Annotated in this window: 36 protein-coding genes, 1 tRNA gene and 4 pseudogenes (1 of these 41 running past the window's edge); 10 read left to right on the forward strand and 31 right to left on the reverse strand. The window is 53.3% G+C overall.

The features are described 5' to 3' along the window. Positions 1-551, forward strand: the 3' portion of a protein-coding gene (locus JCM15908_RS14565; RefSeq protein WP_025002502.1) for a hypothetical protein. Its footprint begins 301 nt before the window's first position; the window shows 551 of its 852 coding nt (coding positions 302-852); its start codon lies beyond the left edge, outside the window; its stop codon occupies positions 549-551. A gap of 1,322 nt (positions 552-1,873) precedes the next feature. On the opposite strand, the gene JCM15908_RS14075 is transcribed toward JCM15908_RS14565, so the two are convergent. From JCM15908_RS14075 to JCM15908_RS14080, 5 genes and pseudogenes are all read right to left on the reverse strand, one after another. Then, on the reverse strand, positions 1,874-3,079 hold the full coding sequence (locus tag JCM15908_RS14075) for a choice-of-anchor J domain-containing protein (protein ID WP_025002504.1): 1,206 nt from the start codon (positions 3,077-3,079) through the stop codon (positions 1,874-1,876). Between the two features lie 210 nt (positions 3,080-3,289). After that, positions 3,290-4,027, reverse strand: a complete 738-nt coding sequence (locus tag JCM15908_RS04935; protein WP_025002505.1) for a hypothetical protein — start codon at positions 4,025-4,027, stop codon at positions 3,290-3,292. Beyond that, positions 4,024-5,649, reverse strand: coding sequence for a fibronectin type III domain-containing protein (locus JCM15908_RS04940; RefSeq protein ID WP_148295523.1), 1,626 nt, complete (start codon positions 5,647-5,649; stop codon positions 4,024-4,026). The genes JCM15908_RS04935 and JCM15908_RS04940 overlap by 4 nt, the downstream gene beginning before the upstream one ends. Continuing rightward, entirely contained in the window at positions 5,640-6,218 is a 579-nt protein-coding gene (locus JCM15908_RS04945) for a hypothetical protein (RefSeq protein ID WP_148295524.1), read from the reverse strand. The genes JCM15908_RS04940 and JCM15908_RS04945 overlap by 10 nt, the downstream gene beginning before the upstream one ends. A 1,057-nt stretch (positions 6,219-7,275) precedes the next feature. After that, positions 7,276-7,656, reverse strand: a pseudogene (locus tag JCM15908_RS14080) (energy transducer TonB); the annotation flags it as partial. A 431-nt stretch (positions 7,657-8,087) separates the two neighbouring features. Between JCM15908_RS14080 and JCM15908_RS04960 the strand changes: the two are divergent. Further along, positions 8,088-9,299: a tetratricopeptide repeat protein gene (locus tag JCM15908_RS04960; protein WP_025002510.1), complete on the forward strand. Its 1,212-nt coding sequence runs from the start codon at positions 8,088-8,090 to the stop codon at positions 9,297-9,299. A gap of 13 nt (positions 9,300-9,312) precedes the next feature. Continuing rightward, positions 9,313-10,134, forward strand: coding sequence for a GLPGLI family protein (locus tag JCM15908_RS14085; RefSeq protein WP_025002511.1), 822 nt, complete (start codon positions 9,313-9,315; stop codon positions 10,132-10,134). A gap of 31 nt (positions 10,135-10,165) precedes the next feature. On the opposite strand, the gene JCM15908_RS04970 is transcribed toward JCM15908_RS14085, so the two are convergent. From JCM15908_RS04970 to rnhB, 3 genes are all read right to left on the reverse strand, one after another. Then, positions 10,166-10,768, reverse strand: coding sequence for a DUF3109 family protein (locus tag JCM15908_RS04970; protein ID WP_025002512.1), 603 nt, complete (start codon positions 10,766-10,768; stop codon positions 10,166-10,168). Between the two features lie 253 nt (positions 10,769-11,021). Continuing rightward, on the reverse strand, positions 11,022-12,032 hold the full coding sequence (locus JCM15908_RS04975; protein ID WP_306303710.1) for a helix-turn-helix transcriptional regulator: 1,011 nt from the start codon (positions 12,030-12,032) through the stop codon (positions 11,022-11,024). 77 nt (positions 12,033-12,109) lie between these two features. Beyond that, complete coding sequence (gene rnhB, locus JCM15908_RS04980) at positions 12,110-12,718, reverse strand: ribonuclease HII (RefSeq protein WP_025002514.1); 609 nt, start codon at positions 12,716-12,718, stop codon at positions 12,110-12,112. A 292-nt stretch (positions 12,719-13,010) separates the two neighbouring features. On the opposite strand from rnhB, the gene JCM15908_RS04985 reads away from it, so the two are divergent. Further along, the gene (locus JCM15908_RS04985; RefSeq protein WP_025002515.1) at positions 13,011-13,310 is read left to right on the forward strand and encodes a hypothetical protein; all 300 of its coding nucleotides are present in this window, start codon (positions 13,011-13,013) and stop codon (positions 13,308-13,310) included. Positions 13,311-13,722: 412 nt separating this feature from the next. Here JCM15908_RS04985 and JCM15908_RS04990 read toward each other — a convergent pair whose 3' ends face one another. From JCM15908_RS04990 to rimP, 8 genes are all read right to left on the reverse strand, one after another. Beyond that, a complete protein-coding gene (locus JCM15908_RS04990) occupies positions 13,723-14,949 on the reverse strand; it encodes an aminotransferase class V-fold PLP-dependent enzyme (protein WP_025002516.1) in 1,227 nt (408 codons plus the stop codon). A gap of 203 nt (positions 14,950-15,152) precedes the next feature. After that, on the reverse strand, positions 15,153-16,496 hold the full coding sequence (gene sufD / locus JCM15908_RS04995) for a Fe-S cluster assembly protein SufD (protein WP_025002517.1): 1,344 nt from the start codon (positions 16,494-16,496) through the stop codon (positions 15,153-15,155). Positions 16,497-16,846: 350 nt separating this feature from the next. After that, positions 16,847-17,602, reverse strand: coding sequence for a Fe-S cluster assembly ATPase SufC (sufC, locus tag JCM15908_RS05000; RefSeq protein WP_025002518.1), 756 nt, complete (start codon positions 17,600-17,602; stop codon positions 16,847-16,849). Between the two features lie 11 nt (positions 17,603-17,613). Next, complete coding sequence (locus JCM15908_RS05005) at positions 17,614-18,018, reverse strand: hypothetical protein (protein WP_025002519.1); 405 nt, start codon at positions 18,016-18,018, stop codon at positions 17,614-17,616. An 18-nt stretch (positions 18,019-18,036) separates the two neighbouring features. Beyond that, entirely contained in the window at positions 18,037-19,482 is a 1,446-nt protein-coding gene (gene sufB / locus JCM15908_RS05010) for a Fe-S cluster assembly protein SufB (protein WP_025002520.1), read from the reverse strand. A gap of 271 nt (positions 19,483-19,753) precedes the next feature. Continuing rightward, positions 19,754-22,609: a translation initiation factor IF-2 gene (gene infB / locus JCM15908_RS05015; protein WP_025002521.1), complete on the reverse strand. Its 2,856-nt coding sequence runs from the start codon at positions 22,607-22,609 to the stop codon at positions 19,754-19,756. A 136-nt stretch (positions 22,610-22,745) separates the two neighbouring features. Next, on the reverse strand, positions 22,746-24,008 hold the full coding sequence (nusA, locus tag JCM15908_RS05020) for a transcription termination factor NusA (protein ID WP_025002522.1): 1,263 nt from the start codon (positions 24,006-24,008) through the stop codon (positions 22,746-22,748). A gap of 4 nt (positions 24,009-24,012) precedes the next feature. Next, the gene (gene rimP, locus JCM15908_RS05025; protein WP_025002523.1) at positions 24,013-24,480 is read right to left on the reverse strand and encodes a ribosome assembly cofactor RimP; all 468 of its coding nucleotides are present in this window, start codon (positions 24,478-24,480) and stop codon (positions 24,013-24,015) included. A gap of 404 nt (positions 24,481-24,884) precedes the next feature. Here rimP and JCM15908_RS05030 point away from each other — a divergent pair, with 404 nt between their 5' ends. After that, positions 24,885-25,796, forward strand: a complete 912-nt coding sequence (locus JCM15908_RS05030) for a glycosyltransferase family 2 protein (protein WP_148295525.1) — start codon at positions 24,885-24,887, stop codon at positions 25,794-25,796. Positions 25,797-25,936: 140 nt separating this feature from the next. Here the strand turns inward: JCM15908_RS05030 and ung are convergent. The 3 genes and pseudogenes from ung to JCM15908_RS05045 all read right to left on the reverse strand — a co-directional run bounded on the left by ung (position 25,937) and on the right by JCM15908_RS05045 (position 29,859). Beyond that, positions 25,937-26,600: pseudogene (ung, locus tag JCM15908_RS12420) on the reverse strand (uracil-DNA glycosylase). A 362-nt stretch (positions 26,601-26,962) separates the two neighbouring features. Continuing rightward, the gene (gpmI, locus tag JCM15908_RS05040; RefSeq protein WP_025002525.1) at positions 26,963-28,483 is read right to left on the reverse strand and encodes a 2,3-bisphosphoglycerate-independent phosphoglycerate mutase; all 1,521 of its coding nucleotides are present in this window, start codon (positions 28,481-28,483) and stop codon (positions 26,963-26,965) included. 179 nt (positions 28,484-28,662) lie between these two features. Beyond that, positions 28,663-29,859 (reverse strand): SGNH/GDSL hydrolase family protein, encoded by a 1,197-nt coding sequence (locus JCM15908_RS05045; RefSeq protein ID WP_025002526.1) that lies wholly within the window; start codon positions 29,857-29,859, stop codon positions 28,663-28,665. A gap of 857 nt (positions 29,860-30,716) precedes the next feature. Here JCM15908_RS05045 and JCM15908_RS05050 point away from each other — a divergent pair. Then, positions 30,717-32,399, forward strand: a complete 1,683-nt coding sequence (locus JCM15908_RS05050) for a S41 family peptidase (protein WP_025002527.1) — start codon at positions 30,717-30,719, stop codon at positions 32,397-32,399. A 178-nt stretch (positions 32,400-32,577) separates the two neighbouring features. Here JCM15908_RS05050 and JCM15908_RS05055 read toward each other — a convergent pair. From JCM15908_RS05055 to JCM15908_RS05070, 4 genes are all read right to left on the reverse strand, one after another. Continuing rightward, positions 32,578-32,651, reverse strand: a tRNA-Asn gene (locus tag JCM15908_RS05055). A 232-nt stretch (positions 32,652-32,883) separates the two neighbouring features. After that, entirely contained in the window at positions 32,884-33,489 is a 606-nt protein-coding gene (locus JCM15908_RS05060) for an aminotransferase class IV (RefSeq protein WP_025002528.1), read from the reverse strand. Next, entirely contained in the window at positions 33,473-34,456 is a 984-nt protein-coding gene (locus tag JCM15908_RS05065) for an aminodeoxychorismate synthase component I (protein ID WP_025002529.1), read from the reverse strand. The genes JCM15908_RS05060 and JCM15908_RS05065 overlap by 17 nt, the downstream gene beginning before the upstream one ends. 74 nt (positions 34,457-34,530) lie before the next feature. Then, positions 34,531-35,127, reverse strand: coding sequence for an HD domain-containing protein (locus JCM15908_RS05070; protein WP_025002530.1), 597 nt, complete (start codon positions 35,125-35,127; stop codon positions 34,531-34,533). 213 nt (positions 35,128-35,340) lie between these two features. Here JCM15908_RS05070 and JCM15908_RS05080 point away from each other — a divergent pair, with 213 nt between their 5' ends. Next, on the forward strand, positions 35,341-36,288 hold the full coding sequence (locus JCM15908_RS05080) for a Gfo/Idh/MocA family protein (RefSeq protein WP_025002531.1): 948 nt from the start codon (positions 35,341-35,343) through the stop codon (positions 36,286-36,288). A gap of 212 nt (positions 36,289-36,500) precedes the next feature. On the opposite strand, the gene JCM15908_RS05085 is transcribed toward JCM15908_RS05080, so the two are convergent. Then, a complete protein-coding gene (locus tag JCM15908_RS05085; RefSeq protein ID WP_025002532.1) occupies positions 36,501-36,995 on the reverse strand; it encodes a hypothetical protein in 495 nt (164 codons plus the stop codon). Positions 36,996-37,140: 145 nt separating this feature from the next. Here JCM15908_RS05085 and JCM15908_RS12425 point away from each other — a divergent pair. Both JCM15908_RS12425 and glgP read left to right on the forward strand, forming a co-directional pair. Continuing rightward, positions 37,141-38,792 (forward strand): annotated as a pseudogene (locus JCM15908_RS12425) (glycogen/starch synthase). Between the two features lie 94 nt (positions 38,793-38,886). Continuing rightward, positions 38,887-41,445, forward strand: coding sequence for an alpha-glucan family phosphorylase (glgP, locus tag JCM15908_RS05095; protein ID WP_025002533.1), 2,559 nt, complete (start codon positions 38,887-38,889; stop codon positions 41,443-41,445). 585 nt (positions 41,446-42,030) lie between these two features. Here the strand turns inward: glgP and JCM15908_RS05100 are convergent. The 4 genes and pseudogenes from JCM15908_RS05100 to JCM15908_RS12435 form a co-directional block, all read right to left on the reverse strand. Then, positions 42,031-42,786, reverse strand: coding sequence for a hypothetical protein (locus tag JCM15908_RS05100; RefSeq protein WP_025002534.1), 756 nt, complete (start codon positions 42,784-42,786; stop codon positions 42,031-42,033). A gap of 26 nt (positions 42,787-42,812) precedes the next feature. Further along, positions 42,813-44,009: a RagB/SusD family nutrient uptake outer membrane protein gene (locus JCM15908_RS12430; RefSeq protein ID WP_234396379.1), complete on the reverse strand. Its 1,197-nt coding sequence runs from the start codon at positions 44,007-44,009 to the stop codon at positions 42,813-42,815. 17 nt (positions 44,010-44,026) lie between these two features. Beyond that, the gene (locus tag JCM15908_RS15060; RefSeq protein ID WP_234396380.1) at positions 44,027-44,482 is read right to left on the reverse strand and encodes a RagB/SusD family nutrient uptake outer membrane protein; all 456 of its coding nucleotides are present in this window, start codon (positions 44,480-44,482) and stop codon (positions 44,027-44,029) included. A gap of 21 nt (positions 44,483-44,503) precedes the next feature. Continuing rightward, positions 44,504-47,763 (reverse strand): annotated as a pseudogene (locus JCM15908_RS12435) (SusC/RagA family TonB-linked outer membrane protein). A 767-nt stretch (positions 47,764-48,530) separates the two neighbouring features. On the opposite strand from JCM15908_RS12435, the gene JCM15908_RS14570 reads away from it, so the two are divergent. Continuing rightward, positions 48,531-48,749 carry a hypothetical protein gene (locus tag JCM15908_RS14570; protein ID WP_148295526.1) on the forward strand — a complete coding sequence of 73 codons (219 nt, stop codon included), beginning with the start codon at positions 48,531-48,533 and terminating at the stop codon, positions 48,747-48,749. Between the two features lie 12 nt (positions 48,750-48,761). On the opposite strand, the gene JCM15908_RS05120 is transcribed toward JCM15908_RS14570, so the two are convergent. From JCM15908_RS05120 to JCM15908_RS05130, 3 genes are all read right to left on the reverse strand, one after another. Then, entirely contained in the window at positions 48,762-48,962 is a 201-nt protein-coding gene (locus JCM15908_RS05120) for a DUF4250 domain-containing protein (RefSeq protein ID WP_025002535.1), read from the reverse strand. Between the two features lie 168 nt (positions 48,963-49,130). After that, positions 49,131-49,610 carry a cytidine deaminase gene (cdd, locus tag JCM15908_RS05125; RefSeq protein ID WP_025002536.1) on the reverse strand — a complete coding sequence of 160 codons (480 nt, stop codon included), beginning with the start codon at positions 49,608-49,610 and terminating at the stop codon, positions 49,131-49,133. A 38-nt stretch (positions 49,611-49,648) separates the two neighbouring features. After that, complete coding sequence (locus tag JCM15908_RS05130) at positions 49,649-51,109, reverse strand: right-handed parallel beta-helix repeat-containing protein (RefSeq protein ID WP_025002537.1); 1,461 nt, start codon at positions 51,107-51,109, stop codon at positions 49,649-49,651. Positions 51,110-52,204 lie beyond the last annotated feature (1,095 nt).

Consider the following 52,204-nt stretch of genomic DNA (forward strand, 5'->3'; position numbering starts at 1 on the left):
AGAACGTAACCATCGTGCTCAAGGGCGACAATTTCATAAAAACCGGCTACTTCGGCATCTCCATGACATGCAACACCACCATCACCGGCACGGGCACGCTCACCATTCAGAGCAACAGCTCGGCAATGGTCGTCAACGGCGTGCAGCTCACCATTGACGGGCAGCCCACCATCATGCTCGACGGCGATGCCGGCCTTTCCGGATTCTCCGAATGGCCCGGCTACGTCAAGTTCATCAGCTCGAACGTGAAGATAAAGGGCGGATTCGTCAACTTTGCCGCAGTAGAGTTTGAAGGCTGCTCCATCAAGGAGCCGCAAGGAATAGAGCTGAAGGACCTCAACTACGTGCTCAACGACGAGGTTTACAAGGGCGAGATAACGATTGCGCCGGGCACTTCGGGCATTGGCGGAACGCATGCAGACCGCCGCGTGAAGGACGTCATCTACCATTCGCTCTCCGGCTGCGTAGCAGCTGCCCCCAAGAACGGCATCTACCTGAAGACCACGACCTACTCCGACGGAACGAAGGAGACCGTGAAGGTCGTCATGTAACGGCATGCGGACTTAGTCCGCGACGTTTCATCTTACCCTCTGCAAAAACAAGCGACGGCGTGCCTTCCCGGCACGCCGTCGCTGCTATATGGCAACGCGAAGCCAATAAATCGCAATCGTCTGAATTACAACATATTACACAGACTTCAATATAGTGTCTGCATCTATATTGACAAGCAAAAAAATCGGTATCGGAAAGTACCTTTTGTACCCCACTCGTGGGGTATAAATGCACCCCACTCGTGGGGTATAAACGCACTCCATTCGTGGGGTATAAACGCACTCCATTCGTGGGGTATAAACGCACCTGTCCGTGGGGTATAAACACACCTGCCCTACCCACTGGGTACGGCCTTTATCCGACCACCGACAGCATACGTCAGCATCCGCCATCCGGCCACGCTGCCCAGTCAGACAAAAAACTGCCCGAACATTCCTCTACGGCAATGCTCGGGCAGATTGTTCAAGTCGCCTCATCCGCTTCGGGACAAGGGATGAGAGAAAACGGGCAAGTCCTTATCTGACGACAACCTTGGCTGTCTTGCTGTCCGACTTTACCAGATAGACGCCCGTCGGCAACGACACGCGAACCGGCGAACCACTGACAGAACAGCTCGCTGCCAGACTTCCCGTCAGCGTATAAATGCCGACGTGTCCTTTCTGTCCGCTAACGACTATGCCACCTTCAACTCCTTCCACCTCAAAGGGAACAGACGACTTGCCTATGCCCGTCGGGATGGAGATAAGTACTTCTGCAACGCGGACAAAGCTCTCTTCTACAATAGCATGAGCCTCCTTGTCGAAATAGGCATCTGCGGGAGAGAGGATGCCGCAGCCCTCCATCTCCAAATCCTTCAGGTCGCATACCGCACCGCTGCTTCCCCTTGCCTTGAGGGTGGAGCTGACAACCCTGAGCACCTCGGCCTCGGCACCGGCATTGCCCGATACGCCCCAGTAGCCGCTTGCCTCCACCGTGGCACCGCCTTCTATGGTGAGTGTCGACTTGTCCAGTGCGATGGCCACATTCGTGGGAGCTTCCACCGTCAGCGACCCCTCGCCGCGTATCGTACACGACTCGTTCAGCGAAAGGGCCTTGAGCTTCTCGGAGTGGACGAAGTTCTTTCCCTTCAGCTCCAGTACGAGGCCGGGAGTGTCAGACACGACAGCCAGCGTGTCGCCCATGGCCTGAATGTATGCGTCTTCAAGCGTGAGGACATTCTTTCCGGCATCATACGATACCTTTCCTTCCTTCAGACAGCTTCTGACGTCAGCTGCATTGTAGGAGTTCACTACCCTGCCGCCTATCTGAATACCGTATTCCTTTACGGGGATGATGACGAGCCGTCCCTTGCACTCCTTACCTCCTGAGAGTATGGAGCCATAGCTTGGATAGCGTCCCCGGGCTGCGTGATGGCACTGGAAACGACGGCTATCTTCTTCAATCCATAGATACATTCCTTTGGTGTGGCAATATCCAGTGCGGCACTGTCTACCGTCAGCTGACCGTACTTCGTGTCCGTTCCGCCCAATATTCCATAGCCGTCCTCCATCTTCACCGTCACCGCGCAGCCTTTGGTCAGATGCAGATGGGCCATCTCCTCAAGCCTGATGCCGCAGCCTTCCTTTCCGCTTATTTCGAGCGTTCCCTTGCCCGACACGACGGTAGAGACATCCTTGCCTATCACGATGCCATTCTCTCCTGTTCCATCTATCTTGCTGGTGCCATTGAGCAGAACCGTCGTACCGCTCTTCTCTATCTTGAGAGCCGGCTGTCCGGCACTTGTAAGATGCGCATCGGTCAGCGTCAGCACCCTTGTCTCGGCATCGTAGCGCACACTGCCTCCGTCGGCAAGCACATCGCCGGCGTTCTCGCTCGTAATCTTTTTCTCCCCAATGTTGATGCCATACTCCGTAGCCGCCTGCTGCGAACCATAGAAGACCACGTCATCAAGGTTCAGACGGAACTGTCCGCTGCAATCAAAGTGGCGGAAGGCCACATACTTGGTTCCCTCGGGAAGCTCTACGCTGCGTCCCAGCCACGCCGACTGCAGCATCAGGGGCGGACGGGAGTTCTTATCGGCCTGCTCCTCGTGGTCTCCCAAGGTTTCCTGATAGGCGAGTACAAAGCTTTCGGGCTTTGTGTCAGTCGTAGAATAATAGACGCCGTAGTGCTCCGCAATAGAGTTGACGTCGAGCGCACATACATAGAACGATACCTTCCGCACGCCTTCTACCAACGGCGAAATGAGATAGTTGTCGGGATGGAGTGCCTTCCCTTGGAAAGAAGCCGACGTAGCCATTCCTTCGCCCGTATGGGGATAGACACCCGTCTCGCGGAACTGCACCTTCCACGTCTTCCCGTCTTCGTCCTGGTCGAGTGTCGACCAACCTTGCGGAAGCCCTTTGGCTTCAAAGCCTTCGGACAACAGGATATTCTGCGCTGCCAAGTCTTGTGGAACAGCGGCTACCGAGGCGGCAACAGCCGCCAAGAGGCCAAGAGAGCCTCTCCTAAAAGTAAACTTAGTCATTGTTTGAAAATTAAGTTTGGTTTGTCTGAATAAATACTTCTATTAAGCAAAATCAGTGCAAAGAAAATAAAAAAAAGACGATATGGGACAAGGAAACGGTTCTTTAACTAAAAAATTAACAATTAGCTGCCATAACCTGTCCATTGCCTTGCAGGATTCCCACTAAAAGAAGCGATGGTGCATCGTTCCGACGCACCATCGCCATTCACGTTACCTGACTACTATTTTCTTATTTCCCACTATGTATATGCCCGGACGGAGGCCGTCCGTAGCCGACTGCAAGGGCACGCCCTTACGAATCAACTGACCGCTGATACTGAACACGTCAGCCACTCCTGCTTCGTCAGCTGCATCTGCAATGCCCCTCACTCCGGTCGGCTGTCCCGTTATCAGGAAAGTGGCATTGGCATAAAGCTGCTCGCCCTTCATTGCCATTTCCCAGTCGAAAGGCGTAGTTCCCTGATAGTACTGCGAAGAAACCACGTCTGCCGTCTTTGTACTCAGGAACACATAACCCGGAACCATACTGCCATTGTTATTAATGGTCATAAGGCAGAGGTTTCCTCCGCGATACTCTATGGGCGTATCGAATACTATTTCCGTCTGCTGCCTGTCGGGGGAGAGGTAGACAGTCCCTTCGTACACGGTGGAGAAGGCATCCTCATCCAACGCAGCAGCCATGTCGCTTTGGTCGGTCAGGGCTGCCAGTACCTTTACGGGAAGGTCATATTCGGCTATATTGGCTCCTGCTCCTCTGCCATAAGGATAAATCACACCTTCTATTTTCTGTCCTTCTGCAATGCCGACGGCCTCCTTGTGATAGATAGTCTGGGCAGCCGTATAATTGGAATAGCAGCCGAACGGAATATAGTAAGAAGTGTTGGTGCCCGTACCCACGGGCTTCCAAACGCCCGGCTCTGTTACGACCACCTTGATGGTGTCGCTCATGTCGTTGCCGGTGTCTGCATCTTCAGACAGCGCGACCTTGCAGGCCAGTCTTCTGCTGCCCTTCGTTTCAGGTGTCCAAACCAGTTCTTCTGCGCCGTGGCTTTGGCAGCCAAGGGCTTGCTGACTTTCTTCACGGCCAGCACTGCCCCCGTCTCGTCTACGAGAGACAGGCTGTAGGCAGCAACCTCCCGGCCACCCCGGTTGATTACATTGACCGTATAGGTCTCCGCAGCTCCCTGCATGGGCACGCGTGTTCCGTCGAGCTTGCCGAGGGCAAGGTCCAGTCCGCTTGCTTCAGTCAGTTCAATGCCGGTGATTTGCGCAGGCACACGGTTCCGCAACTGGAAGCCCAGCGTGTAGTCTCCGTCCTTTTCTACCTGCACGGCAACACTGTGTGGGGTAAACACCATCATGTTTTCCTCACCGTCTATTGTGGAAAGTACCTTGCTCTGCGCCTCAACCGTATTGTCCGTTCCCAACGTTACGGAGTAGTTGCACGGGAAGAGTCCGTTCTGGCTCATCAGGCGAATGGAATAGCCGAGAGTGTAATACTTGCCTGCCTCCAGATGAATGGGAGCAGAGATAATCCAGTCGTTGGTCTCGACCTTAGGGTCAAGCAGCGTTTGCGACATGTACTTCATAAACCAGTCTGACGTTCCGGCATAGTTTTCATCACGATACCACGTTTCGCCGTCACCGTCGCCGTCCACTACCGTCCACAGCCGGGCCTGCTGCTCCGTGCTGAAGTCGCACTGATAGGGAACGGAAGCCGCAGGGCCAGCAACAACTTTGTTGGTATTAGCCGTAAACCCTGCACCCATACCGTTTGAGGCTGTTACCGAGTAGGTGTATCCGTCCTGCAAGCTGATGTTGGTGTCAATCACTGAAGTGCTCTCCGTACTTTCTGCAATGACAAGACCGTCGTTTGTCCGCACCACCTTATAGCTGACGGCACTGTTGCCTATCCATCCTCCGTGGACACCCGTCCGGGGTTTGCTCCAGCTGATGGCAACATTTCCGTCCCGCCGTTCCGCCTTAAGCTCTTCCACGCTGCCCAAAGCGTCCTCGCCTACATAGATTTCAGAAGCCGACGCTTTCCTGCCTTCTCCCTGACTGTTGGCTATGGCCACCTGATAGGAAGCCAACCCTTGGGGCACGGCATTGTCCGTCCATTCACAGATCTGTCCGGCCTGCATCCCGTCTAACGTAGCAACAGGTTCTCCGTTGCGATACACCTTGGCCGTCAGGTTTCCCTGCAATGCCTCATTGCGTTGGTCGACCGATGGGTTTTTCCACGACAGGGCAGCCTTCAGTTCGCCATTGCCGCCTGCCACAGCCTTTATGCCGGTCGGGGCAGCCGGTGTCGAGGGCGATTCCGCCTGTGGGTCAATATGCAATCCGATGATTTCAGCACCATTGCCCATCTCTCCGATTCTTGACGGGACTATCTCTTCCTCGCCAAACACAAACTTCCACAGCTCCGACTGACCCGACTGGGCGAACCGCGTCCAATACATGGTTCCGTCAATCGCATTGAAGTCAGCCGACTGCAACGATGCGGCATCAACCTCAGCCATGGCCAGTTCCTCTTCCGGCTTTCCGTTGCGCTTGCTCACCGACACAGCGTACCATTGGTGTCAACGCCATACAGGTAGCCATTGGCATCGGCCGCTATGGTTACCAAGTTGACTGCCGCCTGACCGCCGACGAGCTTCGCCTCGCCCGTGGCAGGGTCGATGGTATAGAGATTCAAATTAACTTCGGCATCTGGATTCTGCGTATCCACGCCTTCAACGTCCACGGCCAGTGCGTAGAACTGGGCGGTAGAGCTGTCGTAGGTCATGTCGGTTACAATCAGACGGACGGCCAAATCCTTCTTCAGTCTGTAGACTGCAACCGTCTGCCGCTGCCCAGTCGCCATATCTACCCTTACCAACGAGTCGCAGGTGTAGGAGGGTGCAATCATCAGATAGTACGCCCCGTTGGCATAGGCAGCGGCACGCACGGTAAGGCCTTCGAGAGGATATTCCTCCACAATGTAGGAAGGATTATCCGTATAGAACGAGACAATGGCATTGGGAGCACCTGTCTGGTCAAAAACCCGGACGCCATAAGCTCTTTCGCTGCCCTCCCCCAGACATGTCAGGGAGAGAAGCAGCAAAGCAAACGATAAAATAAATCTAAACTTCATAGTTTATTGCTTTTAGTATTCGTTTTTGATTAATGCTTTGATACCATAATATGGAAACGGAACGACATGTTCGCCGTTCCAAAAGGACGAAAGACACATTTTGTTTCTGTTTCACAATCATTCGGAGCCGGGAATCGCCTTATGGCTCTTCAACACCATAAACCTGCAATGGTTTGCGCCGACTGGCACGCCCAATGGCATCCTGCAACATACGAATACTGGAATTGAAAATCTGCATGTCTGAACATCCGCGGTCTTATCATCCTCCAACGTTGGTGCCCGTACAAAATACTCCTGTCTACATAGACTTGTTAAAGCGGTTCTCATTTGTCTAACTCTCTTAATTAACTGAATAGAATCATTGCTTGCAAATTTACATATAAATCTCCGATTTCATCTTCGGATGAATAAAAAAATTGAGACCGCGACTGCATTTTCCCCCGCACTTGCAAAGTTGCCTTCACTTTCGGAAAACATTTACAAGAGGGCGGCAGCGCATTTCCACGTTGCAAGAGCAGACATCCCGTCTGCCCGTGAGATACGGAAGATGGAAACAACAGGCAGACAGAATGGGAACGAACAGGCAGGAAAGGGTCTGACAGCTTCCGAAACATATTGACAAACACCTCCGCATGGCTGGCTTGAAATCCATCGCTCACCGTTCTGCCTGCAAATACGCGCAAAACAACTACTCCTGTAAAAGCCTTATAATAAGCTATTTATGACTATCGCTAACAGAAGCGCGCCTGAAACGGGAAATAAAGGCCTCGTGAAAGTGCCACTTCCGTACCTTTTTGAAACAACCAAAAAGAAGAATGGATAAAACGAAAACGGCACTTTCGCATGGTCAACAAGCCGGTTTGGCGGTGCGAAAGTGCCGTTTTCGTTTTCCCGTCCGGCCTTTGAAGCGGTTTCACCGGCGTATTTCCGCCCTACGCACTCTATTTGCCCCTTCCGGGAGGATGCCTTTTTCCATCATATTTACTTACATTCTTATGCGTACAGGCACAGCAAACCATACGCCCCCCTTGGCCTTCACCGGCCATTTCCACCGCGGCATCTTCTTCAGACATTCGATGGCAGCACGGTCGAGACGCGGGTCAAGCGAGCGGACAATAGTGAACTTGGTGCACTTCCCGTTGGGCTTGATGAAGAATTTAACGACGATGCGCCCTGAGATACAGTCGTCATATCCTTTGGGATACCTGAAATGAGTGGCTATAAACTCCCTGATGTCGCCCGGAAACGAGGGCATAGGATCATAGCCGGAGAAGCTTTTCCGCGCCGGATTGGCAGAAAGCTCCGCACGGGCAGAGGCATCTGTCCCAACCGTGTCGGGCTGCACGGCCTGCGCCCGGGCTGCCAGTGCAGTCAGCAACAGCACGGACAAAGTGATGATAGTTTTCTGTTTCATATTCTGAACTTTAAGATGAGTCATGGTGTTGTTCTATTGTTGCTTACTGTTCGGCTTGCATGCTCGCAATGTACCTTCAGTCCCCATCGCGCCAGCTGTACCATTCTGTATAAAAGCCGTGTCGCGGTTTAGCACAAATCGCCGCGGCACGGCCTTATGAAATGCAGATGACAAACATTGAATCTTTTGTCAATGCAAAGGTAGTAAGGAGTTTTGAGATTTGCAACAGGGAGCAGAGAGCTGACACGCCTCCCTCATCCGCAACGCTGATAATCAGCAGTTTGCATATCAGCAGCCACCGCTTTTGACACAAGCGTGAAGATATTGCAACACAGCCGCGAGCCACCGAAGCACAGGCAACGGGTACTCCGTGAGGCACATCCATTCTCCCGGGGAGGACTTGGGAAGTCCCCCTCTTGCAATTCTCGTTTCTTTTCGCTACCTTTGTCTCCGAAATGAAACGGACGCTTATCTATCTTCTCTTCCTCCTTATCCTGACCTCGTGCTCCCACCGGGCCGCCCCAAGCTACCCGGCAGGCGACGACGGCATCACGCGGATGCGGCTCGACAGTGCCCGGTACTTTGCCGAACGACGCGACACACACCGCTCGATGATTCAGCTGAAGGCTGCCGAGCGGCATCTGCAGGGCGTCTCGGAAGACTCGCTGCGCTTCCTCACCTATTATCGCATAGCACTGCTCAACGAGCGGAGCGGTGCCTACCGTGTCGCACTGACCTACTTCGACCGCGCCTCGCACCATGCCACCGGCGTGAAGCGAAGCCACCGGCTGGCAGACATATTCATTGGCAAGGCACAGGCGTACAACCAGATGGGGCGGCGCGACTCGGCACTGCTGCTCCTGAAGCGTGCCGAAGCGTTCCGTCCGCGCATCCGGCACGACCAGACGGAGCGGATAGCCCGGCTGCGAACGATGATTGCCCACCGGCAGGTAGCGGCCGTCCCGGCCTACAAGGACGTGGAAATGGTGCAGATACAAGACCGATTCGAGACGGCCGTGGCACAGCGCGACGCCCTCCGGCAGCGGCTCAACTTCCTGTATTCGCTCCTTCTGCTGGTGGCAACGGCCGTGGCGGCGGTCGTCTGGTACCGATGGCAGATGAGGCAGCTGTTCCAGAAGTTTCAGCAGCGCATGCGCGAGATTGACGACAACATACAGGCGACCCTCCGGCAGCGCGACACGACTATCGAAGAGATGAAAACGGAGATAGACCAGAGGGTGAAGGAAATGGAAAAACTGCGAGGCAGGATGGCAGAGCGCAGCAACGGGGGACGGCTGCCCGACTCTATCGCACAGACCAAACTGGGAATCGACACGCTCCATGCCATCGTCTCGGGAGGCAACCTCTCGCAGATGGGCAAGCGAGAGCAGCAGGCCGTGGCAGCCGTCATGGGCAGCATCGACTACGACCTCGCCTGCATACTCAACCATCCGCGATACGCCCTAACGCCGAAAGAGACGTTCTACTGCATCATGGAGCACCGCGGCATGACCGAAGAACAGAAAGCAGCCGCCTTCAGCTGCACAGGTCAGGCTCTCCGCTCCATCAAGAGCCGGTTGGGAAAGAAGATGAATTTGGACCTGCTCAGGCCGTGGCAACCGGACGGACAGCCCGCCGGCGGAAACACGAACGGCAACGAACCATAAACAAGGAAGAGACATGAAACACCTGAAAAAGATATTCTTAGGACTTCTCGCAGCCCTCGGCACACTGCAGCCAGCCGATGCACAGACCGACACGGTGCAGTACCGCATCAGCTACGAGACGCATTTCCGCTCACGCGAAGGCGGTAATCTGCAAACGGACGACATGGAGCTGCTCATCGGGAAGCGGTCGAGCAAGTTCCATTCGGCAATGGCCGTCCGCCAGCAGGCACTGCTCGACAGCCTCGTCCGCCATACCGGCGGCGACTTCTCGATGGTCATGTCGGCCTCATCCTCCATGCAGAGACACTCGCAGACGGGGCAGCACTACTTCGTCTACAAGAACCTGCCCGAAGAGGGCACCCTGCTCTACATACGACAGTTCATGGACGAGGAAACAGGATGCCGCGAGCCGGTGCCCGACTATCGGTGGCAACTGCTCGAAGGCGACACGACGATAGCGGAATATGCCTGCCAGAAGGCACAGGCCACATTCCGCGGACACATCTGGACGGCATGGTACACGCAGGACATTCCGCTCTCCGACGGCCCGTGGAAGCTGTGCGGACTGCCCGGGCTGATACTCAAGGCGACGACGGCAGACGGCAATTTCTCCTTTGAATGTAGGAAACTGGAACGTGCGACAGGCGAGGCCTTCAGCCTGAACCAAAAGAAAACAGAGTGGATTGAACCGAAGAAGATGGAGCAGCTTCTTAGAATGGAAGTGGAAGATATTACGCGCATGGTGGCTGCGATAAAGGGATGGAAGCCCACCAAGTCTACCCGTGGCCAGTCAAAGGAAAAGGCCATACTGATAGAATACTCCGAAAAGGAATAAGACAAGACCCCGGCGGGGGCAGGACAGGACGCTACAGCAGGCCCTCCTCCCGGAACTGAACGGCCAAGGCCGCCAGTTCCTCATACCACTCCCGGCCGAAGCGGCGAACCAAAGGCTCCTCAAGGAAGCGGTAGACGGGCAGGTCAAGCTCCCGTCCCTTCCGCACGGCATCCTTGCAGACCTCCCAGCGGTGATAGTTGATACCCACCGTGCCATTGCCGAAATTCTTTTCCCGGATAGGATAGAGGGCACACGAGACGGGCTTCACGAACCCAATCTTTCCGCTGCGGTGGGCGCGCTCCAAGGCACAGAGGCAGCAGCCGCCCTCGTAGCAGGTGAAGACGCAGTCCTTGCCGCCCACGATACTCGTCACGAGGTCGCCCTCGCGGTCGGTATAGGCCACGCCCTGCCGGTCGACGACGGCCTGTGCCGACGCACTCATGTCGCCCCAGACGACATCGAGCGCGTTCTCTATCTCCATCGTCTCGTCGAGTGTCAGCGGTGCGCCGGCATCACCTTCGATGCAGCAGACGCCCTTACACTTCTCCAAATCGCAGCAGAACTTCTCCGTCAGAATGTCGGGAGAGACCAGCACATTGCCCACCTGCAGGATAGGCATCATCCGTTTATCCATCGTCGTATATTTGTCTTGTTCGTTTACAGGGTGCAAAGATACAATAAAAACCGACACTTTTTGGCATCGAAAACAGGAAAAAGACTTGTATTTCCCAAGGAAGCCGGACGGAAAGCATCCGCTTCCCGTCAATTTATTTACATGTAGAAAATTTTTGCTGATTCCTACACATCGCGGGGTAGATGCTGCAAAGGCAGTCAATACAAGGCACACGGAACAAAGACGGAAAAGGAAAGCGGAACGAAGGGCAAGGCTACTGCGGCTCCTCCCCGGAGACACGGCGGAAACGCACCGCTACTTCTGCCCGGACATAATCCCTGAAAGCATCGCTCCCCAAGATTTCCATATCAGGCAGCAGCCCTATGACGAACCGTCCGATACCGCGGAAGTCGCAGACATCGAGGGTGAGCAGCCAATGAGTTTCGTCTTCCTGCACAATGTTCCTTGCCCCATGCGGATATTCTTCAAGGAAGATATTGCGCGACAGCTGCCCGAGGCGGAGCCGGACAGGATAGCGTTCCTCACCGCTGAACATGAATATGTCGGTGAACATCTGGCGGTGGCGGTCTTCATGAATCCACGGCGTATCGAGCACCTCTACGTGCTCCATGCGGTTCAGGCGGAAAGTCTTGTTCATTCCCGAAAGTATCTCGTGGCAGCGGATGTCGCTATTATTGTTCATCAGGAGGAACGGCTCGACGATGCGGTCTTTCACCGAACGGCTGTGCGGACTGGAATAACCGACGATGCGCACCATCCGCTTGGCCTGAATGGCCTGTGTGAGCGTCTTTGCGAGACTGTCCATCTGCTGACGCTGCGGGCCGTTCATCTCCACCGAGAAGTTATATGCCCGGTCTATCTTCCGCCGCAGCTGGCTTGCCGTCTCGCTGCTGCTTCCTGCCATAAGGAGGAGACTATAGATGGTGCGCATCTCGCTGTCGGAGAACTGCATGGTCTTCAGCAGCCGGGCGAAGAAAGGCGAACGACGGTCGATGTGGTAGCCGTCGCCCTGCCTGAAGAGGACGAAGCCTGCACTCTTCAGGAAATCCAACAGGTAATAGACGCTCCGCCGCGACACTTCCATACGGTCGCAGAGTTCAGAAATGGTATAGCCCCGTGTGTCGGCAAGGAGCAAAATCAGTTCGAGCTGTTTCCTTAATTTGTCGAAGCGCATGGCTCGGTAATGAATAACGGGTTTCGGGATGATGGTGATTGCCGCTGTAGGCAAGGGAGCAATTGCAGAGTCATACCGCAGCCCCGCCACAGCCTGTTGAAGATATGGGGACGCCCCGGCCGCGTGTCTGCCTCAGGCAAGAGACAATACCGGACGCAGCCCCTGCACTACTCCTCAAAATCCAAGGTCAGTTCCTCCTCGGGCAGCAGCCGGAAGCTCTTCCTGTGGTACTTCGTCGCACCGTATTGCCTGATGGCGGCCCGGTGCTTCCTCGTCGGATAGCCCTTGTTCGAGAGCCAGTCGTACTCCGGACATTCCTTGGCCAGCAAGTCCATATAGTCGTCGCGGTAGGTCTTGGCAAGAATAGAGGCGGCAGCGATGGAAAGAAACTTACCGTCGCCCTTGACGATGGTCGCAGAGGGAAGTCCGCGATAGGGCTTGAAGCGGTTTCCGTCTACGATGACGGCCTCGGGACGTACCGAAAGCTGGTCGAGCGCACGGTGCATGGCGAGGATGGAAGCATTGAGGATGTTCATCTCGTCTATCTCTTCCGGCGTAACTATTCCCACCGCCCACGCCACGGCATCGCGCTCCACAATCTCGCGAAGCCTGTACCTCCGTCTGGCGGTCAGCTGCTTCGAGTCGTTCAGCTCGTCGTTGTGATAACCGGGAGGGAAGATGACGGCAGCCGCATAGACGCTGCCTGCCAGACAGCCCCGGCCGGCCTCGTCGCAGCCGGCCTCTATCCTTCCGTCGTAATAATGGCTTTTCAGCATAGTTATTTCCTTTATAGTCTGCAACCAGCCTCGTCCGCCGGACCTCTCCCTGCCCCGGGCAGACGGGAGCATCTGTCCCCACAGGCAAAGAAATCGCAGCACAACGGCTTCGGCACGCCAAAGGTAATAAATAATCGGAAGAGAGCAAAGAATTTATTAACTTTATATAACGAATAAATTTTAGCGAGTGAACTTATTGTGCACAAACACCCTCTAAATTTGCAGCCGTAAAGGTTAGGAACATTGCCTATACCCTATACAACATATACGAAACAACTAACAACAGGAAGATATGAAAAAGGAAATGACCCTATCGGCAAGAGAAAACGAACGGAGTATGCCCGGCGATACTATCGCGAATTTCGCCCACGAGCTGCGGCTCTGGCTTCACGCCCCGGCAGAATGGCTGCGCAGATATTACAGCCACGTCTTGGAGAAGGAGGTTACGCACCATCAGGCATCGCTCATCACCCAGTCTGTCGCAGCCTTCGTGCTGGCAGCCTTCCCCGCGCTGCCATCGGTGGCCCTGCACGCTGCCTGCATCGGCTGGTTTGTCGTAAGCCTTTACCGCTGCCACGAGAGCAAAGTATAGCGCAGGGCGGCATGAGCGGCTTTGCCGAATCAGCATATTGAAATGCGGATTACGGGAGCACCCTGCCGCGAAATTCTTTTACAAGCAAATCTGCCGACACGCTGCCGGATGTGCATGAACGGCATTGAAACGGCGATTGCAACAGACTGATTATCAGGGCGGCATCAAGCGGCACCGCGAAGGGAATACTTCCGCACGGCGAAACCGGCACTTTCATAAGACGAAAGGGGCACTTCCATGTTGTGGAAGTGCCCCTTTCGCTTCTCCGTTTCAGGACTTTGACAGAGCGAAACGAATTTTATTTACATACTGCACACCTATATTCCACGACGCGGCATGAAAGACTTCAGGGGCACGGAGAACCTTGCCGGTTCTCCGTGCCCCTGATTTATATCCGCCGGGCAGAAGCCTGTCAGAACATCGCCACCACCCGTCGTATTCCTTCCACGAGCATGTCGACTTCCTCCTTCGTGTTGTAAAGGGCGAAGGAAGCACGGACCGTACCGGGGATTCCGAAACGGTCCATCAGCGGCTGGGCACAATGGTGCCCCGTGCGGACGGCGATGCCGAGCTGGTCGAGGAGCGTGCCGAGGTCCATCGGATGGATGTTGCCGACGAGGAAGCTGATGACGGCATCGTGGCGGGCCTCCGTCCCGGGCGAACAGCCGAAGAAGCGGATGCCGGGGACGCTGCACAGCTGTTCGAGCGCGTAACGGGTGAGGGCCTGCTCGTGGGCTTCTATATTGTCCATTCCCAAGGCGGATACATAGTCAAGGGCAGCTGCCAGACCATGGGTACCCACGTAGTCGGGCGTACCTGCCTCGAACTTCAGCGGCGGCCGCTCAAAGGTTGTCTTCTCGAAGCTGACGCGCTCTATCATCTCGCCGCCTCCCTGATAGGGCGGCAGCCTGTCGAGCCACTCCTCCTTTCCGTACAGCACGCCGATGCCCGTCGGGCCATAGACCTTATGTCCGCTGAACGCCAAGAAGTCGCAGTCCAGCTCCTGCACGTCCACCCTGAAATGGGGAACGCTCTGTGCTCCGTCCACCATCACGGGGATGCCGTGTGCGTGGGCTATGCTGATAATCTCGCGGACGGGATTGATTGTGCCCATGACGTTGCTGACGTGGCCGACGCTGACTATCTTCGTCCGGGGCGTTATCAGACTTTCCAGCCGGCCGGTCTGCAACATGCCCCCGTCGTCCACCGGAATTACCTTCAGCACGATGCCCCTGCGCTGCGCCTGCAGCTGCCACGGCACGATGTTGGAATGATGCTCTGCGGCAGAGACTATCACCTCGTCGCCTTCGCGCATAAAGCCCTCTGCGAACGAGGAGGCAACGAGGTTGAGACTCTCGGTGGTGCCGCGGGTAAAGACCACCTCGGCAGCCGACTTGGCATTGACGAACCTGCGCACCGTCTCGCGCGCCGCCTCGTGCAGGTCGGTAGCCTGCTGCGACATCCAGTGTACGCCACGGTGCACGTTGGCGTTGACGCTGAGATATTCCCCGCGCATGGCATCGAGCACGCAAAGCGGTTTCTGCGTGGTGGCGGCATTGTCGAGATAGACCAGCGGCTTGCCGTAGACGGTGCGGGAGAGAATGGGAAAGTCTTCCCTGATTTGTGATATATTATACATGATACCCATACCTGCCTATGCAGGGAGATGAAACCCTCCGCCGGCTCCTTCCCAAGACGGGAGGGGCTGCAGGCGGAGAGGGCTTGGTTGATAGTATGCGTGAATTATCCATGCCGCGGGAACCGGGCCGCGCGTCCGGCCGGAAACTTACGGCGGCGACGGACCTGCGGCGACGGCCGTCCCTGCGGCTTCCGTTGCAGGCACTACCTGCAGTGCCTGCAGCCCTGACACTTGTCAAGCTCGCCGCGGAAACGCTTCTCCACGAGATGGTGGAGGCGGTCGCGGAGCGGCTCGAGCTGCATCTTGTCTATCACCTCGTTGACGAAGGCAAATTCCAGCAGGAGCTTCGCCTCCTTCAGCTCGATGCCGCGCTGCTGCATGTAGAAGAGAGCTGCGTCGTTGAGCTGCCCTACCGTGGAACCGTGGTTGCACTGCACGTCGTCGGCATAGATTTCGAGCATCGGCTGCGAGTACATGCGGGCCGTCTTGGTAGCGACAAGGTTCTGGTTAGTCTCCTGCGAGAGCGTCTTCTGCGCGCCGTGGCGGACGAGGATAAGCCCGGCAAACGCACCGACGGCATGGTCGTCGAGGACATACTTGTAGAGCTGGTTGCTCGTGCAGTGCCCTGCCTGATGGTCGATGACGGTATTGTTGTCCACGTGCTGCCGCTTGTCGGCAATGACGCATCCGTTGCAGAAGCACTCGCTGCCCTCGCCCTTGAAGACGAGGTCGAGCTTGTTGCGCGTGATGCCGTTGTGGAGCGTTATCACGTTGTGGCTGACGCGGCTGTTGCGCTGCTGCTCGATGTAGACGTTGGATATGCGCACGTTCTTGGCGTGCGTCTCTTCGAGGCAGTTGAGTTCCAGCCCGGCGTTGTCGCCCACGTATGCCTCTATCACCTGCGTGGCGAGGAAGCGGCGGTCGTCGGTGGCATGGTCGCAGAAAAGGAGCTTGGCCTCGGCACCCTCCTCAACGACAATCAGCACGCGGCGGTTCACCATCAGGTCGACGTCGGAGCGGAGCAGGTTGACGACCTGAATGGTGCGCTTCTCCTGCACGCCCTTGGGAATGTAGATGAACAGCCCGTCCTGCGCGAGCATCGTGTTGAAGGCCGTTATGCCGTCGTCCCCGGTCTTGGCTATTCGCGCGTAGTATTTCTCAATCAGCCCGGGACGCTGCGCGGCTGCGCGGCTCAGGCTGTCTACGACAACTCCCCCGGAGAGCTGCGCCTTCGGGAGGGACTTGGCATAGAACTGGTCGTTGACCATGAAATAGAGCGACGTGCTCAGATTCGGGACGTCGCAGCGGAACGCCTCGTAGGGGTCTACGGGTATGTCGAGCCTGCGGAGGTTCAGCCCGTAGTCCGGCTCGAAAAGCCGGGGGATGTCCGTGTACTTGTAGCGTTCCTCCTTCTTGGTGGGGAAGCCAAGCCGCCTGAAGTCCTCGAAGGCCTTGTCGCGCACGGTGTTGAGCACGGGGGCCGCATACCGCTTGACAAGGGCCTGCGCCTCGTTGTAGAGGTCGATATATTGTTTTTCGCTTTGCATTTTCGTTTGGAAGTTAAAAGATTCGGAATGACGGAGCCGGATTGCCGTTCCGGCGAACAGGCATCTCCCGGCCTTGCGTAAAATGTTTTTACTTCTCGCCCGTCTCAAAATCGCGTTTTGCAACTAATTGATAATCAACGGGCGTGAGGGAGACGAAATTCTCTTATAAGACTTTTCAAATTCTCTTATAAGACAATTTCAACTCTCCTATAAGACAATTTCAAGAGTGTGCGCACTCTTTTTCATTTCGCCTCACGGTGTAAACAATTTTCAAAGAGCGAGGTTTGCCGTCAGGCAGGGCGGAAGAGCCGGAAGCCGGGATGGCGCACCCACACCTCCGTCGCCAATCGTCAGTCGTCAGTTGACAATTGCTTTATCCAGTCGTATCCGCGCTGCTCTATTTCCTTGGCCAGTTCCGGGCCGGCAGTCTTCACGATGCGGCCATTGTAGAGCACGTGGACGGTGCCCGGCCTTATCATGTCGAGCAGACGCTCGTAGTGGGTGATGACGATGGTAGACGTCGCGGGCGTGTGCATCTTGTTCACACCGTCGGCCACTATGCGCATTGCGTCTACGTCAAGCCCCGAGTCGGTCTCGTCGAGAATACTCAGCTTCGGTTCGAGCATGGCCATCTGGAAGATTTCGTTCCGCTTCTTCTCGCCGCCCGAGAATCCCTCGTTCACGCTGCGGTGGGAGAGCTTCTTGTCGATGCCCACAAGTTCGCGCTTCTCCTTCATCAGCTTCAGGAATTCGGCAGCCTTCATCGGCTCCAGTCCCTCGTATGCGCGCTTTGCATTGATGGCAGCCTTCATGAAGTTGGTCATGCTTACGCCCGGGATTTCTACGGGGTACTGAAACGAGAGGAAGATGCCCTCGTGCGAACGGTCTTCGGGCTTCATCGTCAGCAGGTCCTTGCCGTTGAAGTAGGCAGAGCCTTCGGTAACGGTGTAGAGCGGGTTGCCCGTGAGGACTGCGCTCAGCGTAGACTTTCCCGAGCCGTTCGGCCCCATGATGGCGTGCACCTCGCCGTCCCTGATGGTCAGGTTGATGCCCTTGAGTATTTCTTTTCCTGCGATGGTAGCATGCAGGTTCTTTATTTCCAGCATATCCTTTGATTTTACTTGTTTTTGAATATTAAAATGTTCACGATGTCCAAGAGAATGTCGCCAAGGAGGTCCGACGCGTGATAGTCTCCGCTGGCTGCGCGCTGCGCCTCCATCTGCCTATCCTGCTCGGCGAAGAGCGATTCCCTGTCGTCGCTGCCGACGGAGAGCTTCGGTTTCCCGTATCTGTGCCGGGGCAGGTCTTTTATGAAGTCCGTACCCGTTACGCAGCGGAAAAGACGCGGGTCGAAAGGCTTGGCCAGCTCTATCGGCTCGCCCATCAGCGAACGGGCAGGACGCACCGTGTCGGCTGCCACCTCCCTGTCGATGATGTACTTCCGCCACGCCTCCGGCTGCCACGACTGGGCCTGCGCCGAGGAGGCAAGCATCAGGGCCATGATTGCTGTCGCCGTCTTCATGTCTTCTTTCGCACGCTGCTATCCCACCGACCCTTCGAGCGAGACGGAAAGGAGCTTCTGCGCCTCTACGGCAAACTCCATCGGGAGCTTGTTGAGCACGTCCTTCGCGTAGCCGTTCACTATCAGCCCGATGGCATCCTCGGTGGGGATGCCGCGCTGGTTGCAGTAGAAGAGCTGGTCTTCGCTGATTTTCGACGTCGTGGCCTCGTGCTCTACGATGGCAGAGTCGTTGTGGATGTCAAGATAGGGGAATGTATGCGCACCGCAGTCCGAGCCCAGCAGCAGCGAGTCGCACGAGCTGTAGTTGCGCGCATTTTCCGCATTGGGAGCCACGCGCACCAAGCCGCGGTAGGAGTTCTGGCTGCGGCCGGCAGAGATTCCCTTCGATATGATGGTGCTCTTCGTGTTGCGCCCGAGGTGAATCATCTTCGTCCCCGTGTCGGCCTCCTGAAAGTTGTTGGTTACGGCAACGGAATAGAATTCCGCCTGCGAATTGTCGCCACGGAGCACGCACGAGGGGTACTTCCACGTGATGGCCGAGCCGGTCTCCACCTGCGTCCAAGAGAGTTTGGAGTTCACGCCGCGCAGGTCGCCGCGCTTCGTTACGAGGTTGAGCACTCCACCCTTTCCGTTCTCGTCGCCCGGATACCAGTTCTGGACGGTAGAGTATTTCACCTCGGCATTGTTCATCACCACAATCTCGACGATGGCAGCGTGCAACTGGTTTTCATCCCGCATCGGAGCGGTGCAGCCTTCAAGATAACTGACGTAGGAATCGTCGTCGGCAACGATGAGCGTGCGCTCGAACTGCCCCGTATTCATTGCATTGATGCGGAAGTACGAGCTCAGCTCCATCGGACAGCGGACACCCTTCGGAATATAGACGAACGAACCGTCGCTGAACACGGCAGAGTTGAGGGCGGACGTGAAGTTGTCGCGATAGGGCACCACGCTGCCGAGATACCGGCGCACGAGGTCGGGATGCTCCTGCACCGCCTCGCCGATGGAACAGAATATGACGCCTTTCTCGGCAAGCTGCTTCTTGAAAGTCGTCTTTACCGATACGGAGTCCATGATGGCATCTACAGCCACACCGCCGAGGGCCAGCCGCTCTTCCAAGGGAATACCGAGCTTGTCGAAAGTCTTTTCCAACTCGGGGTCAAGCTCCTTGTTCTTCGGTTTCTTTGCCAGAGGGTCGGCATAGTAGGAGATGGCTTGGAAGTCGATTTCGGGCAGATGCAGGTGTCCCCATGTCGGGATTTCGAGCGTCTGCCAATGACGGAACGCCTCCAAACGAAAATCGAGGAGCCACTGCGGCTCCCCCTTCTTCTCCGAAATGAGCCTGACCACATCTTCGTTCAGGCCTTTCGGTATGATGTCGGTATGCACGTCGGTCGTGAAGCCGAACTCGTATTTCTGCTCCGCTACCTTGCGCACATATTCGTTGTTGTTGTTGTCTGACATATATTGGCAGTTAAAGGAATGAAGGAGCCGTAGGAGTTTGGCCGACACCTGAAAGCCCCATTATTAACTAAGGAGTTAGAGAAACGAGGGTGTTGCGGGAGTTAGGCCGCCCCTGCACATGGAAGGCACTGCACGTTCCAAGTCTCTATACCTTCTATATATAGTGATTTCGCAAATAGCATGCCATCAGGCACTGCGGAAACATTTGTTACCGCAAAAGAAAGAAACCGCCTTTTCTCCATTCCGGGAGAAGAGACGGCTTCTTGCTTTGCTATAGTTTCTGTTCTACCTCAATCTCCGTGAAGGTCTCGATGATGTCGCCTGCCTGAATGTCGTTGTAGTTGACAAGCGAAAGGCCGCACTCCAATCCGGTTACAACCTCCTTCACGTCGTCCTTGTAACGTTTCAGAGCGTCGATAGGTGCGGTGTGAATGACGATACCGTCGCGGACAACGCGCGCCTTGTCCTTGTTGTGCACCTTGCCCTCGGTAACGAGACCGCCGGCAACCGTACCCACCTTGGAAATCTTGAATACCTGACGGACTTCCACCTGTCCGGTAACAATCTCCTTCTTCACCTTGTCGAGCATGCCGACCATCGCGGCACGGACGTCGTCAATGGCGTCGTAGATGACGGAGTAGGTATTGATGTCTACCCCCTCACGGTCGGCCAGACGGCGTGCATCCGCAGAAGGACGAACTTGGAAGCCGACAATAACGGCATCGGAGGCCGATGCAAGCATCACATCGTTTTCGGAAATCTGTCCTACCGCCTTGCTGATGACACTAACATTCACCTTTTCGGTAGACAGCTTGATGAACGAATCGGACAATGCCTCGATGGAACCGTCGGTATCGCCCTTTACGATGATGTTCATCTCATGGAACTCTCCACGGGCAATGCGGTGCGATATGTCGGAAAGGGTCAGACGGGTCTGTGTACGCAAGCCCTGCTCGCGCTGTAACTGCTCACGCTTATTGGCAATCTCGCGTGCTTCCTGTTCGGTTTCCATCACGTGGAAGGTATCACCGGCTGTCGGTGCACCGTTCAGACCGAGGATGATAGCCGGCTCTGCCGGCCCTGCGGTTTCAACACGCTGGTTACGCTCATTGAACATCGCCTTGATACGTCCCCAAGAAGTTCCGGCAATCACATTATCGCCGACTTTCAACGTACCATTTGATACAAGCACCGTGCTGACATAGCCGCGTCCCTTATCAAGCGACGACTCTATAATCGTACCCGTTGCCTTGCGGTTCGGATTCGCCTTAAGGTCGAGCATGTCCGCCTCGAGCAATACCTTGTCAAGCAAGTCGCCTATGCCCAGACCTTTCTTTGCACTGATTTCCTGACACTGATACTTGCCGCCCCACTCTTCTACAAGAAGATTCATTTGCGACAGGTCTTCGCGTATCTTGTCCGGATTGGCTCCCGGCTTGTCCACCTTATTAATAGCAAACACCATCGGGACGCCCGCTGCCTGCGCATGGGCGATAGCCTCCTTGGTGGTAGGCATCACCGAGTCATCGGCAGCAATAATGATTATCACAATATCCGTTACCTGAGCACCACGGGCACGCATGGCAGTAAAGGCCTCATGGCCCGGCGTGTCAAGGAACGTTACCTTGCGGCCATTCTCCAACGTTACACTATATGCACCGATGTGCTGAGTAATACCGCCAGCCTCACCGGCAATAACGTTAGTGTTGCGGATATGGTCGAGCAAGGAAGTCTTACCGTGGTCAACATGTCCCATCACCGTAACGATAGGAGCACGCGAAACGAGATCGGTCTCGTCGTCCTCCTCCTCGCTGACAGCTTCCTGTACCTCGGCACTGACATATTCCGTCTTGAAATCAAATTCATCAGCCACGAGGTTGATAGTCTCGGCATCAAGACGCTGGTTTATCGACACCATGATACCGACAGACATCAACGTAGAAATGACATTCGTTACCGGCACGTTCATCATCGTTGCCAGTTCGGAGACGGTAACGAACTCGGTCAGCTTCAGGGTCTTACTTTCCTTACGTTCCGCCTTTGCCTCTGCATTGAGCTTCTCCTGAACAGCGTCGCGCTTTTCCTTACGATACTTTGCGCCCTTCTTGTTCAGGCTCTTGCTCGTCAGGCGTGCAAGCGTCTCTTTAACCTGACGTGCTACAGCCTCATCATCCACTTCCAGCGGTTTCTGATTACGGTTGCGCTTCTTGCCCCCTCCGCTATTATTATTGTTGTTATTATTGTTCTTTTTCTTTCCGCCACCTTGTTGGTTGCTTCCCTGCTGGTTAGCAGCCGCATTAATATCTACACGTTCCTTATTAATACGTACACGCTTTTTCTTACCATTGGCAGTCTGTCCTGACTTGTCCTCGCGTTCCTTGCGGCGTTCCTCCTTGCTTTTCTTCTTCGGTCGGGTGCTCTGGTTGAGTGTGCTAAGGTCTATCTTCCCGAGGACTGTCATCTTCGGCTGATTCAGCATCTTCTTCTCATTACTGGTCTGGAAAATACCGTTATCCTTCACTTCACCACTCTTTTCTGCCCCTTCCCCAGTAGCATCCTGCTTCGATGCCTCTACTTTTGAAGCAAGGCCAGACACAGCCTCCGCATTTGAATTAGCAGGAATATCCGTCTTCAGAGTTTCAACGGACTTATCTGCCTGTGCAGGTGCAGACTTAGGAGCTTCCTTCTTTTCTTCTTTCACAATGAGATTTTCGACGCCCCCTTTAGTTGTCTCCTGACTTGGGCTGACGGCAATAGCCTGTGCAGGTTCCACTTTCTTTTCAGCAGGAGCAGCCGGCTTGACCGCCGGCTTATTGAGCTGTTCGAGGTCTATCTTGCCCATCGGCTTATACTGCTGTTGTGCGCGTGCCTGCTTCAACAGGTTTTCTGCACGATGGTCAGCGTTCTTCGGCTCTTTCTGCTTCTTTTGGAATATCTTTGCCGCATCGTTCTTCACAGCCTGATCACTCTTGAATTCCTTCACGAGTGCATCATACTGTGCTTCATTGAGCTTGAAGTTAGGATCTTCCTTGACTTCGCCCAGGCTTTGTTTTTTCTCCAAGAACTCCACTGCCGTTTGGAGTCCTATGTTTAATTCTCGAATTGCTTTGTGTAATCTGATGCTCATTAACTTTATTTTTCGGTGTTGGGTGTTGGATGTTGGGTGTTGAAGAGTTATGTGGTTTTGGTGTTCCGAACATGGGAGTTGGGGACGGTCACACCCGTTAGCCACCCCTCAACAGCCATCACCCACCTGCTGTCACCTATTGTTCAAACTCCGCCTTCAGTATCTTCAGTATGCCATCAACGGTCTCTTCTTCCAAGTCAGCCTTTTCTATCAGCATCTCACGAGGAGCGTTAAGCACCTGCCGGGCAGTATCCAGACCGATGCCCTTGATGGCATCAATAACCCATCCGTCAATTTCATCGGAGAATTCGTCCAAATAAATATCTTCCTCCGAATCCTGTTCATTGAGTTCACGGAACACGTCAATGGTATATCCAGTCAGCATACTGGCAAGTTTGATATTCATACCGCCACGGCCAATAGCGAGGCTGACTTCCTCCGGCTGAAGGTACACCTCCGCTTTTTTCTCTTCCTCATTGATGTTCAAACTGCTGACCTTTGCCGGCGACAATGCACGCTGAATGAACAATTTTGTATTGTCAGTCCAGTTGATGACATCAAGATTTTCATTGCAAAGTTCGCGCACAATACCATGAACACGGCTACCGCGCACACCTACGCAGGCACCTACTGGATCTATGCGTTCGTCGAAGCTCTCTACAGCAATCTTCGCACGCTCACCCGGCATACGGGCAATCTTGCGGATGGCAATAAGTCCTTCGTTAATTTCAGGTACTTCGGCTTCAAGCAGACGCTGCAAGAATTCCGGGGCTGTACGGGAGAGGATTATCTTCGGATTATTGTTCTCATTATCTACACGCAGAATGACCGCACGAACCGTCTCGCCCTTACGGTACTGGTCGTGGGGAATCTGTTCACTTTTCGGCAAAATCAGCTCATTGTTTTCATCGTCCACGAGCAACACTTCACGCTTCCAAGTCTGATAAACCTCGGCAGAGATAATCTGACCGACACGATCCTTATAACGGTTATAGAGAGAGTCGTGTTCCAGTTCGAGTATCTTCGAAGCCAATGTCTGACGAAGATTGAGGATAGCACGGCGGCCGAACTTGTTGAAGTCCACTTTTTCGCTCACGTCCTCTCCTACCTCGTAGTCAGGTTCTATGCTTTGTGCATCTTTCAGACTGATTTCCTTATTTTCATCCTGCACCTCACCGTCTGCTACGACGACGCGGTTACGGTAGATTTCGAAGTCGCCCTTGTCAGGGTTCACAATGACGTCGAAGTTCTCGTCGCTGCCGAATATCTTTGCAAGCACGTTGCGAAAGCTCTCTTCCAACACGCTCACCAACGTTGTACGATCGATACTCTTGGTGTCCTTGAACTCCTTGAAGGTCTCAATCATATTCGGACGCTCTTCTTCTACTTTTCTTGCCATAGTTTTACTTGAAACTTATTATGTATTTTGTATATTTTACTTCATCCATCTTGTACAGATGGTCTACGTCCATTTTTACCGGCCGCTTCTTTCCTTCCACCTGTACTTTTTCGTTGACCGACACGACAAAGTTGTTGCCGTCAACACTCTTGAGAATACCTTTCACCTTCTTTCCGTCCTTGTCAAGTACTTCCACTTCCTTCCCGACAAAGATTTCATACTGGCGAGGAACCTTGAAAGGTTGCCCGAGACCTGCCGACCCCACTTCGAGTTCGTAGTCTTCCTCGTCGCGAGAGAGATGATCCTCAATATATTTGCTCAATTCTACGCAGTCTTCAATCCAAACCCCATCGGCATGGTCAATTTCTACGACAATTTTATCATCAGAACCCAGCTGAATGTCAACCAAGAAATACTCCTTGCCCTCCAGCCATTCGTCAACTAACTTCTTTACAACGTTTTTATCTATCATACGCGTTTTAATATGAAAAATGAGGGACTTTCGCAAAGCCCCTCATTCCTCTGAACGTTGCAAAGTTACGAATAAATCTTCATCTTTCCAAATCTTTGTTTGCTTTTCTTTTGATATTTCCCCAAATATACCTGAATCGGCACATTCCGGACATATCTATCAGTAAAGATAACAAAAAATCAGGAGAAACTATCACCTATAAAACAAAATATACAAGGAAAAAACGTTATCTTTGCAACATCCAACTGCCACCGTTCTTGGCAGGAACCGTCAAGGCAGGAGCCTTTGCGTGGGCAATATCATCGGACAGCCTCCACAGGCCACCATTAAAAGAGGACAGAAACTCTCCGGGCAAGCCAACAAAGTCTGCCGAAGAAAAGACCGTAATAAACCGTCATACATATATGGACCATCTCCTATCCATCGTAATTCCCGTCTACAACGTTGCACCGACACTGCCCCGTTGCCTGAACAGCATTGCCCGGTACGGAGCAGACTATCAGACTATTCTCGTAGACGACGGGGCAACCGACGACAGCGGACGCATCTGCGACGAATGGGCAGCAAAACAAAGGGCACTCGGAGCCTGCGTAGAAGTAGTACACCAAAAGAACGGCGGACTCAGCGAGGCACGCAATGCAGGGATAGAACGGGCAACAGCAGAGTTCATTACATTTATCGATTCCGACGACTATGTCGACGAGGGCATATACGAACAGGCACGCCGACTGCTAACGCCAGATACAGATATTCTTGAGTTCGGCGTCATTAAGGAAAAAGGGAACGGCACGGAAAAGCTATCCTTCACCACACAAACTTTCACTTCCCTGTCCGACTACTGGCTCATGGGGCATGCATATCAGCACACCTACGCATGGAACAAAATCTACCGACGCAGCCTGTTCGACGAAATCCGCTATCCGGCCGGAAAGGTCTTTGAGGACATCTTGACTCTTCCGTACTTGGTGAAACGCGCACGACAGGTCAAAACCTGCCCGTTGGGCTTCTATCATTACTGCATCAATCCCAACGGCATCACGGGTTCGGCCAAGGGCGAGGAGTGGCGTGTATTGCTAAAGGCTCATCTTGACAGCTACTGCCTGATATCCGAACAGATTGCCAACTACCCCACTGCCGAACAGACCATATACTATGCCGACCTGCTGAACATTCAGCTACAGGAGCATCTGCTCACAGGCGACCCACCCGAAGAAATCAATTACCGCCTTTCCATACGGCATAGCCCCTACAAAGCGAAAGCACTGCTCTACCATCTCATAGGGGTAAAAGGCTTTGCCGCCTCATTAGCTTTCTAAAAACAAGGAAATAGAAAGCCTCATCCATCAAAAAAACAGCCGGCCTCATTAATACAGCATGCCCGAGACTTCCTTTCAACACAAACCATAACATCATGCTGCCTGCCCGAGAAACGGACAGGCGGCATGAGCGTTACGACCTACCACTCTATGGGAACTTTCCCCTGTTCCGACAGATAAGAGTTACAACGCGAGAACTGGTGCTGCCCGAACCATCCGCCACGGTTGGCGGAAAGCGGAGAAGGGTGTACGCTTTCGAGCACTAAGTGGCGTTGCTGGTCAATGAGGTATTTCTTGGAACGGGCAAAGCCCCCCACAGCATGAACACAAGGTGGTCGCGCCCGTCGCTGAGTGCCTGATGGCCGCATCGGTAAACGTACCCCACCCTATACGCTGATGGCTATTGGCAAGATGGGCACGCACGGTCAGCGTGGCATTAAGCAACAACACGCCCTGCGACGCCCAACGGGTAAGGTCGCCCGACTGCGGAATGGGCTTACCGAGGTCTTGCTCTATCTCTTTATATATATTAATGAGAGATGGCGGCAACATAACTCCTTCGGGAACGGAAAAGCTCAGGCCCATTGCCTGACCGGGTTCATGATAGGGGTCTTGTCCGATTATGACCACCTTCACCTTGTCGAACGGACAGAGGTTGAAGGCATTGAAGATGAGCCGGCCCGGCGGATAGCAGGTCTGCTGCCTGTACTCCTGCCTTACAAGAGCTGCAAGCTGGCTGAAATAGGGCTTTTCAAACTCCGCCCCCAAATGTTCCTTCCAAGAAGGCTCGATGTCTACTTTCATAGGGCAATGTATCTTGTTTGCTGCAAAAATACGACAAAGCAGCGAGACAGGCAAGAAAAGCGGAGTAGAATAACCACCACATTTCAACATTATGCCCGCCTCGCCCGTCTTTCTCTTATCCACTACCGACGATTGTCGTCTGTCTCCAATTCCTGCCGAAAATAGTTTTTTTGCAAACCCGGAAGCTTTTGGGAACACACTTGGGAACTTTTCCTGCTCCTTCTTCAAGGAATTACCGGACAGCGCGCCTATGAGCCTCATATTCCCACTTCGCAAGAAAAACCGGAAAATATAGCCACAAAGTATCCGAAAAAGGGCGAAGCCTACAGCTCCGCCCTTCCCATATAGTCTCTCTGAAGAGATTATTTGTCCTCTATCAGATTCTCGCCCGTCATGTCGGCCGGCTGCTCCAAGCCCATGATATGGAGGATGGAGGGGGCCACGTCTGCCAAGCGGCCATCCCTGACACGTGCCGAGTTGTTGTCGGTAACGTAGATGAAGGGAACGGGGTTCAGCGAATGGGCCGTGTTGGGCGAACCATCCGGATTGACGGCATTGTCGGCATTGCCGTGGTCGGCAATGATAATGGCCTCATAGTCGTTGGCCTTTGCGGTCTCAATGACCTCCTTCACGCATTGGTCTACCGCCCATACCGCCTTGGCAATGGCATGGTAGACACCCGTATGGCCGACCATATCGCCATTGGCAAAGTTCACGACGATGAAATCGTACTCCTGTGTCTTGATGGCACCGACGAGTTTGTCCTTCACCTCATAGGCACTCATCTCCGGCTTGAGGTCGTAGGTTGCCACCTTCGGCGAAGCCACAAGGATACGGTCTTCGCCCTCATAAGGCTGCTCGCGTCCACCGTTGAAGAAGAATGTAACGTGTGCATACTTCTCGGTTTCGGCAGTATGGAGCTGCTTCTTACCCTGCTTGCTCAGGTATTCGCCCAGTGTATTCATCACGTTCTCTTTCGGGAAGAGGACGTGAACACCCTTGAAGTTGGCATCATACGGCGTCATGCAGTAGTACTGCAAGTCCTTGACGGTGTGCATGCCTTCCTCCGGCATGTCCTGTTGCGTGAGCACCTGCGTCAGTTCCTTGGCACGGTCGTTGCGGAAGTTGATGAAGATAACGACGTCGCCTTCCTGAACCGTACCGTCAACGGCAGAGTTCGTGATAGGCTTGATGAACTCGTCGGTAACCCCTTCGGCATAACTTTCCTCTATGGCCTTTACCATATCGGCAGCCTGTTTGCCCTTAGCCTCGACGAGAAGGTCGTATGCCTCCTTGACGCGATTCCAGCGTTTGTCGCGGTCCATGGCGTAGAAGCGTCCGATGACCGAAGCAATGTGCGCACCATTCGCATCGCATGCCTTCTGGATGTCGGCAACAAAGCCTGCACCGCTCTTCGGGTCGGTGTCGCGTCCGTCCATGAAGCAGTGAACGTAAACGTCTTTCAGATTATATTCCCTGCCTATCTCAATGAGCTTGAAGAGATGGTCGAGCGAAGAGTGTACGCCACCGGCAGAGGTCAGTCCCATCAGGTGAAGTTTCTTTCCCGTCTTCTGCGCATAGCTGTAGGCATTGACTACCTGTTCATTCTTCAGGATGTCGCCGCTCTCGCAGGCCTTGTTGATTTTCACAAGATCCTGATAAACCACACGGCCGGCACCTATATTGAGGTGCCCTACCTCCGAGTTGCCCATCTGTCCGTCGGGCAGACCCACGTTCTCGCCCGATGCTTCGAGCTGCGAATGAGCCGAAACCGCATTCAGGTAGTCAAGATAAGGAGTTGGTGTATGATAGATTACGTCGCCTTCACCATGCTTTCCGATTCCCCAACCGTCGAGAATCATCAATAGAGCTTTCTTTGCCATAATTATTCTATTTCAGTTTTTATTATATTAATATACAATCTTTCTGCAAAGGTATGTATTTTCCGCTGACCTGCCAAACGGGAAACGGAAATAATTAGCCTGCGTCTCCGAAACTTAACATAGGTCATTCTGCCACGAGAACAAGCCTCTGACAATCAAACGGAAAGAATAACGGGCCGTCAATTGTCGGCCGCCAACACCCTTGCAGCATATTCTCCCATCTGCCGGTAGCCTAGCGGGTTGGGATGAAGCCAGTCGCCACACTGCCATTCCCGGCGGAGCTGGTCGGGTGCAGAGGGGTCGCGCATCAGGGCGTCGAAGTCAAGGACACCGTCCAGTTCGCCTGTCGTGCGAATCCAGTCGTTCACCTGCCTGCGCGCCGCATCGCGTGCCTCGGTGTAATATCCCCTGCATCCGCGGAAGGGCATGATCGTACCGCCAAAGACGCGCAGCCCGCGGGCATGGGCTTTCTGTATCATCTTCTGATACTCGGCAATGAGCTGACGGGCCGTCTCACCGGGATTGGCCGTAGTACCGAGGTCGTTGATTCCCTCGAAGACGACCACATCGCGCACGCCCCGTTGCGCGAGGATGTCGCGGTCGAAGCGGTCTCGGGCCGCCTCGCCCAGTCCGACACTCAGCACGCGGTTGTTGCCGATGCCGAGATTGAGCACGCCCGTAGGTCTCGCCTTGCGGTGTGGAGCATTGAGAACGTCCGACATGATGTCGGGCCATCGGTCTTGCCCGTTGGTGGTTGAGGCTTTCCCGTCGGTGATGCTATTGCCGATGATGGCTACCGATGCCGCCTCGGCGTGCACTACGTCAATGGCAGCAATATTGAACCAGTGGTCTTCGCGGAACGCCTTGCCGAAACGGGTGGCAGGGGTCGTCAGACCACGCATGATATAAGACGTGGTGCGCGACCCCATGTGCACGGTGGGCAGTGCCGGTGCGCGATAGTAGTTGATGGTGATGGCGACGCGCTCCATCGGCTCGAGGCGGAACTTCAGTTCGTCGGAGAATACCGACTGCCCGGCAGGTATCGTTACCGATCGTCTGCCCGAAAAGTGGAGATACCGGGCAGAAAGGCGGTGAATGGAGAAAGAGTCAGTGGAATGGGCTATATATACGCTTCGGATTTCGACGGGCTGCGACGAAAAGACGTTGCTCAACTGAAGACGGACAGCCTCTCCGCCAATGCTGACCTTGACTATCTGACGGACGGAGCGGTCGGACATATTGTTGTTGTAGGGCATGTACCGCTTGTCGACGGTTTGTGGCGCACACGCCCACGTGCCTACCCACCGCGGCTGCTGTGCATGGACGGTCAGAGCAATCATTGTCCAGAGGAGGAGCAATATCTTTTTTGTCGTCATTCGCGATTTCTTAATTGATGCTTTTGAGTTTTCTCCCTTTCATTGTCAGACAGACGGTTCGGACATACTGACAGAGGGAACAGGTGGCAAAAGTAGGCATTTCTGTCAGGATTCTACAATTATACAACCTTTTTTAATAAAGTTGCAACCCATGAACGAGACCGACGTCCGTCAGACAGGAGGAACGAAAGGAGCAACGTCTCTGTCAGAATGTACAGAATAAACGGGTTTCACAGCTTGGATATTCTTTTTATGACAAGCAAAATGCAGGGACGAACCACGTGTCTGTCCGCATCCGCATGTTTCGGACAGGCACGGGGCCTGTCCCTACGGGTTGATAGCTCTTTGCCAATCGCTGCCGGGTACTTCCTTATGAATTGGACAGAATGGGCATAATGAATAAATCTCTTCCCCATGCACATTCTGTCTTAAAACCTGCTTCTCCCGTCCAACAAGCCACTATCGCAATGCGAAAACGGCACTTTGACCGCACGAAAGGGGCTTGCTCGCATTGTGAAAACGGCACTTTCGCATGGGCATTTCTTATTTCCTGTCTATCAAGGACTTACAAATGACAAGATTACCATGCCACGGAGAGGCAATTACCATCCCCATGCCTGATAAGAAAACCGCAACAAGCGACGACGGGAAACAGAGCACATAACCCTTAAAAACACCAAGACGGGCAGTCTTCCAGCCTCTCAAACAGGACTTTCCGGGCATGGACAGGGATAGAGGAGAGAGGGGAAGAAACCGCACGGGGACGGAACGGGGATGATTTTATCTAATTTTCACGCATTATTCCTTTCTATTCCATAATAATAATGTAATTTTGCAATCCAAGCAATTAGTAAAGAATGAAAAGACTTTTTTTAGCCCTCGCCATCGCGCTACTTGGCTTCGGCATCACAGCCACGGCACAGACGAAAGACGACAAGGACCATAACTTCAAGGTGGCAAAGAATCTTGAGACGTTCACCGCCATCTACAAGTATCTTGATATCATGTATGTCGACACGCTGGATGCCGACGAAACCATCGGCAACGGGATAAAATCAATGCTCCGCTCGCTCGACCCCTACACGGTGTACTACCCTGCCGAAGACGTGAAAGACCTGAACATGATGATTTCGGGCAAGTATGCCGGCATCGGATCGATTATCCGCTACAACTTGGCACTGAAGCGCGTGGTCATTGACGAACCCTACGAGAACATGCCGGCTGCCGAGGCCGGACTCAGGATGGGAGACATTATTCTGTCCATCAACGACTCGTCGATGACGGACAAGGACGTCAGCTACGTCAGCAGCCGGCTGCGCGGAGATGCCGGGACGAGCTTTATCATAAAAATACAACGGCCCTCCACCGGCAAAACCATGAAGTTCAAACTCACCCGGCGCGCCATTCAGCTGCCTGCCGTGCCCTACTATGGCATGCAGGAGAACGGCATCGGGTATATCAACCTCAACTCGTTTACGACCGATTGCTCCAAGGATGTACGACGCGCCTTCCTCGACATGAAGCGTCAGGGCATGCAGTCGCTCGTGCTCGATCTGCGCAATAACGGAGGCGGCAGCCTGCAGGAGGCCGTCAACATCGTCAACATGTTCGTGCCGAAGGAGCTGACCCTCGTGAAGACCATCGGCAAACTGAGCCGCACCAACCGCGACTACAAGACCACGGTAGAGCCTATTGACACGGTGATGCCGATAGTAGTGCTCGTCAATGGCGAGACTGCAAGCTCCAGCGAGATAACAAGCGGAAGCCTGCAAGACCTCGACCGTGCCGTCATACTCGGAACACGAACCTACGGAAAGGGACTGGTACAGGCCCCGGTAGACCTGCCCTACAACGGCAATCTGAAGCTGACGACGGGCAGATACTACATTCCGAGCGGACGCTGCATACAGGCTATCAACTACAAACATACGCGCGGAGGATACATGGAACACGTGCCCGACTCGCTGACGAAGGTTTTCTATACAGCCGGTGGGCGCGAGGTGCGCGACGGAGGAGGCATCAAGCCCGACCTTGAGGTACAGCCCGACTCGCTTCCGAACATAGCCTACTACCTCGCCTCAACGGGAAGAGACTCTACGGAGGTGATGCTGAACTGGGAACTAAAGTACATCAAGAACCACCCGACCATCGCTCCTGCCAAGGACTTCCTCATCTCGGATGAAGACTACGAAGACTTCAAGCAGGCTGTACTGAAGAGCGGCTTCAAGTATGACCGTGAAAGCAAGAAGCTGATGGAAACGCTCGTGAAGCTGGCTAAGTTTGAAGGCTACTATGACGACGCACAGGCAGAGTTCGACGCCTTGGAAAAGAAACTCAGCCACAATCTGGCGAAGGACTTGGAGTATAATAAAAAGACCCTGAGACAGGTGCTCACGGCCGACCTCGTTGCCGCCTACTACTATCAGCGTGGTGCACTGGAGAACAGCCTGCAGTTCGACAAGCAATGGAAGAGGGCCGTCGAGCTGCTCAACAATGCCGAAGAATACCGCCAGCTCCTCCTGCCGAAGAAGAAGGCGTAGCATCAGGCTTCACCGCCATACAACAAAGAAGACGGTTTCCCGTGCAGAATACAACATGGGAAACCGTCTTTCTTATTTCTTCCGCCCCATTTCCGCTTTGCCTGCATCTTGTATTTGACAAGCCCGGAGGGGGATATAAAACAAAAAAGGAACTACCGAAGTAATTCCTTTTCTCGTGCGCTCCAGGATGGGCTTGAACCAACGACCCCCTGATTAACAGTCAGGTGCTCTAACCAACTGAGCTACTGAAGCAGTGTTGCTTTCCCTTGTAAGCGGTTGCAAAGGTAGCATGATTTTTCCGAACCGCCAAACTTTTCAGGAAAAACTTTTGTATAAACCATATCTTTTTTACTCCATAATCGTGCCAAAATAACTCCGGCAAACATTCAGAGCATCCATAAACTGCTGTTGTTTCGCCACTTAGGGGCAGGTACAAACACAAAGTGAACCTTTCGGTACAGAATTATCGTCATCAGGGAAACGCTCATCGCAGAGCTGTCATAATCTGTTCTACAGGGACTATCAGCTGACCCAAATCCATCATGGCATTGAATAGGCTGACCGAACGGAACGAGGAAATGTCCTCTAACCGTACTTCTCGCTCAACAATCGAGCCGTCCGCCAACAGCCGTCCGCGCATCGTGCCCGACAGCAGAGGGGTATCCGGAGTAATCCATCGGCTGCCGTCGAAGAACGCCACGTTCGTATACGACGTATCGGTAACGCATCCTTTCCTGACGATTAAGACTTCGTCGCAATTTCCGCGTTGCGCTGCCAGACGGTCAAGCTGCGAGCGGTCTGCCCGTTTCAGGGGATACGCTATGTCATCGTCAGCTACCACACGGAGCGAACGGATGTCCCTGACCCTATACGGACGGCAGTCTACACGGCCGAAACCATTCTCGCCATATTCAAAATGAAACTTTGCTGTGCCATTCGGAATCTCCACCTGCGCCATCAGCTCCTCCCAAGGAACCGCTGCTTCCTGCCATCCGGATAGCCACCGGGTGCGTGCCACCCTTGCCTCATGGCAGGAACGGTGCTGCACTACACCGTCTATCAGTCTTACAGTCTCAATAAATGGGAACATAAACCTTTTCTATTACCTCGCTGTATTCGTCGTCGTTGTTGCTTTGGGCAGTGATTCCGCCACCGGCCTTATAGTATAATTGCCCGTCCTCCAAATCGATAAAGCGAATCATCACCGCACTGTCTATCACGCCATCGGCGCAATATCCCATCACGCCCGTATAGAAACCGCGGTCGTAACCTTCCGCTTCGGCAATGATTTCCACCGTCTTTGGCTTTGGCGCACCCGTTATCGAACCTGCCGGAAGAAGCCTGAACAGCAGTTCGCCGACGTGGCTGCGGTAATGGGCAGAAAGGTTTCCCGATATTTCCGAACTGGTTTGGAGTATTTCTCCCTTGTTAGTCTTCAGCCGGTCTACATACCGGTATCTGTCCACATGCACATGGTCGGCAACCATACTGAGGTCATTGCGTATCAGATCTACTATCGTAGCGTGCTCGGCAGCCTCCTTCGGATTCTCCATCAGTGCCAATTCCGCATCAGGCAGTGTGGCGTCTATCGTCCCTTTCATCGGATATGAACTGATAGTTCCTTCCTTTACACGGACGAATATCTCGGGGGAGAAGCAGACAAACTGCCCTTTCACCCAACAGCGGTAAAGAGCCTTCGACCTCAGAAAGATGTCGCGCATGGACAGATTCGTCGACACGGGAACACGGCAGGTAAGATTGGCCAAATAGCTGTTTCCCTCCCGCTGGTTCTTCTTCACGTAGTTGATGCTCCGCTCATAGCTTTCACGAGAGGGGGGGACGAAGTCCCATTCCACGGCAACATCCTTGCAGACAGCCCCCACAGGTACATTCTCCATGCCGGGGAAGGCATAGAGCAGCTCCTCGCTGTCCACCTCGTCGGCAGGTTCAACGTAGGCCCGTTGCCCGTCGTAGCTGATAATGAAGACAAAAGCCCTATCGGCTTCTGCCAACTGGTTCATTCTCTCAACAGCTTCTTTTCTATAATAGGTTTTCATTCGGTTGTTCCTTAGGTTCCACCCCTTATTTTTTCCCTTCCGCAACTGGGCGGCAAAGGGAGCGGTCAGCTCCATCATCGCTGCATGTCTTTGGGTTCGGTTGTCCATTCTACCAGATTCCATGCAAAGGGGAGCAGCTTCCGGGCTTCGTCCGTGCGGAGAAAGGTCGGGTCAAGCCCCCACGGGCCGAGGCGGAAGCGGTCGAGTGCATCAGCATCCTTGAAGATGTTGTATGTCTGACGGAAGGAATCAGCCTGTTCGGAATAATGCTCCTGAATATAGGCGAGTCCCTCCTCATCGCTGCAGTCGTGGAAACGGATGGCCGTGTACGTCTCGGGCAGTAAGTGAAGGCGGCTGCCGGCACAATAATCGCAATAGTATTCGGCAGCGCGCAAGCCATGTCCGTGGTCGAGATAGTTGTCCTTACGACGTGTATCGTGGAAGATGGCGGCATGACAGAGCGGCAGTGTCTCCCAGTAATTCAGTCCCCGCATTTCGGCTATCTTCAGACAAAGCAGCAGGACACGGTCGCAGTGGCTCTCGGTATGAATGTCGAATCCACCGTCAAGCTGCCAAAATTCAACGGAAGCGTGCATCAGCTCCGACCAATAGCCGAAGCTCTCCCTGACATTCTTCGATTCCCGTCGCAGTATTTGTTTCCAAGTCTTCATAGTTTATGCCGTTTCTGATGACAGACAGGTATGCCGGCAGAAGCTGACAGACGAATCCCGACGCGGCCACCTCTCGTGATTTGGGCCTCCATCTCATCCGCTTTATCATGCTTCCGCTTGGCTTCCATGGTACAAAATTAGACTTTTCCCTTGTTTCCTGCAATATTTTCACTATATTTGTTCCATAAAATAATTCCGCAATCACAACCCCTTATGAAAATCAGCATAATAGGAACAGGCATGATAGCCAACGAGACGGCAGGCGTGCTACGGCACGAAGCCCGGGGCATCACCATCAGCAGCATCTGTGCCCACAGCAATACGGAGAGGGCAATACAAATGGCTGACAAATTCCATATTAATAAGGTGTACGACGACTACGCTGAACTGCTCCGTTCAGACGATTGCGATTTCGTCTACATCGCCCTTGCCAATACCGCCCACTATGCCCATGCCAAGGCGGCACTGGAGGCAGGCAGAAACGTGATAGTGGAGAAGCCCATCACCATAACCTACCCCGAAGCTGCCGGACTTGTTGGTCTCGCCCGGGAGAAAGGGCTGTTTCTCTTCGAAGCTATGTCGCTCCTGCACACGCCCAACTTCGAATGGATGAAGTCGCAACTCCCAAAAGTCGGCCCCGTCCGGCTGATACAGGCTAACTTCTCTCAATATTCAAGCCGCTACGACCGCTATCTCCGTGGCGACATAGCACCATCATTCAATCCCGGATGCGGCGGAGGCGCACTGATGGACCTGAACATCTACAATCTCAATGCCGTCATCGGACTCTTCGGGAAACCCCAACACACAGCCTACTTTCCCAACCGCGGATACAACGGCATAGATACTTCGGGGGTTGTCCTCCTTGACTATGGCGACAAGAAAGCCGTCTGCACGGCGGCAAAAGACTCTTCCAGCCCCTCCTATCTGACCATTCAAGGCGAAAAAGGCTACCTGAAAATGACAGGAACACCCAACGAATTTGCCTCCGTAGAACTGCATACGGCAGACGACTCTCACACTTTCAATCTCAACCAATACTCTTCCCGGCTGACGCACGAGTTCATGGCGTTCAAGGATATGTGGGAACGGAACGACCACGATGCCATGGAAACATATCAGAACATTTCGCTCAAAGTGATGGAAACACTTAGTTTTTAGATTACAGAGACAAAAAAGAAAGATGGCTGCTACTCATCAATGCCCCCTCATGCTGCCTTTCAAGTTGGCAATGGGCCGTATGCCATCCACAAACAGCCTTTGGGACAGGTTTCTGCCGACGAAACCATTATACGAGACGACTTCGGGAAACTGGTGGCGGAGATACCTGCATACAAAAAGACAGGCTTACACGCTTTTATAGGACACAAACTTTACTTCTTCTGCTGCTTGACCAATATGAGTTTTTTGGGAATCTTAACCCATTTCTTATTGACGACAATTCTTATGGTGCTGCCAGAAAGCTGTTCAAGAATGTAGGAGCCGTCAGGGGCATAGGTAAGTCTTGCGGTCAGGTCTTCACTTCCGTAATCGTTGATGATAGTAAGCGTTGCAGAGTTTTCTGATATGGTTACGTCGGAAATAATCCATTTGCGTGTATCTCTTTTTGCACCAAAGTAGCCGGGAACTTCTCCGAATATTTCCTGATTGGGAACGAGAATATTCTTCTTGTTGAAGTTAATGTCCATCCATACCTGATATTCTGTATTCTCCAAATGCCCTTGAAAGGTTGTGCTGTCGTTGCCTGAAGGGATTGTTCCCGTTTGGAGTTGGCCTGTATTGCAAATATGAGAAAGTGCCTGTCCTCCCGATGCGAACACAGGAGACTGCAAAATAGCAGACATGACTATAAATATTAGTTGTTTCATGTTCATAAGTGTTTGATATGTGCAAAGTTAATGATTTACCTCAATTTCTCGGCATTGTCAGATAAAAATGTATGGCTTATTGTTGTTGTTTCATCATTTTTATATTACCTTTGTGGCGATTGAATAGTGGTTTATAAGGATAAAGATGTTGTTTCCGGATTATATTTTTGAGACGAGTTGGGAAGTTTGTAATAAGGTAGGTGGGATTTATACCGTTCTCTCAACCAGAGCAAAGACTTTACAAGACAAGATGAAGGATCGTGTTATATTCTTGGGTCCTGATTGTTGGCACGAGAAGTCTAATCCATTTTTCATTGAAGACAAGAAACTTTTCCCGGCTTGGAAAGATAATGCAGCCAAGCAGGGAATCTTTGTCAAAACAGGACGTTGGAATATCCCCGGACAACCTGTTGCCATTCTTGTGGATTATCAGGGAGCATACGCCCGGAAAAACGAACTCTATGGCAGCCTGTGGCAGCTGTATCAGGTTGACAGCTTGCACGCATACGGCGACTATGACGAATCAGCCATGTTTGCATACGCGACGGCCAAGGTCGTTGAAAGTTTCTATAAGTTCTTTCTTGACGATACGAAGCAGGTGGTGTTCCATGCCAACGAATGGCAGACAGGCTTTGCCGCACTGATTCTTCAGCAGCTGCTCCCTCAGGTGGCTTCCGTCTTTACGACGCATGCTACTTGCATAGGCCGAAGTATTGCAGGCAACAACAAGCCCCTTTACGATTTCTTATGGGCGTATAATGGCGACCAGATGGCCAGTGAGCTGAATATGCAGAGCAAGCACTCCATAGAGAAACAAACTGCCCACAATGTCGATTGTTTCACGACGGTTAGCGACATTACCGCCCACGAGTGTCAGGAACTTCTTGACAAGCCGGTTGATATTGTTCTCCCGAATGGCTTCGAGAACGATTTTGTTCCCAAGGGTGCTGCTTTCACCAAGAAGCGCAAGGCTGCGCGTAAGCGTTTGCTTGATATAGCCAATGCTCTCATGGGTACGGACATCAGCGACGATGCTCTTATTGTTTCAACTAGCGGACGTTATGAATTTCGGAACAAGGGCATAGATGTCTTTATCGAAGCAATGAACCGGCTCAACTATGACGGCAATCTGAAGAAAGACGTCGTTGCTTTCATTGAAGTTCCGGGATGGGCAGGTGAGCCGCGCAAAGACCTTCTCGGACGGCTTGAAAGCGGAAAGCATTTCGACACACCGCTTGAGACACCGATGCTGACCCACTGGCTCAACAATATGTCTGACGACAATGTGATGAACCTCTTCCGGAATCTCAATATCAGGAACAGCCACGACGACAAGGTGAAGATTATATTCATTCCCTGCTATCTTATCGGAGATGACGGCATTGTCAATCTGCCTTATTATGATATGGTTTTGGGTAACGACCTCTGTGTCTACCCGTCTTATTACGAACCTTGGGGATATACTCCTCTTGAGGCGACAGCTTCAAGGTGCCTTGCATTACGACCGACCTCGCTGGTTTCGGCCTGTGGGCAAATGGTGTCAAGGGAGGAGGCAGCGAGATAGAAGATGGCGTCAAGGTTGTCCACCGCACCGATTACAACTATTGCGATGTAGCCGACGACATCAAGAATACCATTGCCGCCTACTCTTCCTTTCCGAAGGCAAAGGTTGCGAAATGTCGTTCCAATGCGGAGAAACTTTCCAAGAAAGCCCTTTGGAGCAAGTTTATCAGGTATTACGAGAAAGCATACCATATTGCCCTCACGCACAAGAATGAAAGAATGAACCATATATAAGTTTCCCGACTCTGCCGGCGGAAGGTGTCCTGCCTTTCCGCATCAGGCGGTCGAGTCCTTTTTACAAACAGATAATATAATCAAATCATAAGTTATGAAAATTAAATCTGATTATTCTAACGAACCCCGTTGGAAAGAGGTGAATATCAAGTCGAGCCTTCCGAAAGAGCTTGCCTGCCTCGACGAAATAGCTCACAACATGTGGTGGGCATGGAACTACGAAGCGCGCAATCTCTTCAAGAGCCTTGACGAAGACCTCTACGAAGAGGTCGGCCATAATCCCGTACTCCTCTTGGAGCGTTTGAGCTACGACCGCAAGGAGGCCATTGTTAAGGACAAGGCCGTGATGAAGAATGTCAAGGACGTTTACAAGAAGTTCACTGCCTATATGAGCGTGAAGCCTGATGCGAAGCGTCCGTCTGTAGCCTACTTCTGCATGGAGTTCGGGCTGAATCAGGTTCTCAAGATTTACTCTGGCGGCTTGGGCATGCTTGCAGGCGATTATCTTAAGGAGGCATCCGATTCGAATGTGGACCTCTGCGCAGTCGGTTTCCTCTATCGCTTCGGTTATTTCCGCCAGAGCCTCTCCATGGATGGCCAGCAGATAGCCAAGTACGACGCCCAGAACTTCAACTCGCTTCCTATTGAGCGCGTTCTTGACGAGAACGGCAATCAGGTGGTGGTAGATGTCCCCTACAGCAACTATCAGGTGCATGCCCTCGTATGGGCTGTCAATGTAGGCCGCATCAAGCTCTACCTGCTTGATACCGACAATGACATGAACTCCGAGTTTGACAAGCCCATCACCCACGCCCTCTACGGTGGCGACTGGGAGAACCGCATCAAGCAGGAGATACTTCTTGGCATCGGCGGTATGCTGACATTGAAGAAGCTCGGCATAAAGAAAGACATCTACCATTGCAACGAGGGCCACGCTGCCCTCTGCAACCTGCAGCGTCTGTGCGACTATATTGACGAAGGGCTTACCTTCAATCAGGCGATGGAGTTGGTACGCGCATCCTCGCTCTATACCGTCCACACTCCTGTACCGGCCGGACACGATTACTTCGACGAGGAACTTTTCGGCAAGTATATGGGTGCCTACCCTGCAAGGCTCGGCATCTCTTGGGACGAGTTTATCGGCATGGGCCGCACCAATCCCGAAGACCACAGCGAGCGTTTCTGCATGAGTACCTTTGCCTGCAACACCAGTCAGGAAATCAATGGCGTGTCCAGGCTCCACGGATGGGTCAGCCAGAAGATGTTTGCCCCGCTGTGGAAGGGCTACTTCCCCGAGGAGAACAGCGTAGGCTACGTTACCAACGGCGTACACCTGCCGACATGGACGGCTACCGAGTGGCGGAAGCTCTACGACAAGTACTTCGACAAGAGCTTCATGGAAGACCAGAGCAACGAGAGCATCTGGCACGCTATCTACGACGTTCCCGATGCAGAAATATGGGAGACGCGCATGGCACTGAAGCAGAAACTCATCAAGTATATCAGGGACAAGTTCACGCAGCAGTGGCTCCGCAATCAGGGCGACCCGGCCAAGGTGGTCTCCATTCTCGAGCGCATCAATCCGAACGCGCTGATGATTGGCTTCTGCCGCCGCTTCGCCACCTACAAGCGTGCGCACCTGCTCTTCACCGACCTTGAGCGTCTGGAGAAGATTGTCAGCAACCCGGAACGCCCGGTCCTGTTCTTCTTCTCCGGCAAGGCCCATCCGGCCGACGGTGCAGGTCAGGGGCTTATCAAGCGCATCTTCGAGATTTCGCGCATGCCGCAGTTCCTTGGCAAGATTATCTTCCTTGAGGACTACGACATGCAGCTTGCCCGCCGCCTTGTCTCGGGTGTTGATATTTGGATGAACACACCGACCCGTCCGCTTGAAGCAAGCGGCACGTCGGGCGAGAAGGCTGAGATGAACGGCGTGGTCAACCTGTCCGTACTCGACGGTTGGTGGGTAGAAGGCTATCGCGAGGGTGCCGGCTGGGCACTTCCCGAGAAGCGCACCTATCAAAATCAGGGTTATCAGGACCAGCTTGACGCGGCTACCATCTACAGCTTGCTTGAGAACGAGATTGTCCCGCTTTACTTCAACAAGGATGCCAAGAGGGGCTATTCGGAAGGCTGGGTAAAGGTTGTCAAGAACTCCATCGCTACCATCGCTCCCCATTACACGATGAAACGTCAGCTCGACGACTACTACGAGAAGTTCTACGAGAAGGAGGCGAAGCGTTTCAGCCGCCTTGCCGCCAACGACAACAAGCTCGCCAAGGAGATTGCTCTCTGGAAGGAGACGGTTGCGGAACGTTGGGAAAGCATCAGCGTTGCAGGAAAGGACGTTGACGCCCTGCAGGACGCCATCACTGGGCAGAAGGCTCGGCTCAGCTATACCATCGACGAGCAGGGATTGCAGGATGCTGTCGGCTTGGAGCTGGTAGTGCTCAACGCAGCCCCGGAAGGCGATATATCAGTTCACGAGGTCATCCCGTTCAAGCTCGCCAAGACCGAGGGCAACCTCCATACGTTTAACGTAGAGTTTGAGCCGGGCGAGGCAGGTGCCTACAAGTGCGCCGTCCGCATGTATCCCAAGAACGAACTCTTGCCGCACCGTCAGGACTTCTCCTACGTGAAGTGGCTTGACTAACATAGTCGCATAAGAAATTCATCATAACGGCAGCTCCCTTCTATGGATATAGAGGGGAGCTTTTTTGTTTTCCATTTCTTCTGTCATTCTGTCAGCCTTGGTAATGTGCTGACATGCAGTGGGCGAAGTGTTAAAAACCAATGACAGACTGACGGCAGTGCAGCTCCACGGAGAGCGATTCCCGGACAGAAACTGCCGGACGACTGGCGAGCCGGAATAGGGTTGGATGGCAGATGTAGCAGTGTGTTAGTCCGTTGTCGAATAAAGCCCGCACCCGACGGGTAAGGCACGGAGGCTGTAGCCCACGGGTGAGGCATGCTTATACCCAACGGGTGGAGTACGTTTATATCCCACGAGTGGGGTACGTTTATATCCTACGAGTGGGGTACAAAAGGTACTTCCCGACATAGTCTTCCTATCCTGCCGCATGGGCGGAAAGCCATGAGCAAACCTGCGCAAAGTAGGGAAAGCCCGGCCTCCGACAATGACCGGAGCAGGACTCGGAAAAGAAAATCCCCACACCTTCCGCGAACGGAATGGCGTGGGGATGGTCGATGTTCTATGAATCGAGGTCAGGGGAATCTGTTAGTCCATTACAAGGGTTTCGTTGCCGACTCCGTAAACATATCCGTCCTCGGCCGAGAACTTGAACAGGAAAGTGAAGGTCTTGGCAGCCTCGTCGTAGCTGCTGCCTTGGTCGGTAACGCTGACCATACCGTGATTCTTGTCGTTGAAGCCCGTCTCCATCTGCGATGGGAATACGGTAACGCTCGTTCCGTCCGGACTGAACGAGAAACCATGGTTCGCGGCCCAGATGCTCACGATGCGGTAGCGGTTGCCAATGGCGGAGTACTCGATGTCTACCTTACCTATGTTTCCGAACAAGTCTGAAGTGTAGGTACCCGTCCCGAACGGCTTATAGTCAGGACCAGCGAAGGTGATGGTCTGCGCGGTGCGACTTCCACCGTTTACAGCCACTACCGTAATGTCGTAGACTCCGTGCAGATCTTTTATAATGACCTCCTTCGTGTCCGAAGCATTGATTTCCACCTTAGTTCCCTGAGTAACCACCAGCTCTGCATATTGGTCATCGCTCATATTGCGTTCCTCCTTGGCCGTTTTCAGTTCTGCCATATAGTAGACCTCTCTGACGGCTGCATTGGTTGCAATGCGGAAGAGGCAGTCGTTTTCTGTCATGTCTTCTCCGCTGGCCGTATATTGATAGAGCGTGGCAACGGGAGTTCCGTCGTGTCCGGGTTCAGTGCCTTCGTCCTCGGTGCATCCTGTAAAGACTGTCAGGGCGAGAACCATCATCAGCAAAGTTTCTATAGTCTTTTTCATCTTTTCTACGTTTTAGAGTTTTACTATTACCAGTTATACGGTTCTGAGTCACCTGCCGGCTGTATTGGGTCCGGGTTCTGGGTCATGCCGCCGTTGTAGTCGGATTCGGTGCCGATAAAGGCCCACACCATCCAGTTAGGCAGGGTATTCGTATTCCACCGGGCGTTCTCGAGGTGGTTCGTACCCGGATAGCTGCGTATGATACCCTTGTTGAGACGCTTGATATCGAATGTAGCAAAGCCTTCTCCCCAAAGTTCTATGCGACGTTGCCACCACACTTCGTTCTGGAAGGCAGAGGTCGTGTTGTTGTAGTAGCCTTCGTTGTGCTTTCCGTAGACAAACTGCGGGTCGCGGCTCTTGGCAAACTCCGTGAGGAGCTGAACACCGCGGGCTTCGTCCTGCATGCCGGCAGCCTCAATCTCGATGAGCTTCATTTCCTCGATGCGCATCAGCGGAACGGATACGCACCATGCAGCATACTTCACGTCGGCCTTACCTGCGGCATTGCGGAACTTCAGGCACAGACCGCCCAGTCCGTACTGTGCATTTTCCCTGCCGCCGGCATATACGCGTTCGGGATAGTCGGAGTAGTCTTCCAGAGCCTTTATGGCCTCCTCCTTGCCCATTTCGTCGAGCTTGAAGTCTACCCAGCACTTTCTGCGGAAGTCGGTCTCGGGAATGGTTGAGTAGAGATGGCGGTCAATGACGTTCACGCCGCCATAGTTCTGTGCGTATCCGCCTCCGAAGCCATTCTCCATTATCATTACCGAGCCCCACGAGTCATCACCGTCGTTGCCCATAATGTTGGGGTCGGTTTCCTTGAACTGCGTGGCGAACATCCATGAGCTGTTGGGTGAGTTGAAGCCGTTGTCGCGGCTAAGGAACTCGTCCTCGCTCATCATCTGATAGCCCTGCTGTGCCATCTTCGCATACTTCTCCGCATTGGCCCAGTCCTGCATCTCCTGATAGGTACGTGCCTTCAGGCCGTAAACGACACTTACGTCAGGCGTGTACTTGTCGGCACGGTGGTAGTCGGCCAAATACTTCTCGGCTGCGTCAAGGTCTTTCAGTATGAAGTCGAACGCCTCATTCCATGTCATTCGCTCGTTGTGCAGTGCCTGTGCCAACGTGCGTTTCTCGTCGGCCTTGATTGTAGTCAGGGCGTTCTTGTCCACGGCGTATGGCTTGGCGGCATACATCCTTACCAAGTCCAGATAGAACATGGCACGCATGGCATAGGCTATGCCCGCTCCCTGTGCTTGGCAGCCTCAGGCTCGGCATAGTCGATGGCACTGGCGTTTTCCAGCACCTTGTTGCAGTCGCTGATCCATGAGTAGTAGTAGGTCCACGGCAGCTGCGTTACGGCATATCCGGCCGACATATACTTCACGTTGCTGTACCATGTACTGTACCAGTTGTTGCTCCCTGCCGGGACAATGTCCTGTCCCTCCACGTCTCTGGTAAGGAAGAAGGTTGGATAGCCATAGTCCCAAACGTTGTTGCTGTTGGGTTGATAGTTGCGCTGTCCCGTCAGGTTGCTGGTCAGGTTGGCAACCATATTCTTGAAAGCACCGGGTGCATCGAGAACCTGTTGCTTCGTAACATATTCATTCTGTGGTACCGTTTCCTCGATACAGCCGGTGAGCATGGCTGCTCCCATGGCCGATACGAGTAGGCTTGATAATATCTTTTTCATATTGTTTCTGGTTTAATTAGGTTAGAAAGAGAGCTGTACACCGCCGAGGATGGTACGTACCGGGGCATAAGCGTTGATACCTGAACTCTGTGTGCCTTGGAAGCTGTAGCGTGGGTCAAGACCCTTGCGCGCAGACCAGAAGCAGATGTTCTCGCCCTGAATGTAGAAGCGGACACGGCTGAGGTAGGCCTTGCGCGTCAGCGATGCCGGCAGCGTGTAGCCGATGGTGAACGACTGGAAGTTGAGATACTTCGCACTGGTCAGGAAGCGGGTAGTCTGTGCCGTGATGTCCTGATCAGTGTACATGAACCGTGGAATGTTGGTCGATGTATTGTTAGGCGTCCATGCCTTCAGTACGTCGGTAGAGTAGTTGAAGCCGTTGGCCTTGTTCGTAACGGGGTTCATCAGGGAGGCATAGCCGAAGTCGTATATCTTTCCGCCAATCTGATAGTCGAAGATGGCGCTGATGTCGAAGTCGTACACCTTCAGGGTCGTGGAGAAGCCACCGCTGGCAGCAGGCAGCATGGAGTGGGTATAGTTGCTTGCCTCACTCCAGTTGGTCGTCGTGAAGGAGTGCTTCGTACCCGGCATGCTGCTGTTAGACATTTCTCCGTTCTTGTAGGCCTTGTAGATGTCCTCGTCTACCCAGTAGAGCGGCTGTCCCTGCTCGTTGACGCCTGCGTAGTCTACCATCATGCCGTTGTAAAGCTCGCCGCCCTCTGCATACCACATCGGTATGTTGAAGCCTGCGTTGACATCAGCCTGCGAGAAGCCTCCGTACTGTGCAATCTTGTCCGGGGCGAGCTTGAGAATCTTCGCCGTATAGTGGGAGATGTTTCCGGAGAGGTTCCATACGATGTTCTTCGTGCGGATAACGTCTGCGCTCAGGCTCAGCTCAAAACCGCTGTTGCGGATGTTTCCAAGGTTTCCGTAGTAGCCGCGCACGCCCATACTCTCGGGAACGCTGAGCCAGAAGAGCATGTCGGTGGTCTTCTTGGTGTAGTAGTTGAACTCTCCGTTGATGCGGTTCTGCCACAAGGCAAACTCCATACCGACGTTGAAGTTGGTTGTTGTCTCCCAAGTGATGTCCTTATTGCCCATTGAATAGTAGGAGGGGAGCATGAAGCCGTCGCCGCGGACGAGCTTGTAGCGTTCTACATAGTTGAAGCTCGGTATGCCGTCGTTACCCTGCTGACCGATGGAAATCTTCAGCTTCAGGTTGTCTATCCACTTGGCATTGAGGGCTTGGAAGAAGTTTTCCTTGCTGACAATCCATGCGCCGCCAATGCTCCAGAAGTCGCCCCAGCGGTTCTCCTTGGCGAAGATGCTCGATGCGTCGCGGCGGTAGGAAGCCTGTGCGAAGTATTTCTGGTCGAAGTTGTAGAGCAGATTGGCGAAGTAGCCTTCCACGTTGTAGCTGCTGCGGTAGGAGTAGCTGTTGTAGCGGTCAGCAAAGGCATTTATTTCCTTGATGTCGGGAGAGAATCCTCCGCGTGCGAGTGCCTCAAGATAACCTATCTTCTGCTTGTACCACTCATGGCCGAGCATCAGCTGGAAGTCGTTCTTGCCGAATACCTTATGCGCGTTGAGGGTCTGAACGTAGTTCTGACGGTAGGAGTAGCTGGTATACTTATCAATGCTTCCGTTGGTAGCGGCTGCATTGCCTACATACGGGTTCTCGTAGTGGGAGAAGCGAGTCAGCCCGAGGTTGAGCGAGTTGTTGGAGGTGAACTTCAGCCATTCGGTCAGGGTAACGTCGAAGTTGAACTGCCCTTGGAACTGGTCTCCGCCTACCATTACCTCGTTGTACTTATTGGAGCCAATCGGGTTTCCCGTTGTCGAGAACGGACGCGCACCGATTCCCCTGTAGTTGGTGGACGGTACGCCGAAGTCGTACATCGGATGGCCGTACTTGTCGGTAGCGATGACCGGGTTGCCATTGGCGTCGAGATGCCTTACATAGAGCGGATAGATAGGGGCGATGTACTGGGTAAAGTAGCCCATGTTGGCTGCATTGGTGCTGGTATTGCTCAGATTGGGGTTCGACTCGCGGTTGGAGTGAACGTAGCCTACGTTGGAGAATACGTGCAGCCACTTGTTTGCCTGATAGTCGGCCTTCAGGCGGGCGGTGAACCGCTCGAAGCCGGAGTTCTCAAGCACGCCCTTCTCGTTCAGATAGCCGAGGCTGGAGTAGTAGCTGAGCTTTGAGTCGCCACCGCTGATGTTCATGTTGTATTCCTGACGGAAGCCGTGGCGGTAGGCTGCGTCTTTCCAGTTGTCGGGCGTGATGTAGTAGTCTACGCCGTCATAGTTGTAGGTGCGGCCAAGCGTGGCGTTGGGATTGAGCCTGCCGTCCAGTCCTATCAGGTTCTCGCCTTCGGGCAGGGTGAACGGGTTGTACTGCAGTCCCGTGGAGCCGTCGGTAATCATCCGCTTGTTGGCCAGATGTTTGCCTGCTCGCGGCTCATGCCCTGCTTGTAGAAGGCATAGTTGAAGAACTGGCTGTAGTAGGCTTCCATGAACGCGCCCGGGTCGGTGAAGGTATCGTAGTCCTGCACGCTCCGGCTCGTACCTCCCCACTTGGCCTCCACGTTGATGTTGGCCTTCTGGGATGTGCCCTTCTTGGTGGTGATGAGGATGACGCCGGCTGCACCGCGCGCACCGTAGAGGGCTGCACTCGAAGCATCCTTAAGAACGGTTACGCTCTCGATATCGTTCTGCGGAATGTTGCTCAACGAGGCCGTGTAGGGGGCACCGTCGACAATAATCAGCGGCTGTGTAGAGGCATAGAGGGAGGATATGCCACGGATGTGGATGTTTCCCTCGCTTGCTCCCGGTGCACCTGAACCTCCCGTGAGCTGCAATCCCGGCACCGAACCTACAAGGGCGTCGGCCACGTTGGTGGCGATTTTCTTGTCGAGTTCACCGGCATTGACAACGGCTGCAGAACCTGCAAACGACGATTTGGTCTGTGTTCCGAAGGCCACTACCATTACTTCGTCAAGTGCTTTTCCGTCAGGGTCGAGCATGATTTTCATGTTTGGCTTAGCCTCGATCGTCTTTGTCTTGAGGCCGACGTATGAAATTGTTATCTTCGCACCACTTTTTACCGACAGGGTAAAATTACCGTCCATGTCGGTAACCGTTCCATTCTGTGTTCCGACAACAAGGATGGAAGCGCCGATTACGGGTTGTCCGTCTTCTGAGGAAAATACGGTACCGCTAATCTGCGTTTGCGCCAATGCTACTCCTAAGCTGAGGAATAGGGAGGCGATAAACATTAATAGCCTTTTTTCCATAAGTTTTGATTTGTTTAGATTACTATACTAATTGTTCAGGTATATTGTTTTATTCTGATGATTCTAATCTTTTCTTTTTTCCGTTTTTGGCATTTCCCTTAATGGTTCTTCACAGAATTTTGCTTTATGATTGGGAAGCGAAGTGCACAAATATACGATTATTCTGTAAGAGAAAAAAGCTTTTTATTAACATAATCGCTATTTTTTTTGTTTTATTAACTCTTTGCGGTATAATTTCCTTGTTTCTTCCATCTTTTAAGAAAGAAGTTTAAGATTCTAAGTCTTTATTAATATACCATGCAAAATGCAAGGATATGCAGTCTGTGCGTCTGCCTTTACATGCCTTAAGCGAAATGTATGAGTGCTTAGACAGGATGAGTATAATGAGTAAGTTTCAAGAAATAATTTTCCTTTTATGCCACAAGTGGGTGCAGGGAGAGGTTGCGGTCTGACTGAAACAGAAGAAGCGGACAGGCACAGGGCCTGTCCCTACAGATTCCCTGCGCTCCGCCTGCAATCCAAAATAAGATACATAAAGGACAGATTCCGGATGTGAATACCCTGTTTATGGCAAGCGGAAATGTAGGGACAGACCGCATGTCTGTCCGAAACAAGAGAAGCGGACAGGCACGGGCCCTGTCCCTACAGGTTTCTTGTCCTTTGCCCTACGTTGCCAGTTGCTTCCTGTGGCGTAGGCAAAGGGAGGGAATCCTGCCAACAAGCCGCTGCCACAAAACGAAAACAGCACTTTGACCCTGCGAAACGGGCTTGTTGGCAGGGCGAAAGCGGCACTTTCGCATAGCTGTCCGAACGACTTTGACTATCAGGGATTTACAATTGAAACATTCCCCATGCCGATTCGGGCGGCGAACTGCACGGAATCGGCATGGGGAAAGAGAATAAAGCAGCGCAAGGAAAATGTTTTTCGCAATGAAGCCGTCAGCGTTCTGTCCGTCTGCCTGCGCTGAAAGCATTGCCGGCTACTTGTCGTAGCCTGTCGGGCGGAACTGCCGCTGCTCCTCGCTATACACATATCCCGCTTGCGCGAGACGGGCCTTCAACCCGTTGGGTTCTTCGCCGAAGCTGTAGCATAGCGATTCGAGACTATCAAACTCCTCGTCGCGCAAGAGCATGTTCACGCTGCTGACGAGGATGGCAGGGTCTTTGGGTAAATATTCCATGTGGTGTGGGTAAAAAACGCGCCTTTATTTCCTTCTCCGAAAGGGGACTGATGCAGTGCCTTTTCGGCAAGGAGTGCAGGCAGAAATGATGTGATGGGGCAAGCATCCAAGATTCGAGGCGGTCGGGCGAGGGCAAAGTCCCGTCTGCGGAAGGCAGGCCGCGGCAGCCTATTTCATGGCGTCGCCTACAAAATAGAGAGGCAGCAGGTCCTTGATAGTGTCGACGACGTAGATACCGTCCGTCCCATAGAGGAACACACGGATGGGATGTTTGTACCTGTCTTCAATCTCTACGGCTACCTGCCGGCATGCCCCACAGGGGACGATGGGGCTTTTTACCAGACTTCCACCATTGCGTGCGGCTATTGCCAAGGCCGTAACGGGCTGGTCGGGATATTGTGCCTGTGCGGAGAAGATGGCGGTGCGCTCGGCACATAGTCCCGAGGGGTAGGCGGCATTTTCCTGATTGGCACCTGTTACCACGGTACCGTTTTCGAGCCGGAGGGCAGCTCCGACTGCAAAATGACTATAGGGCGAATAACTGTTTTTGGTAGCCCGGACGGCTGCCTCTACCAGCTGCTGTTCGTCGGCCGGCAGCTCTTCCATCTGGCAGTAGCCGATTTTGATGCTTAAATCTATGGTCTTCATAGGCTCATGTACTGAAAAAGAACGGTTTTATCGGGATTTTACGGCTTCTGATACTCGTAGCAGCCAATGTCGGGCTTGCCGTCGCGGCCGTTTCCGTCGCGGTCGATGACGAAGTCGAGAACCTGCCATACCTGTGCGGAGTCAATGCAGGAAGAAACGGAATCGAGGTGGAAGTCGTAGTATTGCTTGTCGGCGTCTATCTTTCGGAAGTGCTTCCGCCCGCTCCGCACGGTGTCTTTGGGGTTCTCCCACCACACTTTGACATAGTGATTATTGTCGATGGAATCGGGCTTTATGGTGCGGAGGATGCAGTGGTCGAAGAGATAGTCGGCCCGGACATCGTCCTTGAAGTCGTCCACGATTACGTCTTCGGCATCGCCGGTAACGAGGCTGTTGAACATTTTGAACTGATAGAGCGGATAGGTGTAGTCGCCACGGTAGTTGGTTAGGCGGAGTGCCGCTCCGCGGTGTGCGTCGAAGGGATAGAACTGGGCTATCGTGCACTGTATGAGCGTTACCCCTCCGCCAAAAAAGGCGGCACAATCGTTGAGCGTGTTCGTTATCTGGCAGTTGCTGGCTACGATGGTACAATTGGTGGAAACGAGTCCGTATCCCTGACAGTTGTGTATGGTGCTGTTGGCAAGGAATAGTTTTTGTCGCTCAATGGAAGACGAATCGCAGACTATACCGTTATAGGCAGAGTGCAGGTCGGTGTAGGCAAGGATGTTCCCGTAGCTTGATGAATGGAAGCGGATGCCTTGCCATTGTCCGCTGATGCGGTCGTAGGGCAGGTAGTCGAACATTCGGTCGATGCGGTCGCCACGCAGCACGACATTCTTCTGTGCCGTTCCCTTTGCCTGTAGTTGTCCGTAGACGTCTATTCCAGCCCCGTTGGCGAAGTAGAGGGTAGTTCCTTCGGCAATGGTCAGCACTGCACCGCTGTCTACTTTCAGCCCTCCCTGAATGACAATGGGCTTTCCCGACGATGCGATGGTCGTGTCGCGCTTGATTTCGAGCGACTTCAGCAGTTCGGCATCCCAGCTGTATGCGTTGAGGTTTACCTTCTGCTGCACGCCGCTCTCAAGCGTGAAGACGAGGTTGTCTTCCACCTTTTGCGGTTCGTCTCCGTTGTTCAGGGGCGATGTCAGCTCTACGAAGACGCGTATGCTGTCCTTGTTTCTCACTTCGAGGTTGTTCACCTGAAATCCGCTTTCCTGCCCGAGGAATACGCCGTCCACGTTGACGCGGAATCCCGTCTGGTTGCCTCGCTCCAACCGTACATTCGTGAGGCGGATGCCGTCTCCCGAGCGGTTGTAGACCCAAAAGGTCTTTGTGGCTGTCGGCACTTTCGAGAAGGTGGTGTCGAGCCGTATCGTGTCGGTGGAAAACGTGAGTTGATGGGCGGCGGACGTGGTGAAGGAGTCGTCGTCAGCACAGGCCGTCAGCATTGCGACGACGGCCAGCAGGGGCAATATGTACAATAGATATATCTTTTTCATTGCTTTTCTAACGTAACTTCTGCTGCTTTATTGCTTGGTCGGGTTAGGTCTCCAAAGATACGGAAGTATTTTCATACTGCCAAGAAAACGCAGGCAAACCTATCGTTTGGCAGCGAAATCTGTCGGGAAGGACGGAGTGTACAATGGATGATTGAGGGGCTAATGATACAGAATAAGGAGGTTGTTTTCTTCACAAAAACTATAAATGTGAGTTTTTCACGTATATTTGCACCAATAGAATATGCAAGAATGGAGATATCTTTGGGGGAAGACTACCTGCGAGAACTATTTCATGAGGGAAAGGGCAAAGGCAAGAAGCATCGTTTCCAACCATAAATTGTGCGGAAAAATATCCGGATTTTAAACCTGTATGGAATCGATTGACAGCACGGAAAATCGGTACTGTCCCATAAAAGTGTGTAAACCCATATTTCTATTATCTTTGTATTTGCAAAAAATGGAACTTGTTCAACTACAAAATTCAGAAATAATTTCAAATCAAACAAGCAATGGTGAGGGTTTTGCGACTCTTTAGTCACGGACTCTCTGATGTCTCATGAGCGCGAATTGTTCATCAATGAACATTCAGGCAAGCAACGCATAACCTTGCACACCCTATGGGACAATACTGAAATACAAGGCAAGTCCGCCCCCGGGGTGAGCTTCCACCGTATGATTCCCCTTGTCATTGATAAGCAAATGCAGTTTGAACCTGTAGTCCGCCCCGGGTGAGCTACCACCGTAGATTTCCCTTTGTCATTGATAAGCAAATGCAGATTGAAGCTGTAGTCCGCCCCTTACCGCAGCCTCCCGCCCGGCACGCTGCATCAGTGCAGCGGTTTCCTCCGCCTGCCACGGAGCCAACCAAACCCTCCCAGTCCCTTGCCCAAGAACAAGACGGGAAAAGACCTGCAGCGGGGAGTCGCCCGGCGGAGCCACAGCTTTCAGCACCTGCCTTTGCCGCACTGCCACTTGGCGGCCGGGGCATGCCCACGGGCCGCGATAGGACAAAAAGGGGGAGTCGCGGAGAATGTCCTTCCGCAACTCTGGCATGACAGTGGGCTATGCGCACCGCGGCACTCCGGCAGCCCGCGT

Source organism: Prevotella dentasini JCM 15908, from assembly GCF_000614065.1.
GTDB classification, from domain to species: Bacteria; Bacteroidota; Bacteroidia; order Bacteroidales; family Bacteroidaceae; genus Prevotella; species Prevotella dentasini.

Excerpts from the sequence above, each read along its gene's own strand:
- JCM15908_RS14075 (WP_025002504.1), bottom strand. The coding sequence starts at position 3,079 with ATGACTAAGTTTACTTTTAGGAGAGGCTCTCTTGGCCTCTTGGCGGCT.
- JCM15908_RS04935 (WP_025002505.1), bottom strand. The coding sequence starts at position 4,027 with ATGAGCGACACCATCAAGGTGGTCGTAACAGAGCCGGGCGTTTGGAAG.
- JCM15908_RS04945 (WP_148295524.1), bottom strand. The coding sequence starts at position 6,218 with ATGAAGTTTAGATTTATTTTATCGTTTGCTTTGCTGCTTCTCTCCCTG.
- JCM15908_RS04960 (WP_025002510.1), top strand. The coding sequence starts at position 8,088 with ATGAAACGGACGCTTATCTATCTTCTCTTCCTCCTTATCCTGACCTCG.
- JCM15908_RS14085 (WP_025002511.1), top strand. The coding sequence starts at position 9,313 with ATGAAACACCTGAAAAAGATATTCTTAGGACTTCTCGCAGCCCTCGGC.
- JCM15908_RS04970 (WP_025002512.1), bottom strand. The coding sequence starts at position 10,768 with ATGGATAAACGGATGATGCCTATCCTGCAGGTGGGCAATGTGCTGGTC.
- rnhB (WP_025002514.1), bottom strand. The coding sequence starts at position 12,718 with ATGCTGAAAAGCCATTATTACGACGGAAGGATAGAGGCCGGCTGCGAC.
- JCM15908_RS04985 (WP_025002515.1), top strand. The coding sequence starts at position 13,011 with ATGAAAAAGGAAATGACCCTATCGGCAAGAGAAAACGAACGGAGTATG.
- JCM15908_RS04990 (WP_025002516.1), bottom strand. The coding sequence starts at position 14,949 with ATGTATAATATATCACAAATCAGGGAAGACTTTCCCATTCTCTCCCGC.
- sufD (WP_025002517.1), bottom strand. The coding sequence starts at position 16,496 with ATGCAAAGCGAAAAACAATATATCGACCTCTACAACGAGGCGCAGGCC.
- sufC (WP_025002518.1), bottom strand. The coding sequence starts at position 17,602 with ATGCTGGAAATAAAGAACCTGCATGCTACCATCGCAGGAAAAGAAATA.
- JCM15908_RS05005 (WP_025002519.1), bottom strand. The coding sequence starts at position 18,018 with ATGAAGACGGCGACAGCAATCATGGCCCTGATGCTTGCCTCCTCGGCG.
- sufB (WP_025002520.1), bottom strand. The coding sequence starts at position 19,482 with ATGTCAGACAACAACAACAACGAATATGTGCGCAAGGTAGCGGAGCAG.
- infB (WP_025002521.1), bottom strand. The coding sequence starts at position 22,609 with ATGAGCATCAGATTACACAAAGCAATTCGAGAATTAAACATAGGACTC.
- nusA (WP_025002522.1), bottom strand. The coding sequence starts at position 24,008 with ATGGCAAGAAAAGTAGAAGAAGAGCGTCCGAATATGATTGAGACCTTC.
- rimP (WP_025002523.1), bottom strand. The coding sequence starts at position 24,480 with ATGATAGATAAAAACGTTGTAAAGAAGTTAGTTGACGAATGGCTGGAG.
- JCM15908_RS05030 (WP_148295525.1), top strand. The coding sequence starts at position 24,885 with ATGGACCATCTCCTATCCATCGTAATTCCCGTCTACAACGTTGCACCG.
- gpmI (WP_025002525.1), bottom strand. The coding sequence starts at position 28,483 with ATGGCAAAGAAAGCTCTATTGATGATTCTCGACGGTTGGGGAATCGGA.
- JCM15908_RS05045 (WP_025002526.1), bottom strand. The coding sequence starts at position 29,859 with ATGACGACAAAAAAGATATTGCTCCTCCTCTGGACAATGATTGCTCTG.
- JCM15908_RS05050 (WP_025002527.1), top strand. The coding sequence starts at position 30,717 with ATGAAAAGACTTTTTTTAGCCCTCGCCATCGCGCTACTTGGCTTCGGC.
- JCM15908_RS05060 (WP_025002528.1), bottom strand. The coding sequence starts at position 33,489 with ATGTTCCCATTTATTGAGACTGTAAGACTGATAGACGGTGTAGTGCAG.
- JCM15908_RS05065 (WP_025002529.1), bottom strand. The coding sequence starts at position 34,456 with ATGAAAACCTATTATAGAAAAGAAGCTGTTGAGAGAATGAACCAGTTG.
- JCM15908_RS05070 (WP_025002530.1), bottom strand. The coding sequence starts at position 35,127 with ATGAAGACTTGGAAACAAATACTGCGACGGGAATCGAAGAATGTCAGG.
- JCM15908_RS05080 (WP_025002531.1), top strand. The coding sequence starts at position 35,341 with ATGAAAATCAGCATAATAGGAACAGGCATGATAGCCAACGAGACGGCA.
- JCM15908_RS05085 (WP_025002532.1), bottom strand. The coding sequence starts at position 36,995 with ATGAAACAACTAATATTTATAGTCATGTCTGCTATTTTGCAGTCTCCT.
- glgP (WP_025002533.1), top strand. The coding sequence starts at position 38,887 with ATGAAAATTAAATCTGATTATTCTAACGAACCCCGTTGGAAAGAGGTG.
- JCM15908_RS05100 (WP_025002534.1), bottom strand. The coding sequence starts at position 42,786 with ATGAAAAAGACTATAGAAACTTTGCTGATGATGGTTCTCGCCCTGACA.
- JCM15908_RS12430 (WP_234396379.1), bottom strand. The coding sequence starts at position 44,009 with ATGTTCTATCTGGACTTGGTAAGGATGTATGCCGCCAAGCCATACGCC.
- JCM15908_RS15060 (WP_234396380.1), bottom strand. The coding sequence starts at position 44,482 with ATGAAAAAGATATTATCAAGCCTACTCGTATCGGCCATGGGAGCAGCC.
- JCM15908_RS05120 (WP_025002535.1), bottom strand. The coding sequence starts at position 48,962 with ATGGAATATTTACCCAAAGACCCTGCCATCCTCGTCAGCAGCGTGAAC.
- cdd (WP_025002536.1), bottom strand. The coding sequence starts at position 49,610 with ATGAAGACCATAGATTTAAGCATCAAAATCGGCTACTGCCAGATGGAA.
- JCM15908_RS05130 (WP_025002537.1), bottom strand. The coding sequence starts at position 51,109 with ATGAAAAAGATATATCTATTGTACATATTGCCCCTGCTGGCCGTCGTC.